We start from the raw sequence: 55552 nt of genomic DNA on the forward strand, positions 1-55552 counted from the left end.
GACTTTCCATCAGGTTGAGCTTGAACAACCCGACCCTACCGGAAAAACACTGGTGACCGCCGCTATCCTGCTACACCACGCCCCGGGACATCATCCGTTTGAATACCGGGCGACGGGCGTGACGAGCTAGCCGCGGATGGAGACGCTCCTGAGAGAACAGGGTGCGTAGCCCCGGCCAGCATCCCGACAAGGCAACGCGGCAGACGCAAACAGCTTCTGTCTCGCTTGCCCTTGCTTCGTCGGAAACGACGACCCAAGCCCCTCAGGAACAAATCCCGCGCGCGCCGGCTTTCCTCTCGGACCAGACAACGAGATGGAGAATCCCCATGATGCGCGGTGCACTGCTCTGGATCATCGGCATCCCGCTGCCGATCATCATCGTCCTGTGGCTGCTCGGCTACCTGAGCTGACGGGCCAAGGTCTCAGTCGTCGCTCTCGGGCCCCTTGCGGGCGGCATCGAGCAGGCGCCGACATTCCGCCAGTTCCGCCAGCACGGCCTGCAGGGCGCGCACCTGCGCTGCCGTCAGTCCGGAAGGCCCGGCAGGCTCCGGGGTGGCTGAGGCAGACTCTGCGTCCGGGCCGCACGAGACGGCTGCGGGCGCCTTCGCCTGTTGCAGCGCGCCTTCATCGAAGAGGAAGGGATTGTCCTCCGGCGGAGTGTGGACGTCGCGCACATTGAAATGGCGTTTCTCGTCGAAGTCGCGCGGTGCCTCTTCCTGCCTCTCGCTCCGTTCCGAGCGCGCAGGCGCCGGAGCGTTCTGGCGCCAGACGTTCTCCACGTAGCGCACCCCCTCCTCCTTCAGGATGCGCTGGACGCCCTTGATGGTATATCCCTCGCCGTAGAGGAGATGGCGGATGCCGCGCAGGAGGTCGACATCGTCCGGCCGGTAGTAGCGCCGGCCGCCGCCGCGCTTCAGCGGCTTGATCTGCGGAAAGCGCGTTTCCCAGAAACGCAGCACATGCTGTGGCAGCTCGAGGTCTTCCGCCACCTCGCTGATCGTCCGGAATGCGTCCGGCCCCTTGTCCACAACAGGCCCCTACTCACTTGCGGCACCACCTGCCCGTCTGGGCCGGCGACGCCTGCCGCACGCAAAGCCACTCGCTCCCGGCGCGGTGGCTTCGATTACTCCTCGCCCTCGCTGCGCTGGCCGTTGATGCGCGCACGCAACACGTTCGAGGGCTTGAACACCATGACCCGGCGCGGCTCGATCGGCACCTCGACACCCGTCTTCGGGTTGCGGCCGATGCGCTGCCCCTTGTCGCGCACCACGAAGGAGCCGAACGAGGACAGCTTCACGGTCTCGCCGTTCGCCAGGCAGTTACAGATTTCTGAGAGCACCATCTCGACGAGAGATGCTGATTCCGTGCGGGATAGTCCCACCTTCTGATAGACCGCCTCGCAGAGATCTGCGCGCGTTACCGTGCGACCGGCCATGACCACCTTCCCGCCCCGATTCAGAAAACAGGATTATCTATATGAATTTGCAAGGTATTGGCAGCAGGAGGCGCGGTCAATGGTGCATTCGCCCATTCGTTTGCCGAAGGACGTGCACGGAAACGCATTTCCCGATCTGCCAGTCGGCGCCCGCCGCTACCAGCGAACGAGCACGCTGCCCCAGGTGAAACCGCCGCCCATGGCCTCGAGCATGACGAGGTCGCCCTCCTTGATGCGCCCGTCCGCCTTGGCCTCGGCGAGCGCCAGCGGGATCGACGCGGCGGAGGTGTTGCCGTGCCGATCCACCGTCACAACCACCTTCTCGGGTGCGATGCCGAGCTTGTGAGCGCTGGCGTCGATGATGCGCCGGTTGGCCTGGTGGGGCACGAACCAGTCGAGATCCTCGGCGGTCGTGCCCGTCGCCGCGAAGGCGTCCGAGATCACGTCCGTGATCATGCCCACGGCATGGCGGAAGACCTCACGCCCCTCCATGCGCAGGTGGCCGACCTTGCGGTTGGTGCCGGGCCCGCCGTCCACATAGAGCTTCTCGCGGTGGCGGCCGTCGGAGCGCAGGTGCGAGGTGAGCACGCCGCGGTCGGCGATCGTCCCCGTGCCTTCCATGGCCTCGAGAACGACGGCGCCGGCGCCGTCGCCGAAGAGCACGCAGGTGGTGCGATCCTGCCAGTCGATGATGTGCGAGAAGGTCTCGGCGCCGATGACGAGAGCGCGCCGGTGCGAGCCCGATGTCAGGAACTTGTCGGCCGTGGCGAGGCCGAAGATAAAGCCCGAGCAGACCGCCTGCAGGTCGAAGGCGGCGCCATGGGTCATGCCGAGCGCCGACTGGATCTGTGTGGCCGTCGCCGGGAAGGTATAGTCCGGCGTCGATGTGGCACAGACGATTAGATCGATGTCGGCGGGCGTGAGGCCGGCATCCTCGAGCGCGGCCTTCGCTGCGGCGAGGCCGAGCGAGGATGTCGTCTCGCCCTCCGCGGCGATGCGCCGCTCGCGGATGCCCGTGCGCTGCACGATCCACTCGTCCGAGGTATCGACCATCCCGGCGAGTTCGGCATTGGTCAGAACGCGTTCGGGAAGATAGGAGCCGCAACCGCGGACGACCGACCGGATTCGGGACACTTTGTGAGAACTCCTCAAGCCTCGGCCACCGCCGAGGGATGCACCTGCGCAATCGTCTCGCGGATGGTGTCGGCGAGCGAATGGCGCGCCATGTCGTAAGCGAGTTCGACGGCACTTGCAAAGCCGAGGGCATCGGTGCCGCCATGGCTCTTGATGACGACGCCATCGAGTCCCAGGAAAACCCCGCCGTTGGAGCGGCGCGGATCCATCTTTTCCTTCAGCGCGTCGAAGGCCCCCTTGGCGAATAGATAGCCGATGCGCGCCATCAGCGTGCGGCCCATGGCGGCGCGCAGGTAGTGGGCGATCTGCTTGGCCGTGCCTTCCGCCGTCTTGAGGGCTATGTTGCCGGAGAACCCCTCCGTCACCACCACGTCGACGGTCCCCTTGCCGAGGTCGTCGCCCTCGACGAAGCCACGGTAGTCGACGAACGGGATGTCGGCCTCGCGCAGGCGCTTGCCCGCCTCCTTCACCGCCTCGTTGCCCTTGATCTCCTCGACGCCGACGTTGAGGAGGCCGACCGTCGGTCGCTCGATGTCGAACACGATGCGCGCGAGGGCCGCACCCATGACGGCGAGATCGACAAGATGCTGCGCATCGGCGCCGATGGTGGCGCCCACGTCGAGCACCACGCTCTCCCCGCGCAGCGTCGGCCACAGGGCCGCGATGGCGGGCCGGTCCACATTGGCCATGCGCTTGAGGCAGAAGGTCGCCATGGCCATCAGCGCGCCGGTGTTGCCCGCCGAAACGGCGACCTCGGCGCGCTTTTCCTTCACCGCCTCTATGGCGCGCCACATGGACGACTTGTAGCGCCCGGCCCTCAGCGCCTGGCTGGGCTTGTCGTCCATGCGCACCGCAACGTCGGTGTGGTGCAGCTCGGAAACAGCCTTGAGCGTGGGGTGGGCTTCGAGCAGCGGCTGAACCACCGTCTCGTTGCCGTAGATGACAAAGCGCAGGTCCGGCCGACGCTCGAGGGCGATGGCCGCACCCGGAATCACAACAGCGGCACCCTGGTCTCCACCCATGGCGTCGAGTGCGATGGTGACCGGTCGCGACATAGGTTCAGTCCGAACTCCCGAAATGCTCCCTTAAGTGCAAGGGACGGCGGACAATAGCGAAGCGCACGTCACCCGCAACTCGAAAATGCCCGTCGCAGCTCATTGATCCTCGCGCTTGGACAGATTCTTCAGCACCGCGAAGGGCGAGACTTTCTCCTCGTCGCTATTCTCGTAGCGGAACTGTGCACCAGGCTTACGCGGATAGGGATCGAGCCCGAGCGCGAAGAACTCGGCGGTGACGATGCCGAGGTCAATGGTGCCGCCGACGATCTCGTCGGGCTCGTCCTCGGCGGAGGGCTCGCCCTCCTCCGGCACCTCGTGGGCGGCCCGCCACTGCTCGAGCGCCGCCGGAGACATGAAGGTGACCTCCACCGCCTCGCGCAGCGTGTTGGGGAAAGGCTCGAGCGTTACGACGCAGGTCTGCGTCAGACCGGCCTCGACAGTCCCCGTCACGAGGATGCGATCGCTCGTGCCCTTCAGGCTAAACGAGCCGACGAGCCGGTCTATGGGGCCGGTGCCGAAGCGTCGGGCAATCTCGGCCCGCTCGGCCTCGGTCGCCTCGACCGTGACCTCGAGGCCGGAGGCCGGAATGTCGGCGACGGCAACGGGACGGGAGATGAGCGCATCGGGCGCGGCGGTCATTTTGATGTCCTTTCGACGAATCGTGCGGCAGGCGGGAACGGCGCCGACTGCTGCAGCAGGGAGTCGAAATTGAGGCTGTCGAGATGGTGAGCGCTCGCCCGCACGTAGGCGGCCAGGGCGGCATGGCGCTCGGCGGGCTCTCCCAGGCGCAGCGCGAGCAGGCGACGCAGCTCCGGCTCGTCGTCGGCTTCGAGGGCGGCCGCGTAGCGCCGCATGCGGTCGTTGAAGACGCCTGCGAGCGCCTTCATGCGCTTGGGCACGGCAAGGTCGCTGGTGCCCAGCTCGCGCAGCGCGCGGTCGAGCTCGCGGAACATGACGTCCACGAGATCCTGCGCGGCGTCGGACGCCGGATCCGGCAGCGCCTTGAGCCGCCGCACGATGAGGGCGACGTGCAGCGCCAGCGCCTCGAAGCGGCCCTCCGCCGTGTCGGGAAAGCCGAGCTCCAGATAAAGCGCAGGCTGCCGCGCCGCCCCGGCGACCCGCTGGTAGAGGTCCTCGATGACGTCGCTCGGACGCCGGCGACGCAGAAATGACAAGATCATGCCGACCTTCTTAACCTTCTCACCACGCCTTGCAAAAGGCCCTCGTGCGCGCTACGGCATCGGCGGGGCCCATCGCAAGTCCGGGGCGGAGCCCCGGTCCCATAACACAGGTGGACGGTATGGCATTGCGAAAGTCTCATTCTTTCCAACGCATCGCGGCGCGGTGTCTCGTCGGCGCGACCTTGGCGATGGGGCTCGCAGCCTGCAGCAGCACCACCGAGACGCTGACCAAGGGCTACGTCATCGACGAGCGCGTCGTGGCGGAGATCAAGCCAGGCATGAGCGTGGAAAAGGTGCTGGAGCGCATGGGCACGCCGTCCACCGTGTCCACCGTCGGCAACAAGACCTTCTACTACATCAGCCAGACGTTCGAGCGTCCGGTGCAGTTCATGCGCCCGCGGCTCGTCGACCAGCGCGTTCTGGCCATCTATTTCGACAAGAACTTCAAGGTCGAGCGGCTCGCCAACTACGGCCTGAAGGACGGCGTCGTCTTCGACTTCATCACCCGCACGACGCCCACGAGCGGCTCCGAGCTGTCGCTCATCGGCCAGCTCCTGCGCGCGACCGGCAGCGGCGGCGGCGGACCGTCGTTCAACCCCTTCGGCGCCTGACGGCGCACCGGGAAACGAGAACCCCGCGACCTTCCGGCCGCGGGGTTTTTCGTGCCGGGCTCCAGGCCCCGTCCTGGCGGGCCTAGCTGTGGGCGAGGATCGCCAGCAGCAACAGCGCCACGATGTTGGTGATCTTGATCATCGGGTTCACGGCGGGGCCGGCAGTGTCCTTGTAGGGATCGCCGACCGTATCGCCCGTCACGGCCGCTTTGTGCGCATCCGAGCCCTTGCCGCCGTGGTGCCCTTCCTCGATGTACTTCTTGGCGTTGTCCCAGGCGCCGCCGCCCGAGGTCATCGAGACGGCGACGAAGAGGCCGGTGAGGATGACGCCGAGCAGCATTGCGCCGACGGCTGCGAAGGCGTTGTTCTTGCCGGCAATGACGAGAACGACGAGATAGGCGACGATCGGAGACAGCACCGGCAGGAGCGAGGGCACGATCATCTCGCGGATGGCCGCCTTGGTCAGCATGTCAACGGCCCGGCCGTAGTCCGGCCTGTCCTTGCCCTCCATGATGCCCGGCTTCTCGCGGAACTGCCGCCGCACCTCCTCCACCACGGCGCCGCCGGCCCGGCCCACCGCCGTCATGCCCATGCCGCCGAAGAGGAAGGGCAGCAGGCCGCCGAAGAGCAGGCCCACGACGACATAGGGGTTGGACAGCGAGAAATCGACCGAGACGCCCGCGAAGTAGGGGAAACGGTCGGCATTGGCGATGAAGAAGTCGAGGTCCGAGGTGTAGGCCGCGAACAGCACCAGGGCGCCAAGGCCGGCAGAGCCGATGGCGTAGCCCTTGGTGACGGCCTTCGTCGTGTTGCCGACGGCATCGAGCGCGTCGGTCGACTTGCGCACCTCTGCCGGCAGGCCGGCCATCTCGGCGATGCCGCCGGCGTTGTCCGTCACCGGGCCGAAGGCATCGAGCGCGACGACAACGCCCGCGAGCGCCAGCATGGCCGTGACGGCGACAGCGATGCCGAAGAGCCCGGCGAGGGAATAGGTCGTCATGATGCCGGCGACGATGACGAGCGCCGGCAGCGCCGTTGATTCCAGCGATACAGCGAGCCCCTGGATGACATTGGTGCCGTGGCCGGTGACCGAGGCCGCGGCGATGGACTTCACGGGCCGGTAGTCGGTGCCTGTGTAGTACTCGGTTATGATGACGATGAGGGCCGTGACAACGAGGCCGACCGTCCCGCACCAGAAGAGGTCCCCGGACGTGAAGGCGGTGCCGCCCCCGGTCGTCAGCGCCGTGCCGAAACCGCCGAAGACGAGCCAGGTGACGGCGGCAAGGGCGACGAGCGACAGCACGCCCGTGGCGATGAAGCCCTTGTAGAGGGCGCCCATGATCGACTGGTTGGCGCCGAGCTTGACGAAGAAGGTGCCGATGATGGACGTGACGATGCACACGCCGCCGATGGCGAGCGGATAGATCAGCACGGAATCGAGCACCGGCTGGCCGGCGAAGAAGATCGCGCCGAGCACCATGGTGGCGACGATGGTGACGGCATAGGTCTCGAAGAGGTCCGCCGCCATGCCGGCGCAGTCGCCGACATTGTCGCCCACGTTGTCCGCGATGGTGGCCGGATTGCGCGGGTCATCCTCCGGGATACCCGCCTCCACCTTGCCGACGAGATCGCCGCCGACGTCCGCCCCCTTGGTGAAAATGCCGCCGCCGAGGCGCGCGAAGATCGAGATGAGCGAGGCGCCGAAGCCCAGGGCAACGAGGGCATCGACCACCGTGCGGTCGGCCACGGTGAGGCCCATCATCTGGGTCAGCACCGTGTAGTAGCCGGCGACGCCGAGCAGCGCCAGACCGGCGACGAGCAGGCCAGTGACAGCGCCCGCCTTGAAGGCGAGGTCGAGGCCGGCCGCGAGCGAGCGGGAGGCCGCCTGCGCGGTGCGCACGTTGGCGCGTACCGAGACGTTCATGCCAATGAAGCCGGCCGCGGCCGAAAGAACCGCACCGATCGCGAAACCGATGGCCACCGTGAGCCCGAGATACCAGGCGAGCGCCACGAAAAGCACGATGCCGACGACGCCGATCGTCGAATACTGGCGCCGCAGATACGCCTGTGCGCCCTCCCGGATGGCGCTCGCTATTTCCTGCATGCGTTGGCTGCCTGCGTCGGCCGCCATGACAGACTGAATGGTATAGACGCCGTAGACGATAGAAAGCGCGCCAGCGGCTATGATCAAAAGCAGTGCGGTCATTTTTCCGTCCCTAGTGAGCGGGAGGGATTGCACGCACAGGTTCCGGCCGTTCGGCCGGATGGCCGACGTCTCACCCCCCGAGCCTTCGTCGTTTTTTGGGGCTCATATTGAGGTGAACAAAAAAACCGGGCCAAAGCAAACGCCTTTTACGTGGCGCGGCCCGGCATTTTGCTGTCCGAGGACGTTTTCGACCGTTCGATGCTTTCAGGCGGAGGCCTGGCGATCACGCAGACGGGTCGCCATTTCCTGCGCGCCGATCATCAGGAGAACGAGCGCGACAAGCGGAAAGACGATCCAGTTCACCGTTTCCCAGCCTCCGATGTCGAGCAGCTTGCCGGATGAGAAGGACGCGATGGCGACCGTGCCGAACATCAGGAAGTCGTTCGCGGCCTGCACCTTGGCCCGCTCCTCGGGCCGGTAGCACTCGGTCACCATGGCCGTGGCGCCGATGAAGCCGAAGTTCCAGCCAACGCCGAGCAGGACGAGCGCCAGCCAGAAGTTCGCTACCGCGAGCCCGGACAGGGCGACGGCTGCGGCTGACGCGATGAGGACGAGGCCGAGCGCGGTGGTGGCGCTGCGGCCGATGCGGTTGATGAGCCGGCCCGTGAAGAAGCTCGGCCCGAACATGGCCAGCACGTGCCACTGGATGCCCAGCGTCGCCTCCCCCACCGTGTGGCCGCAGCCGACCATGGCAACGGGCGCGGCGGTCATCACGAAGCTCATCAGGGCATATGTGACGGTCCCGACGCTGACGGCCACAATGAAGCGCGGTGCCCGCACGATCTGCCACAGCGGACGGCCGCCCTCCTGGGCGGCGGTCGGCATCGGCACCGGTCGCAGCAGGGAAAGGATGGGCAGGGCAATGAGCGCGAGTGCCGCCTGGCCGAGGAAGCTGCCGACGAACGGCGCCTGCGGGAAGAGATCGCGCGTGTGGATGGCCACCTGCGGCCCGATGACCGCCGCCAGCAGGCCACCGACCATGACGAAGGAGATGGCCCGCGGGCGGAAGGCGAAGCTCGCCCCGTCCGCTGCGGCGAAGCGGTAACTCTGCACGAACGACGAGTGGTTGCCCGCGAGGAACGTGCCGAGGCAGAAGACCAGGAAGGCGCCGACATAGATGCCGGCGGCGGCGACGAGCCCGGCGAGCGCACCGAGGACTGCGCCCACGACATAGCCCGAGCGCCGGCCGAGATGGCGCATCAGCATGGCGGCAGGGATCGTCCCGGCGGCGACGCCCAGGTTGAACAGGCTCACCGGCAGGGTCGCGAGCGCCTTGTCCGGTGCCAGCCATACGCCGACGATGCCGCCGAGCGAGACGACGATAGGCGGGCTTGCGGCACCGAACGCTTGGGCACCCGCAAGAACGAGCGCATTGCGCCGGGCCAGCCTGTCATCGATCTCAACCACGTTACGCCCCCGCTACTGCCTCAGAAGTGTCCGTAAGAGCCCCGCGTGAACCGCCGCTCGCCCGCCTTGTCACGCAGGACGAGCCGGCCGCCGGGCGCCCCTACCGTGCCGATGCGGGTCACCGGCGTACCGGCGTGGCGGGCGGCCTCCGTGAAAGCGGCAACTCCGCTCTCGGGAACAGTGCAGAGGATTTCATAGTCGTCGCCCCCCGTCGCGATGGTTTCGAGGAGGGTCTCGTCTGCACCCAGCGCAGAGCGCGCCGCGGCAGAAAGGGGCAGGAGCGACAGGTCGATCTCCCCGCCGAGCCCGGCCGTGCGCAACATCTTGGCGCAATCGCCTGCAAGGCCGTCGGACACGTCCATCGCCGCGCGTGCGCTCGCCCGGAGGGCGGCGGTAAGGTTCGTCCGCGGCCGGGGGTGGAGATAGCGGTCAACGAGGTAGGCGCGCTCCTCCTGCGTCAGGGCATCGGCCCAGGCGCCCGCCTTGCCGGTGTGGAGCGCAAGGCCGAGCGCCGCATCGCCGATGGTGCCGCTGACGAGCACGGCATCCCCCTGGCGCGCCCCGGTGCGGGGCACCATGGTGCCCTGCGGCACGGTGCCGAAGGCGGTGATCGAGAGCGTCAGCGGCCCCGGCGTGCGCACGGTATCGCCGCCGAGCAGCGGGCAGGCATAGGCTGCCGCATCCTCGCCGAGGGCAGCCGCGAAATCGGCCATCCAGCCCTCCGTCCAGCCGGAAGGCAGGGCAAGGACCAGCAGGAAGCCGCGGGGCACGGCACCCTTGGCGGCGAGATCCGAGAGGTTCACCCGCAGCGCCTTGCGGGCGATCGACGCCGGCGGATCGTCGGGCAGGAAATGGACGCCGGCCACGACGGCATCAACCGTCAGGACGAGTTCCTCGCCGTCCGGCACGGCCAATAGCGCCGTGTCGTCTTTGAGGCCGAAGCCCCCCTCTCCCGCCAGCGGCGCCAGGAAGCGCGCAATCAGCTCGTCTTCGCCGAGGGAGGAGGAGCCCGTCATGGCTGCCTCAGGGGCGCGCCGTCAGCTCGTCCGCCCGCACGCTGCGCGCCAGCGTGTCGAGCACGGCGTTGACGAGGCCTGGCTCGTCCTCGTCATAGAAGGCGCGGGCGACGTCAACGTATTCCGAGATCGTGACGCGCACCGGGATGTCCTTGCGAAAGAAGAGCTCGTAGGCGCCCGCGCGCAGAACCGCACGCAACACCGCCTCGACGCGCTTCAGCGGCCATCCCTTGGCGAGCGCCTCGTTGAGGCGGCGGTCGACGAGCTTCTGCTCGCGCACCACGCCGGCGATGATGTCGCGGAACAGATCAACGTCCGGCGCGCGGAAGGTCATGCCCTCGATCTCACGGCCGATCCAGTAGTTCTCGAACTCGGCGACGGCTTCCATGACGCCGGTGCCGGCGATGTCCATCTCGTAGAGTGCCTGCACGGCGGCGAGCCGGGCGGCACTGCGCTTCTCGCTGCGGCTCATCGAAACGCCTCCGCCAGTGCCCGCTTGTGGCGCAGCACGGCGAGCGCCGCCTCGGCCGCGCCGCCGCCCTTGTTCATCTCGGAGACACGGGCACGGGCCAGCGCCTGCGCCTCGTTCTCGACCGTCAGGATGCCGTTGCCGAGCGGGATGCGACGCGCAACCGCCAGGTCCATCAGCGCCCGGGCGCTCTCGCCGGCCACGATGTCGTAATGGCCGGTTTCGCCGCGGATCACGCAGCCCAGCACGACGACCGCGTCGAAGGGCCGACCGGCAGCCTCGGCAGCATCGAGCGCGATGGCGACCATGGCCGGGGCTTCGAGCGCGCCGGGCACGGTGATGACATGGCTCTCGGCGCCCGCCGCCGCGATGGCGGCCTGCGCTCCCGCTAGCAGCTCGTCGGCGATCTCATCATAGAAGCGCGCCTCGACGACGAGGACGCGTGCACCCGGCAGGGGCGTGGCATCGAGTTGGGCTTGGCGTGGACCGGCCATGATGTTCTTTTCGTCTTGTGCAGCGGGGCGAAGCCTGCCCCGGCGATGGATATCGCGGCCGTCTGGCCGCAGGTTCTGCGAAGCAGGAATCTCGCCCGCGTCAGTAGCCCGCTGCTCGCGCCTCCGCAAGGCGGGCGGCGTAGCGCGCCATCAGATCGACCTCGAGGTTGAGCGCGTCGCCCACCTTGCGGTCACCCCAGGTGGTGACCGCGATGGTATGCGGTATGAGTAGCACGGAGAAGGTGTCGTCCGTGACGCTGTTGACGGTGAGCGACGTGCCGTCGAGTGTCACCGAGCCCTTCTCCGCGATGAAGGGGGCAAGGGCCCGCGGCGCGCGCACCGTCACCCGGGCGCTCGGCCCCCAGGGGTCGCCCTCCGCGCCACTCGCGGTGATGTCGTCCCAGCCGATGATCTCGCCGATGCCGTCGACGTGGCCCGTGACGATATGGCCGCCAAGCTCGTCGCCGATCTTCAGCGCCCGCTCGAGGTTGATGCGGGTGCCCACCTGCCAGCGCGGCACGGTGGTGCGCGCCAACGTCTCGGCGGCGCAGTCCACCTCGAACCAGCAGCCCCCCTCGCGCGGGCCCACGGCTACGACGGTGAGGCACGGTCCGCTGCAGGCGATTGAGGCGCCGAGGGCGATGCCGGCCGGATCGTAGGAGGAATGGATGCGCAGGCGCCTCAGGGTGCCCTGGAAATCCTCAACGGCGACCACCTCGCCCACATCCGTCACGATGCCGGTGAACATCAACCCACCCTTTCCCAAAAGGCCAGATGGTCCTCGCCCGCCACGGCCTCGCCGAAGCGCACGAGCGAGCCCTCGCCGGCGAGGGCGGCGGCGAGCGCAGGGCCCAGCGCGGCGATGCCGGGCTCGTGGCCGTCGTAGGCGTGGCTGGCCGTGATCAGCGTCACTTCGTCCACCAGATCGGCCTTCGCCAGCTCTTCCGCAAGGGCTGGCCCGCCTTCGCACAACAGGCGCGTGAGGCCGAGACTGCCGAAGAGCTGCAGCATGGCGGCGAGATTCACCCGCCCCTCAGATCCGGCGGCGACGCGCATGACTTCGACGCCGGCGGCGCGCAGCGCCCGCTCCGCCTCCACGGGCGCCTTCTCCGTGGCGACGATCCAGGTCGGCCTGTCGCGCGCCGTCTGCACGAGCCCCGCCGTAACCGGCGTGCGCAGGGCGCTGTCGACAACGATGCGCAGGGGCGAGCGCTCCTCCATGCCCGGCAGCCGCACCGTGAGCTGCGGATCGTCCGCGAGCACGGTGCCGACGCCGACCATGATGGCGTCGGCATGGGAGCGCATCAGGTGCACCCGGTTGTTTGCCGCGCGGCCGGTGATCATGAGGCGCGTGCCCGGCCGGGCGGCGATGCCGTCCCTCGTCTGCGCCAGCTTGACGTGAACGGCCGGCCGGCCGGCGGTGACGCGCAGGAAGTGGCCGCGATGCTGGCGGAACGCCTCCTGCGCGCCGAGCCCGACCTCGACGGCGATGCCGGCGGCGCGCAGCCTGGCGTGGCCCCGGCCGCGCACGCGCGGATCGGCATCCTCGATGGCCGAGACGACGCGGGCGATGCCCGCCTCGATGATGGCGTCGGAACAGGGCGAGGTGCGGCCGTGATGGGAGCACGGCTCCAGCGTGACATACATGGTGGCGCCACGCGCCGCCTCCCCTGCCCGGTCGAGCGCAATGCGCTCGGCATGGGGGCGCCCGCCGGGATGCGTCACCCCGCGCCCGACGACGAGCGGCCCCGCGGGCGTCTCCGCCACGATCACCGCGCCGACGGAGGGGTTGGGCGCGGCATGGCCGAGATTGCGCGCGCCGAGCGCGAGCGCCGTCGCCATGAAGCGTGCATCGAGCGTCTCTCGGGAACGCGCAGACGGCGCGGCCGAGACAGCTTCCGGCGCGGCCGCAGGTTCGGGCACGGTCAACTTTCCTCGTGCTCCCGGCGCAGGGGAACGATCTCTCCTCCGGCCAGCTCGCCGATGATCTCCTCGAAGTCCTTGGCCTCTCGGAAATTGCGATAGACCGAGGCGAAGCGGACGTAGGCCACGCTGTCGAGGTTGCGCAGCCCCTCCATGACCAGCTCGCCGATCTTCTGGCTGGGGATCTCGGTCTCGCCGGAGCTTTCAAGCTGGCGCACGATGCCGTTGATCATGCGCTCCACCCGCTCCTCGTCCACCGAGCGCTTGCGCAGCGCGATGGAGACGGACTGCATCAGCTTGTCCCGATCGAAGGGAACGCGCCGGCCCGAGCGCTTCACCACCGTGAGCTCGCGCAGCTGGACGCGCTCGAAGGTGGTGAAACGTCCGCCGCAGTCGGGACAGATGCGCCGGCGCCGGATGACCGAATGGTCGTCCGTCGGCCGCGAGTCCTTCACTTGCGTGTCGAGGTTACCGCAATAGGGGCAGCGCATGGCGCGTCTCCGGCCGTGGCGGCCTCAGGGATAGATCGGGAACCGCCGCGTCAGCTCGTGAACCTGCTCGCGCACGGCGTTCTCGACGGCCGCGTTGTTCTCCTCGCCGTTCTTGGCAAGCCCGGAGAGCACCTCGCCGATGAGCTCGCCGACGCGCTTGAACTCGGCGACGCCGAAGCCACGCGTGGTGCAGGCCGGCGTGCCGAGGCGGATGCCGGAGGTGATCGTCGGCTTCTCGGTGTCAAAGGGCACGCCGTTCTTGTTGCAGGTGATGTGGGCACGACCCAGCGCCGCCTCGGCCGCCTTGCCGGTGAGGCCCTTGGGGCGCATGTCGACGAGCATCAGGTGGTTGTCCGTGCCGCCGGAGACGACGGCAAAGCCCTGCTCGACCATCGTGTCGGCGAGGACCTTGGCGTTCTCCACCACCGCACGGGCGTAGAGCTTGAACTCGGGCCGCAGCGCCTCGCCGAAAGCCACCGCCTTGGCAGCGATGACATGCATGAGCGGGCCGCCCTGCAGACCGGGGAAGATCGCGGCGTTGATCTTCTTGGCGAGCTCCTCGTCGTTGGTGAGAATCATGCCGCCGCGCGGGCCGCGCAAGGTCTTGTGCGTGGTCGTGGTCACCACGTGGGCGTGCGGGAACGGCGAGGGATGCGCACCGCCTGCCACGAGGCCGGCGAAGTGGGCCATGTCGACCATGAAATAGGCGCCGACCGCATCGGCAATCTGGCGGAAGCGGGCGAAGTCCCAGTGGCGCGAATAGGCCGAGCCACCGGCGACGATGATCTTGGGCTTGTGCTCGTGGGCCAGGCGCTCGACCTCGTCCATGTCGACGCGATGGTCGTCCGGGCGCACGGTGTAGTGCACGGGGCGGAACCACTTGCCCGACATGTTGGGCTTGGCGCCGTGCGTCAGGTGCCCGCCCGCGGCGAGATCGAGACCCATGAAGACGTCGCCGGGCTGCGCAAGCGCCATGAACACCGCCTGGTTGGCCTGCGAGCCCGAGTTGGGCTGCACATTGGCGAAGCGGCAGTCGAACAGGCGGCAGGCGCGCTCGATGGCCAGCTCCTCGGCAATGTCGACGAACTGGCAGCCGCCGTAATAGCGGCGCTTCGGGTAGCCCTCGGCGTACTTGTTCGTCATCACCGAGCCCTGCGCCTCGAGCACCGCGCGGGAGACGATGTTCTCGGAGGCAATGAGCTCGATCTCGTTCTGCTGGCGGCCGAGCTCGAGCTCGATGGCGCGAGCGATCTCGGGATCGCTATCCGCGAGTCCGGCCGAGAAGAAGCTGTTGGACAGATGGGACGGAACGGCGTTGCTCGCGCTCATGGCTACACCTCGACTTCAGGTCACCTGGGTCCGGGTCACCGACGATCGGGGGCCGCCCGCTTCCCGAGGCTTCGGACGGTGCATCCGGCCAGGGCGCGAGCCTTTCGTGTGATGACCTACGATATGTTGGGGCGGGTCCTCTCGTCCCGCACGAGAGGTCCATAACACTTCGCCGGACGGGCGCCAACAGGCGCGGGGCGCTCAGCGGCGTCGCACCCGTCGCATGCCGCAAGACGAACGGCCCGCCGGAGGCGGGCCGCTGTGCATTGGTCGAAACGCGCGGTCAGTTGACCGGGTCGAGCCCTTCCGCCTGGGCGGCGGCCATCACGTTCTGCACGCCGAGGCCGTCGCGGTTGTAGACGTCGTCGCGGAACTGCACGATGCCGTCGGGCGAGGCCCAGGCGGTGATGTAGGTCCAGTAGACATTCACGGGCCTGGCGAGGCGGACGTCGATTCGCTCGCCGGAGGCGATCGCCTGGTCGACGGCCGCGCGGTCCCAGCCGGGTGTCTCCTTGAGCAGCCAGGTGACGTAGTCACGCACGTTCTGCACGCGTACGCAGCCCGAGGAGACGAAGCGGAAGTCGTCGCCAAAGATGCCCTTGGCGGGCGTGTCGTGCATGTAGACGCCGTGCGGATTCGGAATGTTGATGCGCACGAAGCCCATCGAGTTGATGTCCGCGCCCGGGTCCTGCCGGAACATGTAGCGCGTGGCCTCGTCAGAGTACCAGTTGATGCTCTCTGGCCGCACTTCCTGACCCTGGCTGTTGTAGACGCGAATCTTGTTGTCGGTCAGGTAGTTCGGATCTTCCCGCATCTTCGGGATGAGATCCTTGCGGATGATGGAGGCCGGCACCGTCCAGAACGGGTTGAAGTTGATCTCGGTGATCTTGGCGTTCATGATCGGCGACTGGCGGTCGATCTTGCCGACGCCGGCCGCGTGACGGCTGACGACCTGCCCGTGCTCCACCGTCTCCACGAGCGCGGCGGGAATGTTGACGATCACGTAGCGCTCGCCGAGGTCGCCGGACAGGGCGCGCAGGCGCACAAGGTTGATCTCGAGCTGGCGCAGGCGGGTCTCGACCGGCACGTTGAGCGCCGAAATGGTCGGCCCGTTGACGACGCCCGTGGCGTTGAGGCCGTGCCGCGCCTGGAAGCGCTTCACCGCTGCCTCGACATAGGTGTCGAAGACCGGCGAGCTGCCGGCGGACGGCTCAAGATCGCCGGACATGATGAGTCGCTCGCGCAGCGCCACGACGCCCGGCCCCTTCGAGCCCAGGCGAAGGCGCTGGTTTGTCGCGACCTGGCGCCAACCGCCGCGCGCCGCGATCTCGCGATAGCGCGCGATGGCCTGTTCCGTACCGATGATCGCCTCCTGCGACACGGTCGGCATGAACGAGCGCTGAACCCTGATGCGGGGCGCCGCGTCGTAGCCCTGGCTCCACTCTGCCTGCGAGGCAATCACCATCGGCTGCTGGGCACCGGCCGGCGCCGACACAGCGGCACACGCCACGGCGACGGCACCGGCGAAGGCGGAGGCATTGAGTCTGGAAACCGAAATGCGCACTGGCGGGATCCCGATATCGAATTCGCTCTGACTGCGGGCGGCGTGCGTAAAACGCCGCCAGATCGTCGCCGCCCCTGCGGGCGAACGACCCTAATTAAACCGTCTACGGTTAATCAAGGGTGAGCTGTCGTGGAGCAGTCGGGCCAATTTGTGGCAAGCACGGAAACGACTCGCTGCCGCCACGCGCAAAAACCAGGGCGCTGCAAAAATGCAACATCCGGCGACCCGGCGGCCGCCAGATGCTGGAAAGTCAAGCGTTGGGAGCGTCAGAGACGGTAGCGGATCTGGTCCGTCCAGTAACGCTCGAGCCGCACGAGGGCCTGGTTGAGGTTGCGGAAATCCTCCGCCGTCACGCCGCCGATGGTCTCGAGCGTCCGCGTGTGCTTCTCGTAGAGTGCGGACACAATGTCGTGAACCTCGCGCCCGCGTTCTGTGAGGCTGATACGCACCGAACGGCGGTCCACCCGCGAGCGGGCATGGTGCAGGTAGCCCATCTCGACGAGCTTCTTGACGTTGTAGGAGACATTGGAGCCGAGATAATAGCCGCGGGTGCGCAGCTCACTCGCCGTCAGCTCCTTGTCCCCGATGTTGTAGAGCAGAAGCGCCTGAACCGCGTTCACGTCCGTGCGCCCGCGGCGCTCGAACTCGTCCTTGATGACGTCGAGCAAGCGGCGATGCAGACGCTCCACCAGCGTCAGAGCTTCCAAGTAGAGCGGGCCGATTTCAGCGTCTATGGAATGAACCGGCGTCGGCTCAACCGTTTTCATCACAGTCCCCATCATACGCCCCACCGCCTATACGCACGCCGGTCCGCAGTCTGCCGGCAAATTATGAGGAGTACGATAGCGTGCGCTGATGAAGACAAATTTAAACAACAAGATGAATCAAATCTTTGCGAAACGCCGCGAACGAGCTCTCAACAATCGATGCGCATCTCTGCCGCTGAGCGGACATGCCAACATACCCCCTTCCCGCATTCGCTGCAGGATGCTCATATTGCAACCGACAGCGGCGTACGGTGCAAGGGAAAAGATGACCCCTTGCCGCATTTCTCTGCACTAACCCGCAGGGATCGCGCAAGGATCCCGGGGCGCTCAGTCTTCCTGGCGCGCAGCTTTCCACGAGATCGCGAGATAGAGCAGGATGAGCGCCACAAATGCGGCGAGCGTTATAATATTGCTCGTGACGATGCGCGGGAAGAACAGGGCGAGGATGACGTGGCTGGTCACAGCCAGGAGCCACATGACGCCGCCCCACGTGCTCGTCAGCCACAGGCCGACGGCCGCAACAAGGTCGATGACGGCGAAATAGATGACGGTGGCCTGGAAGGACAGCGAGCGCGCCTCGAAGGCGATGCCTTCCCCAGGGCCGAATCCAAGCAGCACGGCCCAGGCGCCGAGGCCCTTCACCAGCCAGGCACAGGCCATGACGCGCATGAACCAGATGAGCATCTGATCCCAGCGCAGCGCGGCTGCCCGCTCGTGCAGGGCAATGGCATCAAGCAGCCCGCGTGTGGTGCCTGGCGTCCGGTCCGGCTGTCCGCCTTCGGCCTCGTCATCTCCGCTGCGCTGGAACATGCCGTCACCCCTTTCAGCCCGGAGCGGCCGGACCATCAGTCGATGGTGAGGTCGCCTTCGGGCAACGGAGCGAAATAAGCCGCGATCGCCTCGCTTGTCACCTCCTCGACCTGCGCGGGACGCCATTTGGGCGCCTGGTCCTTGTCGACGATGACGGCGCGCACACCCTCGTAGAAGTCGTACCCCTCCGCGATGCGTGACACGATGCGGTATTCGAGCTGCATCGCCTCGGGGAAGGAAAGGCTCGGGCCGCGGCGCATCTGCTCGCGGGCGATCGCCATGCTGGTCGGCGACTTGGTGCGCATGAGCGCGGCGAGCCTGCCTGCGTTTTCAGAGCCTTGGCCGGCCTCCTTCAGCAATCGATTCAGAATGTCGGGAATGTCCTCGCCGGCGAAGCAGCGGTCGATCATATCCCGCTCGGCGGCAAGCGGCGGCGCTCCGGGGGCGACGGCACGGGCGGTGAGCACCTGCTCGATGTCCTCGCCCGCGCACAGCTCCTCCAGCACCTCGTCCATCGCCGCGGAAGCGACGGGGTGAGTGACGATGCCGAGGGCGCAGGCGTCGGCGAGGCCGATGCGCTCTCCCGTTACGGCCAGATAGGTGCCAGTGGCGCCCGGCAGCCGCGGCAGGGCATACGTCGCCCCGACATCGGGAAAGAAACCGATACCGACCTCCGGCATGGCAAACACCAGCTTCTCGCTCGCCACGCGGTGGCTGCCGTGCAGCGACAGGCCGACGCCCCCGCCCATGACGATGCCGTCGATGAGCGCGACATAGGGCTTGGTGTAGCTCTTGATGCGGGCGTTGAGCCTGTACTCCTCAGCCCAGAAGGTGCGCGCCTCCTCGATGCGGCCCGCCCGGCCGAGGTCGTGCAGCCGGCGGATGTCACCGCCGGCGCAGAACGCCTTGCCGCCCGCCCCGGTCACGACGACGCGCGTCACGGCCGGGTCCTTCTCCCACGCATCAAGCGCGGCGCGCATCGCGCGCACCATGCCGAGGGTCAGCGCGTTGAGCGCCCTGGGACGGTTGAGCGTGACGACACCGGCGGCGCCGCGCCGCTCGCACAGGATTTCCGCTTCCGCCGCCTGATCGGACTGCACGTCATTTCCTCCCACAAGCGTCTTGTCGCGGGCCGCCGTCCCGGGCAGCCTTCACCTGTGGCAAGGTGCCGGTGCCGGCGCCGAGCGTCAACGCGCAGGGCTGCCGGGCGCGCCCGGGAAAAATGCACGGCGGGCGCTGCCGGGGGCCCATGCGGCATCGGCACGTCTTTCGGCCCGGCGCGCGATCATGTAGGGCAAGGCGCGCCAGGCGACGGCATTCCCTCGCCGGCCCGTGCGAGGCGCCCGCTCCGCGGCGCAAGATTTCGAGAGCGATACGATGACATCCAATACCGCCAGCCCCCGCGACGAGCGCAAGTGTGCGGACAGTGGGGCGTCTGCACCGCCGGCCCAGCCGGTGCCGGTGAGGCGCCTGCGCCGCAATCGCAAGGCGGCGTGGACACGGCGGCTGGTGCAGGAGAACGTGTTGACGACGAACGACCTCATCTGGCCGCTCTTCGTCATAGCGGGGGAAGGGCAGCGCGTACCGGTCGCCTCCATGCCGGGCGTCGAGCGACTGTCGGTTGACATGGCCGTGCGCGAGGCAGAGCGGGCCGCCACGCTCGGCATCCCGGCCATCGCCCTCTTCCCCTATACCGACCCGGCCCTGCGCGACGAGCGGGGCACCGAGGCCTACAACCCCGACAACCTCGTGTGCCGCGCCATCCGCGCCATCAAGCAGGCCGTGCCGGAGGTCGGCATCATCGCCGACGTCGCGCTCGACCCCTACACCAGCCACGGGCACGACGGCGTGCTTGCCGGCGAGACCATCCTCAACGACGAATCGGTCGCGCTGCTGGTGCGGCAGGCGCTGGTGCAGGCCGAGGCCGGCTGCGACATCATCGCGCCGAGCGACATGATGGACGGCCGCGTCGCCGCGATCCGCACGGCGCTGGACGGGGCCGGATTCCAGGACGTGCAGATCATGGCCTATGCGGCCAAGTACGCCTCGGCATTCTACGGGCCGTTCCGCGACGCCATCGGCACCAACGCCACGCTCGTCGGCGACAAGCGCACCTACCAGATGGACCCGGCCAATTCCGACGAGGCCATGCGCGAGATCGCCATGGATATCGAGGAAGGTGCCGACATGATCATGGTCAAGCCTGGCCTGCCCTATCTGGACATCGTGCGCCGGGCCAAGGACACCTTCGGCATGCCGACCTTCGCCTATCAGGTCTCGGGCGAGTACGCGATGATCGAGGCGGCGGCCGCCAACGGCTGGCTCGACGGCGAGCGTGCCATGGTCGAGAGCCTCATCGCCTTCAAGCGCGCCGGCGCCGACGGCATCCTGACCTATTACGCGCCCCGCATCGCGGAGAAGCTCGCCCGCGCGCTCTGAGCCCCCTTTTCCGGCACGTGGCACCCGTTACAGTGCGCCGATGCTGTGCCGTGCCCTCCTGCTTCTAGCCGCCTGTGTCGCCCTCGTGAGCTGCGGGCGGGGTGTCGATGCGGAGCAGGCGCGCATCTGCCGGCAGGCAATTCCGGCGCTCAATCCCGATGGCGCCAGCTTTCGCGTTGCGGAGCCACGCCCCGGCCCCGGGCGCAACGAGGTGCTCATCTATTACGAGGCCACCACAGAGCGCGGCACGCGCAGGCGGGCCATCGCCTGCCGTTTCGCCGGCACCGGCTTTGCCGCCGGCAAGGCGCGGCTCGTCGGCGTCGTGACCGAGCGCGGCCCGCTCAGCGACGCTTCGGTATACTTCCTGCAGCGATTCTATCTCGAGACTCCTGAGGCGGCCGCCGCCGACCCGGGCCTCAAGGCCGCATCGGCCCGCGCCTTGCAGCTGTCTCCGACGCTCGCCTACGCCCTGCAGCAGGCGCTGGCGGCCCTGCCGATGGCCGCAATCTACAGCCTTCTCGCCGCCTCCTATGCGCTCATCTTCGGCCTCGTGGGGCGCATCATGCTCGGCTTTGGCGAGTTCGCCATTCTCGGGGGCATGGCCGCGACGCTGACCATCGCGCTTTCCGTCGCCGGCGGCGCCGAGACGCCGCTGCCTGGCCTCCTGTCCGGCCTCGTCGTGGCGGTCACGGCCGGCGCGCTGCACGGCCTCGCGGCGGGCCGCCTCGCCGTCGTGCCGCTGCTGTGCCTCAGGGGACAGCAGATCGTCATCGTGACGGTGGGGCTCGCCATCGCCCTTGCCGAATACCTGCGCCTTGCCCAGGGCGAGACGGGGCGCTGGGTGCCGCCGGTGTGGAACACGACGCTCGCTGTCGCCGGCAGCGGCGACTTCCTCGTCACCGTCACGCCCATGTCGCTCCTCGTCGCGGCAACCGGCGCGACGGCAGCGGGGCTCCTCGTCCTCCTCCTCGCGCGCACCCGCTTCGGCCGCGCGTGGCGGGCCTATGCCGACGATCCCGTGGCCGCCGCGCTCTTCGGCATCGACGGGCGTGCGCTGTTTGCCATCACTTTCGCCCTGGCGACGGGCCTTGCCGCCCTCGCCGGCTTCCTCATGGTCGCGCAATATGGCGGCGTCGGCTTTTCCGGCGGGCTGGCGCTCGGCCTCAAGGCCCTTGTCGCGGCGGTCGTCGGCGGCATCGGCTCGGTGGCCGGAGCCTTGGCCGGCGGGCTCATCATTGCAAGCGTGGAGGCTGCCTGGTCGGCTGCGCTGCCGATCGAGCTGCGCGACATCGCGGTCTACAGCCTGCTCGTGCTATTCCTCGTGCTGCGGCCGGGCGGGCTGTTCGGCGAACGCCACCTCGTGCCGCGCGAGATATGAGCGACCGTACAGCGCCTGCCATGGGCCGCGTGGCGGGCGTCATCTGAAAGGAGCGGCTGTCGAGCAATGCGGAAGGATGTATCGGACATGACGGGCGAGCAGCTCGCCATCACTCTCGCGGATGTGGAAGCGGCGGCTGCCGTCGTCGCCGGCAAGGTGCTGCGCACGCCCATGATCCCCGCGCCACGCCTTTCCGCGCTCACCGGCGCCGAGGTCTTCGTCAAGCACGAGAACATGCAGGCCACCGGCTCCTTCAAGGAGCGGGGCGCGCTGGTGAAGCTGACGCGCCTCACCGAGGACGAGCGCCGCCGCGGCGTCATCGCCATGTCGGCCGGCAATCATGCCCAGGCCGTGGCCTATCACGCGCGCCGGCTCGGCATCCCCGCCACCATCGTGATGCCTGAGGCGACGCCGCTCGTGAAGGTGGAGAACACGCGCGCGCATGGGGCCCGCGTCGTGCTCTTCGGCGAGACGCTGTACGAATCGGCCGAGCGTGCCCGCGCCCTCGCCAGCGAGGAAGGGCTCGTCTTCGTGCATCCCTACGACGACCCGGCCGTGATGGCGGGCCAGGGCACCATCGCCCTCGAGATGCTGGCCGACGTGCCCGACCTCGACACGCTGGTGGTGCCCATCGGCGGCGGCGGCCTGTTCTCCGGCATGGCCGTGGCGGCCAAGGCCCTGAAGCCCTGCCTTGACGTCGTCGGTGTGGAGGCGATGCTCTATCCCTCCTTCCATAATGCCATCGCCGGCAGTGACCTGCCGATCGGCGGCCCGACCCTGGCCGAGGGCATCGCGGTCAAGACGGTGGGCACCATGACGCTGCCCATCGTGCGGGCACTCGCGAGCGAGATCATCCTCGTGGAAGAGGCGGCCATCGAGCGGGCGGTCAACGCCTATGCCACCCAGCAGCGTACAATGGCCGAGGGCGCGGGCGCGGCCGGCCTCGCGGCCATGTTCGCCAGGCCCGAACGCTTCCGCGGCCGGAAGGTGGGCCTCGTGCTTTGCGGCGGCAACATCGACGCGCGGCTGCTCGCCTCGGTGATGGTTCGCGAGCTGGAGCGGGCGGAACGGATCGTCTCCTTCCGCATCACGACGAGTGACAGGCCGGGGCTGCTCGGCCGCGTCGCCAGCCGGCTCGGAGAGCTCGGCGCCAATATTCTGGAGGTGTCGCACGGGCGGCTCTATCTCGATGTCCCGGCCAAGGGGGTCAGCATCGACCTCACGGTCGAGACGCGTGATGCCGAGCACACTCGCGCCATCCTCGCCACGCTGGAGGCGGAGGGCCTCGCCCCGCGCCGCGTCGATGCCCGGGGGCTGATCGAGACGCCGTAATGTTTCGCGCCCTCTTTTTGAAACAGGACAGGATGCCATGAGCCAGACCATGCCGACGCTGCCGCCCGAGGCCACCGCAGGCGTCCTCACCCCGCGTCTCTTCGCCTATCTCATCGACATCTGCGTCATCGCCGTGCTCATGGTGATGCTGTTCGTCATCGTGACAGTGCTCGGTGCCCTCACGTTCGGCCTCGCCTGGTTCCTGTTTCCCGTCGTGGGGGCCGGCACGGGCGTGCTCTACAGCATGGTGACGGTCGGCGGCAGCCGGCAGTCGACCATCGGCATGCGAATGCTGGGACTCAGGGCTGTCGGCCCCGGCGGCACGCCGGTGGACTACGTCACGGCCGCGGTCCACGCCCTCCTCTTCTACGTCGCCGCCAGCACCGGCCTGGTGCTGATGGTCGACATCCTCGTTGGGCTCCTGCGTGACGACCGGCGGCTGCTGCATGACGTGCTGACGGGCGTCACCATCGTCAACGCGCGCTAACGGCGCTTGAGCGCCGCGGGGGCAGTGGTATCGTTTACAGATGCCCTTGCGGGCGGCGAACGGTCGAACGGAGGAACGAGGTGACGACGCAGCCGCGCGACGCGCCGCAGTTCTACCTGACGGCACCTTCCCCCTGCCCCTATCTGCCGGGGCAGGAAGAGCGAAAGGTCTTCACCCATCTCATTGGCCGGCGGGCTGCCGAGATCAATGACATTCTGACCCAGGGGGGCTTCCGCCGCTCGCAGACCATCGCCTACCGCCCGGCCTGCGAACGGTGCAAGGCCTGCGTGTCGGTGCGCATCGTCGTCGACGGTTTCCGGCCGCGGCGCAGCATGCGGCGCGTGATCCGCGCCAATGCCGATCTCGTCGGCAGTATGGGCGAACCAATCCCCACCTCTGAGCAGTACTCGCTCTTCCGCCGCTATCTCGAGGCGCGTCATTCTGACGGCGGCATGGTGGATATGACGATGCTGGACTACGCCATGATGGTGGAGGACAGCCACGTGCCGACGCGCCTCATCGAATACCGCCGGCGTGGCCCCGACACGGGCATCCACGGCCGCGGCACGGGCGAACTGATGGGCGTGGCGCTCACCGACGTGCTCGGGGACGGCCTGTCCATGGTCTATTCCTTCTACGACCCGGACGATGGCGAGCGCAGCCTCGGCAGCTTCATGATCCTCGACCACATCGCCAAGGCCAAGCGCCTCGGGCTGCCCTACGTCTATCTGGGCTACTGGGTCGAGGGCTCGCGCAAGATGGCCTACAAGGCGCGCTTCCTGCCGCAGGAGCGGCTCTATCCGCAGGGCTGGGTGCGCTTCGACTGAGGTTGCACCACTGGCACGGGGCCGCGCGCCGAGGCGCAGGCCGGTTGTGGGCCGTTGCGCCCGCTTTTTGGCCTTCGACGGGCTTGACGGCGGCGCACGGCCAAGGAAGTGTCGCGGCATCGATTGGGAGTGCCCTGATGTCGTACACCACCTCCACCTCTCATGCCGCGCCTCTGGCGCGCCTTGTCGGTTCCTCCGCCCTGCGACGGGCCGGCGTCGTGCTCATCGGCAGCTGGCTGGTTGCTGCCTCGGCCTGGATCGAGGTGCCGATGTATCCGGTGCCCATGACGATGCAGACCTATGCGGTGCTGCTGGTCGGCGCGCTGTGTGGCGCGCGCCTGGCGAGCGAGACGCTGGTGGCCTATCTCGCGCAGGGCATCGCCGGCCTGCCTCTTTTCGCCGGCGGCAATGCCGGGCTCCTCTATTTCATGGGCCCGACGGGCGGCTACCTCGTGGGCTTCCTGCTCGCTGCGGCCTTCGTCGGCTGGCTCGCCGACCGGGGCTGGAACCGCCATTACGGCAAGCTGGCCGTCTCGCTCACCGTCGGCCATCTCATCGTCTTTGTTCCGGGCGTGGCCTGGCTCGCCCAGCTCGTCGGCTTCGAGAAGGCAATCGTCGCCGGCCTCGTGCCCTTCATTTTCGGCACGGTGCTGAAGTCGGCCCTTGCCTATGCAAGCGTCGTGGCGCTCGACCGGCACCGCTGATCGCGACACGAATCATCGGACAGGGCGGGCCTCGGCCCGCCCTTTTCATTTCCCGTTCTGCGGCGCGACCTCGACGGTGAGGCGCATCTCCGGGTGGATGCCGCAGGTGACGAGAAACAGCCCCGGCTCGTCGAAGGACAGGATCACCCGGTCGCCCGGCTCCTGCGCACCGGAGCTGAAGGTGAGGCGCGGGTCGTCGACGCGCACGTTGTGGGTGCGCGTGTCATCGTTGATGACGGTGAGCCCTTCGCCCGCGCGGATGCGCACGTGGTCGGGCGCGAAGCGCTTGCCCGCCTGGCGGACGGTGGACACCGACACGGCCCCCGCGCCGCCCGGCCCCTGCTCGACATGCGGCGGCAGCGAAGCCGGCCGCGGAGGATCCTCGCTCGACAGCGTGCCGAGGAAGGCGACGAGCTGGCGCCGCTCCTCCTCGGTGAGGGTGAGCGGCCGCGGCAGGTCCGCCGACAGCGTCGGCCGCTCGACGATGCCCTGCTCGTAATGGGCGACGACCTCCTCCAGCGTGGCCAACGAGCCGTCGTGCATGTAGGGCGCTGTCCAGGCCAGTTCGCGCAGGCTCGGCGTCTTGAAGGCATGGTCGGCCGCCGGCAGGCCGAGCGTAGCCCCCCGGCCGCGATCGTCGCCGGGCAGGCCGATGTCGTGGAAGGCCTCGTCGGTGAAGCGCCAGCCGCTGTGGCAGTTGACGCAGCCGGCCTTGCCGATGAAGAGGCGGAAGCCGGCGAGCTCGTCCGTCGTCAGGGCGTCGCGCTCGCCGGCCACGAACCGGTCGAAGCGGGTCTCGGGCGAGACGAGCGTACGCTCGAAGGCGGCGAGCGCACGGGTCAGGTTGACCGCATCGACCACCGGCCGCTCGGGAAAGGCTGCGGCGAAGGCGGCGCGCATCTCGGCGTCAGCCTCAAGGCGGGCCACGACATCCTCGATCTTCGCCCCCATCTCCGCAGGATTTTCGATGGGGCCGGTCGACTGGCTCTCCAGGCTCGTCGCGCGACCGTCCCAGAAGAAGGTACGCCCCCAGGCGAGATTCCACAGGGCCGGCGTGTGGCGAGGCAGGCGGGTGCCTGCGATGCCGCTGCCGAGCGGCACGCCGTCAGCGAAGCCGAGCTGCGGATCGTGGCAGGAGGCGCAGGAGAGGCTGCCGTCGCCCGAGAGCCTGGTGTCGAAGAAGAGCGCGCGGCCGAGCGCTACCTGCCGCGCGTCATCCTTGGTCGCCGAAGGACGCTGCGCAGGACGGGCGAAGGCGGCAAGGATATCTGCCGGGACGGACGACGGCGCCTCCGCCGACGACAGGCCGGCGCCGAGCACGATGGCGGCGGCGCAGGCCGCCGCGAGCCACGGCGGCCGCGCCGTCCGGCCCGAGACCGCTCGCAACCGGCTACGCCTGCGAACCATCGCTCACATCAGCTTGCCGATCTCGATCTCGGCCCTGGCGATATGCCCGAGCACCTGCGAGACGTCGAGCACCGGCTTCTTCGGCGCGGTGACGCTCGGCCAGGCCTTCTTCAGTTCCGCGATCTCATGCTGCAGGGCGGCATACGCCTCGGCATTCTTTTTCTCGAGATCGGGCGCGACCGCCGCCAGCATCTTCTCGGCCTGGAGCACGAAGCCGCGCGAATCCTGGTACTCGACGACGAGCTTGAACTTGCCGTTCTCGATGGCCGCCTCGTATTCCTCGCCGGCGGTGTTGAGCACCTCGAGCACCGCCTCGAGCGTCAGGCCCGGCCAGTCGGCCGTCTTCGCCTTCACCGCCGCATCGGCTGCTGCGAGCCGCTCGCGCACCGTCTTCAGCGCGCCCTCGTAGGCGTCCTTCTTCTTCGCCTTCACCGTCTGCGCCAGCGCCTTGAGCGCAGCCGAGAACGGCGGGATGCCGAAGCTCTTGAGGTCGCCTGCGATGTCGCCGTAGAGCTCCTCGGCCGGGTGCAGGAAGTGAACCGTCGCCTCGCTCCAGCGTCCGGCCTCGACCAGCTCGTTGCCGACGGCGAGATGGCCACTGATGAGGGCGAGATCGCGCGTCAGGCGCAGGTCCGGCGCAAGCTCCGCGCCGCCGCCCTCGCCTTCGCCCTCCCCGGCCGCTGCGTGCCCGGCATGGCTCCCCGCCACGCGCAGGACGAGATCCTGCCGAGCCGAGGCGTCCCCCGGCGCCGCCTGCTCGATGCCGCGCGTCAGCGGCTGGGCCGTCGCCTCCGTGCCGATGCCCGTGCCGACAAGCACGGCCGCACCCAGGCCGACCCAGACTTTCCTGGACTTGATCATGGCGGTTCTCCAGGTCAGAGATTGGAACTGTTTCAATTAAAATTTCTATTCATTTTCATGTATTTAGCTATTTGCTATGGAGGCTCCGGTCAACGGAGAGAAAAACAATGCTCGTCCTCATCGCTGATATACTGACGGCGGAAGAGCTTGCGGACATTCGTGAAACGCTGGCCAGCCTGCGTTTCGGGGACGGGCGTGCGACGGCAGGCCGCAGCGCCCGGCTTGTCAAGGACAACCAGCAGGCCCGCGAGGGCGCTGCCGTGCGGCGCCTGCGCGAAAACGTCTCGGCGCGCATCCTCGCCAATCCCGTCTTCGCGGCGGCGGTCCGGCCCAAGGCGCTGACGCCGATCCTCTTCAGCCGCTACAGCGTCGGCCAGACCTACGGCACACATGTCGACAACCCGATCATGCACGGGCTGCGCACGGACGTGTCGTTCACGCTCTTCCTCGCCGATCCGCAGAGCTACGAGGGTGGTGAACTGGTGATCGAGAGCCCGGCAGGCGAGGAAGCGATCAAGCTGCCCGCGGGCCATCTCGTCGCCTATCCCTCGACGACGCTGCATCGGGTCGAGCCTGTACGGAGCGGCGAGCGCCTGGCCGCCGTCGGCTGGGCGCGCAGCTACGTACGGGATGCGGCGCGTCGCGAGCTGCTCTTCGACCTCGACACCGCGCGCACGCGGCTCTTCGAGCAGCACGGCAAGACGCCCGAATACGATCTGCTCGCGAAATGCGCCGCGAACCTGACACGCATGTGGGCGGAGGATTGAGAGGCGGCCGGCTTCGCCGTTCATCAATCGTCGAGCATCGAGTCGACGAACAGCTCGGGGTCGAGAAAGAACTCGCGCAGCACCCGGAAATGGTCCGTATCCTCGACGCGCACGGGAAAGAAGCCTGCCCGGTTGAGCATCCGCAGGTCCGCGCCGGGACAGGCCATGAGGAGTGGCGAATGGGTGGTGATGACCACCTGGCAGCGGCCGGAGCGCTCCATGGCGCGCAGGATCTTCATGAACTCGATCTGCCGCGAGGGCGAGAGAGCCGATTCCGGCTCGTCGAAGAAATAGACGCCCTGGTTCACGCAGCGCTCCCGGAAGAAGGCGAGAAAGCCCTCCCCGTGCGACATCTCGAGCCAGTCCGGCGGCGGTCCGCTGAACCATTCCTTTGCTGCCTCAACGAGATAGCGCGTGAGACAGAAGAAGGTCTCGGCACGGAAGAAATAGCCGCGCGTAATCCGCGGCAGCCAGCAGAGCTTCAGCGCGTCGGCCAGCGTCGCCTCGTCGTCGTGGCTGCCGAGCTTGTGGTCCGTCGCCCCGCCAAAATGGCCGAAGCCGGCCCTGATGGCGATACCCTCCAGCAGGGGTCGACTTGCCCACGCCGTTCTCACCCACGATGACGATGACCGGGGTGCGTGAAGGCGATTTCGAAGGCCCGTTCGCGGAAAATCGGCAGACAGAACGGATAGGCCGCCCAGTCCGCCACCTTCTCCGGCCGCAGCTCGACGTGCCTCAGATAGGGAGCCGGCAGGTTGATGGGACGGGCCCTGCGCATCTGCGCCTCGGATCATCCGTCGCCGGCCCGATCCCCCTCAGCCGCCGAACGTGTTGTTGCGCGGAAAGCCCTTCGGCGGCAGACGGCCGGCATCGCCACGGTTGCCGAGCCAGACCTTCAGGTCGTCGCCCGCCACCGTCCACGTGCGGCCGGATGTGTCCTTCCAGGTCAGGCCCTCGGCGAAGGTGAAGACCTTCACGTCCGACATGCCGCCGTCCTTGTACTTCTGCAGGCGCACGCCACGTCCGCGCGCCATCTCGGCCACCTGCGCCAGCGGGAAGATGAGGAGCTTGCGGTTCTCGCCGATGATGGCGACATGGTCACCCTCCGCCGGCACGCAGGCTGCCGCCCTGTAGGGCGCCGAGACGTTGAGCACCTGCTTGCCCTTGCGGGTGTTGGCAACGACGGCATCGGCCGAAGCGACGAAACCGCGCCCCTCCGTGGAGGCCAGCAGAAGTTTCGTCCCCGGCCGGTAGGGGAAGGCGGTGACGATGTCCGCGCCCTCCTCGAGATCGGCCATCAGGCGCACCGGATCGCCGAAACCGCGCCCGCCGGGCAGCTTGGATGCATCGAGTGTGAACACCTTGCCGTCGGTGGCGAGCACGAGAATCTTGGCCGTCGTCTCGGTGTGGAAGGCCACCTTGAGGGCGTCGTCGCCCTTGAACTGGAGGGTCGAGAAATCGGCCACGTGGCCCTTGAGCGCACGGATCCAGCCCTTCTCCGACAGCACGACGGTAATGGGCTCGCGCTCGACCATGGCCTCCGTCAGGTCGATGGAAGCCGCCTCGGGCGCCTCTGCGAAGGTGGTGCGGCGGCGGCCCAGCGGCGTCTCCGGCCCGAAGGTCTTCTTGACCTCGCGGATCTCCCAGGCAACCGTCTTCCACTGCTTGTCTTCGGAGGCCAGAAGGTCCTCGATGCTGCCCTTTTCGGCGGTCAGCTCGTCGAACTCCTTGCGCAGCTCCATCTCCTCCAGCTTGCGCAGGGAGCGCAGCCGCGTGTTGAGGATGGCGTCGGCCTGCACCTCCGTGAGCGAGAAGACCTTCATCAGCTCGGGCTTGGGCTCGTCTTCCTCGCGGATGATGCGGATCACCCTGTCAAGATCGAGATAGACGATCAGCAGGCCACCCAGGACCTCGAGGCGGCGCTCGATCTCTCCAAGGCGGTGACGGGAGCGGCGCAGCAGCACCTCCCGGCGATGGTCGAGCCACTCGCGCAGTGCCTCCGCCAGGCTGAGCACCCGCGGCACCTGCCCAGCCGTCAGCACGTTCATGTTGAGCGGCAGTCGGCTCTCGAGGTCCGTGAGCCGGAAGAGCGATTCCATCAGCAGGACGGGATCGACCGTGCGCGAGCGCGGCTCCAGCACGATGCGGATGTCCTCGGCCGATTCGTCGCGCACATCGGCCAGCAGCGGCAGCTTCCGCTCCTGCAGCAGCTCCGCGATCTTCTCGATGAGGCGCGCCTTGGCGACGCCGTAGGGGATCTCCGTGACGACGGCAACCCAGCCGCCGCGGCCCGTGTCCTCCTTCTCCCAGCGTGCCCGCACGCGGAAGGAGCCGCGGCCGGTGCTGTAGGCCTCCAGGATCGATTCCCGACTGTCGACGATGATGCCGCCGGTCGGCAGGTCCGGCCCCTGAACGAAAGTGAGCAGCTGCTCGGAGGATGCGCGCGGATGGCCGATGAGGTAGAGCGCAGCGTCGCACAGCTCGGCGACGTTGTGCGGCGGAATCGACGTCGCCATGCCCACGGCGATGCCCTGGCTGCCGTTGGCGAGCAGGTTCGGGAAGGCCGCCGGCAGCACGACGGGCTCCCGGTTGGCCTCGTCGTAGGTTTCGCGGAAATCGACGGCATCCTCGTCGATACCCTGCAGCAGCAGGCGCGCCACCTCCGTCATGCGCGCCTCGGTGTAGCGCATGGCGGCGGCGTTATCGCCGTCGATGTTGCCGAAGTTGCCCTGCCCCTCGATGAGCGGGTAGCGCTGGGCGAAGTCCTGCGCGAGCCGCACCAGCGCGTCGTAGATGGCCTGGTCGCCGTGCGGGTGGAACTGACCCATCACGTCGCCGACGACGCGGGCGGACTTCTTGAAAGCGGCGCCCGGATCGAGCCGCAGGAGGCGCATGCCGTACAGGATGCGCCGGTGGACCGGCTTCAGGCCATCGCGCGCATCGGGCAATGCCCGGTGCATGATGGTGGACAGCGCATAGGCGAGGTAGCGCTCCTCGAGCGCGTCCTTGAGATTGATGGTCTCGATGCTGCCACCGGACGGCGGATCGACAGGCTTGCCCATTACCAATTCCTCTCTCGGGGAACGGGTAGCGAACATGGCCGCGCATCGCAAGTGCGATGCAGGCGCGTCGCGGCTTCAGGCCTCGCGCCGTGCGCCGCTCCTCACGCTGCCGCCCTGCCCCGGCGCCCCGCCGCGCGCGACAAGCTCGACGAGGCGCCGGCGGGCGTCCGGCTCGGCAAGGCCGCGCGGCTCGTAGACGTGGCGGGAGAGGAAGAGCCCGGTGAGCCGAAACCCGGCGAGCACGTCGTCCGCGCCGATCGTGTCGACAAGCCCGCCCTGGCGCAGGAAGGAGGGCAGCGGCAGCAGCCGGTCGCGGTAGGGCTCGCCGGCGGCGCGCGAGACGGCGCGGCCTGACTTCGGCGAGACGTAGACGAGCTCCTGCGTGCCGCCGGTGGCCGCGCAGCAGGAGAGATCGAGACCGAAGCCCAGCTCCGCCAGCACGGCAAGCTCGAAGCGCACGATGAGTGCCGGGGCGACGGCCGGGTCATCGAGATGCTCCATGAGGACGCTCAGCGCCTCGTATAGGCCGGGGTGCGGATCGCGCTCCGGCATCAGCCTCAGCAAGGCCGTCAGCGTGCCGAGGCCGTGCAGGGCGAGCGGGGAATCGATGAAGCGGGCGGCGCGCATGGCGGTCGCCTCCACCGCATAGTGGCCGAGATGCTCCTCGATTCGGGCGCGCCAGACGACGCAGACCCCGTTGCCTGGCTGCAGGACGGGCTGCAGGCGGGGCGACCGGCCGCCACGCACGAGGCCCAGGTGGCGGCCGTGCGCCGCCGTCATCAGCTCGAGGATGACATTGGCCTCGCCGTGGCGCCTTGCGCCGAGCACGATGCCTTCGTCCTGCCATTCCATGGCGCACCCCGAGGCGGGCTCAGCCCTTGGGAAATTCCAGCCCCATCTCGCGGTAGCGGGCGGGATCGTCGCCCCAATTCTCGCGCACCTTCACGAAGAGAAACAGGTGCACCTTCGTCTCGACGATCTCGGCGATCTCGGCCCGGGCCAGCGAGCCGATGGTCTTGATGGTCTGGCCGCCCTTGCCGAGCACGATCTTGCGCTGGCTCTCGCGCTCCACGTAGATCGTCTGCTCGATGCGCACGGAGCCGTCCTTCATCTGCTGCCACTGGTCGGTCTCGACCGTGGAGGAGTAGGGCAGCTCGTCGTGCAGGCGCTCGAAGAGCTTCTCGCGCGTGATCTCGGCCGCGAGCATGCGCAGCGGCGCGTCCGACACCTGGTCCTCCGGATAGAGCCAAGGCCCCTCCGGCATCATCGCGGCAAGCCGGGCGCGCATGTCGTCGACGCCGTCGCCGGTGAGCGCCGAGATCATGAAGGTCTCGACGAAGGGCTGGCGGGCGTTGAGGTCAGCGGCGAGCTGAAGCAGCTTCTCCTTCCGCACCACGTCCACCTTGTTGAGGATGAGCACCTTCGGCTGACGGATGTCGGCGAGCTTCTCGAGGATGGCGGCGCTCTCCTCGTCGAGCCCCTTGCGCGCATCGATGAGGAGGCACACGACGTCCGCATCCCCCGCCCCGCCCCAGGCGGACGTCACCATGGCGCGGTCGAGCCGGCGCCTCGGCCGGAAGATGCCAGGCGTATCGACGAAGATGACCTGGCTCCCGCCCTCGAGCGCGATGCCGCGCACCAGGGTGCGTGTCGTCTGCACCTTGCGCGAGACGATCGACACCTTGGTGCCGACAAGCGCGTTGACGAGGGTCGACTTGCCGGCGTTGGGCGCACCGATGAGCGCCACGAAGCCGCAGCGCGTCCCCGCGCCCGCCGCGGAACCCGTTTCAGCGGCGTTTTCGTCACTCATCCCGGTTCACCGTCCAGATCTTTTCGCGCAGCAGGAAGGCCTCGGCAGCGGCTTGCTCGGCATTGCGCTTGGCCGTGCCGCGGCCCAGCGCCTGCTCCATGCCCTCGACGTTGACGCCGATGACGAACTCGGGCGCGTGGTCCGGCCCCGAGCGCTCGACAAGCTCATAGGTGGGCGCCGGCAGGCCGCGCCCCTGCGCCCACTCCTGCAGCGCCGTCTTGGCGTCGCGCAGGGGCCGGCGCGGAGCGTGCAGACGGGCAGAGAACGCCCGCTCGACCAGCCCGCGCGCAGCCTCGTAGCCTCCGTCGAGGAAGACCGCGCCGACGATGGCCTCGCACACGTCGGCGAGGATAGCACGGTTGCGCCGCGCGCCGGAGGAAACCTCGCCGTCGCCAAGGTGAAGGAAGGGCCCGACGTCCCACGCCTGCGCCACCTCGGCACAGCTCTCCTTGCGCACGAGCTCCGCAAGGCGGCGGGACAGTTCTCCCTCCTCCGCCGCAGGAAAGGCCTTGAGCAACATGTCGGCCACGCACAGGCCGAGCACCCTGTCACCCAGGAACTCGAGGCGCTGGTAGGAGCGCGTCTTGTCGGTGGGCGAGGCGCTGACGTGGGTCAGCGCGCGCTTCAGCAGGTCCTTGTCGGTGAAGGAATAGGAAAGCTGCGCTTCAAGCGCGGCAGTATCGGCGGATTTGCGGCCCAAGGTCAGTGCACCGTCTTTACTTGACCGGGGTGAAGATGCGGTCCCAGCGAACCGTCCACGGCCATTCCCACACCTTCCAGCCGGCGCTGCCCTCCTCGATGGAGAAGAAGATGATCTCCGCCCGGCCGACGATGTTCTCGAAGGGCACCTGGCCGACGGCATTCTCGTCCCGGCTGTCGGTGGAGTTGTCGCGGTTGTCGCCCATCATGAAATAGTGGCCGGGCTGCACCTTGTAGACATAGGTGTTGTCCCAGTAGCCACGGTCCCCATCGCGCTCGATGATGATGTGGCTCGTGCCGCCGGGCAGCGTCTCGCGGTACATGGGCACCTCGATGTCGCGGCCCCAGGAATCCTGCGTCACGTAGTTGCCGATGCGCTCGCGCTTCACCGGCTCGCCGTTGATGTGCAGCACGCCGTCGATCATCTGGATCGTGTCGCCCGGCAGGCCGACGACACGCTTGATGTAGTCCGTCGAGTTGTCCTTCGGCAGCTTGAACACGACGATGTCGCCGCGCTTGGGCTCGGAGCCCCAGATGCGGCCGGAGAACAGCGGCGGACCGAAGGGGAAGGAATAGCGCGAATAGCCGTAGGCGTATTTCGAGACAAAGAGATAGTCGCCGATCAGCAGCGTCGGAATCAGCGAGCCCGAGGGGATGTTGAAGGGCTGGAACAGGAAGGTGCGCACCACGAGGGCGATGAGCAGCGCCTGGACGATGACCTTGACCGTCTCGAGAATGCCGCCCTGGTCAGCTTTCTTCTTCGTTTCGTCCACGCGCGCCTCGTCCATCGATCGTGCCTTCCCGGGAACCTCGCGCCACCCGCACCCCGGCGGAGCAGCCCATCCCTGCCCTCGCGGCCGGCGGTCCACCCGCCCCTGCCGCCCGGCTCAGGGAAACCGTTGCGGTCTAGCCGATACGCCCCCGCGCCGCAACGCGAACCCGCGCGGCCCATAGCAGATGTGAATGCGGCGCGAGCGTGACACGATCACTGCGGCCGCGCTAGCGCCTCGATGACGACGAAGGCCTGCGCCAGCGGCGGATCGTCCGTCAGCGAGACGTGCACCACCGCCTCGTGGCCGGGCGGCGTGATCTCCTTCAGCCGCGCGAGGGCGCCGCCCGTCAGCCGCATGGTGGGGCGTCCGCCGGGCAGGTTGACCACCTCCATGTCGCGCCAGAAGACGCCGAGCCGGATGCCCGTGCCGAGCGCCTTGGCGCAGGCCTCCTTGGCCGCGAAGCGCCGCGCATAGGAGGCGGCCCGGGCGGCGCGCCGCTCGCACTTCGTCCGCTCGCCCTCCGTGTAGATGCGGTGGGTGAAGCGCTCACCGAAGCGCTCCAGCGAGCGCTCGATGCGGCGGATGTCGCAAAGGTCGGAGCCGATCCCGATGATCATAACGCCCCTTATGCGCCGGCGCGGCCGGCCTCGATGGCGGCGCGCATGGCCCGCACGGCCCCTTCAAGCCCGAGGAACACGGCCTCGCCGATGATGTAGTGGCCGATGTTGAGCTCCACCACCTGCGGAATCGCCGCCACCGGACCAACGTTGGCCGTGGTGAGGCCGTGGCCGGCGTGGACCTCGATGTTGTAGTGGGCAGCGCGCGCGGCAGCCTTGCGCAGGCGCTCCAGCTCGTGGGCGATGCGCGCCCCGTCCCCGGCGGCCACCGCCTCGGCATAGGCGCCGGTGTGCAGCTCGACCACCGGGGCGAGCAGCGCCGCCGCCGTCTCCATGATCGCCTCGTCAGGCTCGATGAAGAGCGAGACGCGGATGCCCGCGCGGCTGAGTTCGGCGACGATGGGCCGCAGGTGGGCGAAGCCGGCCACGATGTCGAGACCGCCCTCCGTCGTGCGCTCCTCGCGCTTTTCCGGCACGAGGCAGGCGGCATGCGGCAGGGTGGCGAGGGCAATGGCCACCATATCCTCCTCCGCCGCCATCTCGAGGTTGAGCGGCACGGGCAGCTCGGCCTTGAGGCGCGCGATGTCCTCGTCACGGATGTGGCGACGGTCCTCGCGCAGGTGCGCGGTGATGCCGTCCGCCCCGGCCGCGACGGCGGCATGGGCCGCGCGCACCGGGTCGGGATGGTCCCCGCCGCGCGCGTTGCGGATGGTGGCGACGTGATCGATGTTGACGCCCAGTCTCACAGTGGATGCCATGTGACGCACTTCTCCAGGCGGGCGAGGCCCCGGCCGGGCACGCGGCCGACTCCCCTGCCCGTGCCCCGGATTTAGCCGAAGTCGCGCCATCCAGCCATGGCGTTGTGCGGGAGGGGAAAGTGAGCGACGGAAGTGACAACGGCTTGTCCATGTCGGCAGCGCCGCAACTACCTTGCCATCGGAGACGTCTCCGGATTCTTCCTTCATCGCCTCTCCTTAAGCCCCCCTTGCCTTCCCCCCGAAAATCCCTTAAAGGCCCGGCTTCACGTTCGCTCCGGCCGGGGGCTGAACGGACGGCGGCGTCTTGCCTGCGGGAGGGGATCCCGCGGTGAGGCCTGCAGGGGCTTCTGCCCCGGCGTCCCGTGTCTCCGCCTTCGAACAGCGCGCTCGGGCCTTGGCGACAGGGCTCGAAGGGCTCAGCGCCGGGGCGACGTCGGTTGAAAGGAAAGGCCACCCAATGGCTCTCTACGAGCACGTCTTCCTGGCACGCCAGGATATTTCTGCACAGCAGGTCGAGGCCCTGATCGAGCAGCTCAAGGGCATCGTCGAGGCGAACGGCGGCTCCGTCGGCAAGACCGAGTACTGGGGCATCAAGTCGCTCGCCTACCGCATCAAGAAGAACCGCAAGGCGCACTTCGCGCTGCTCAACATCGACGCCCCCCACGCGGCCGTGGCGGAGATGGAGCGCCAGATGCGCATCAACGAGGACATCCTGCGCTTCCTCACCCTGCGGGTCGAGGCGCACGAGGAGGGCCCCTCCGCGATGATGCAGAAGCGCGACCGTGACGAGCGCCGCGACCGCGACGGCTTCGACCGCGGCCCGCGCGCTGACCGCCCGCGCCGTGACCGCCGCGAAGACGAGGCGGCGACCGAGGAGGAGATCTGAGCCATGTCGAGCGCACCCCGCCGCCCCTTCTTCCGCCGCCGCAAGACCTGCCCGTTCTCGGGCCCGAACGCGCCGGTCATCGACTACAAGGACACGCGCCTGCTCTCGCGCTACATCTCCGAGCGCGGCAAGATCGTGCCCTCGCGCATCACGGCCGTCTCGGCCAAGAAGCAGCGCGAGCTCGCCCAGGCCATCAAGCGCGCGCGCTTCCTGGGCCTGCTGCCCTACGTCATCAAGTAAGGTGACGGCCGACGCGGCATCCGGTCCGCCGGGTGCCGCGCGCCAGCGCCGGGCGGACGCCGCGCCCGCCCGGACATGATCGAACGAACACGACCCCGTCGCTCTCCCGTCTCGCAGCGTGGAGAGTTTTGTTGGGACGGACAAGGGATCCGCCCCTAACCCTGCGAAAGGCAGCGGGACAGCAGGACGATGATGAGCACCCTCGTCACAGGCGCAGGCGCCGGTCTGGTATCGGCCCTCCTCTTCACCGTGGTGATCACCGGATCGCCGCTGGCGGTGATGCTGTCCTATGTCGCGCCGCTTCCCGTCATCATTGCTGCCCTCGGCTGGAACCACCGGGCCGGCCTCGTGGCCACCGCCGCAGGCGCGCTCGCCGTGGGCGTCGCGCTGCGCTGGGCTGCGGCGCCCGCCTTCGCGCTCGGCGTCGCCCTGCCCGCCTGGTGGCTCGCCTACCTCGCCCTGCTCGGCCGCCCGACGGACGATGGGCGTATCGAGTGGTATCCCGTCGGCCGCCTCCTCCTGTGGGTGGCAGCGGTGGCCGGGCTCGTCACTTTCGCCGGCGCAGTCTCTCTCGGCTGGTCCTACGACAGCTACGAAGAGACCATGCGCCGGGCCATCAATTCCGTGCTGAAGGCCGAGCTTGGCGCCGCGGCCGACGGCGAGCTGCCGGCCGGCCTCTCCTCCGCCGCGCTGGTGGACACCATCGTCGCCGTGATGCCGCTTGCCGCCGCGGCCTCCTTCGTGCCGATGCTCGTCATCAACCTGTGGGGCGCGGCCAGGGCCGTGAGCCTCTCGGGCCGCCTGCCGCGGCCGTGGCCTGCACTGCCGCAGATGATGCTGCCGCGCCCGGCCCCCTTCCTGCTGCTTGTCGCGCTCGCCGGCTCTTTCGTGCTCACCGGCTTTGCCGGCGTGCTCGCCCAGGCGCTCACCGGTGCGCTTGCGGCTGCCTTCGCGCTGCAGGGCCTCGCTGCCATCCACCGCTGGACGGCGGGCAAGGCCGGGCGGCCGCTGATCCTCGGCCTCGTCTATCTCGTCGTCGTCATCTTTCTCATCTGGGCGCTGCCGGTGCTCGCCGTCGTCGGCGTCGCGGCTGCCTTCTTCGGCCCGCCCGAACAACAGATCACGCCGGGCGTCCCGCCCGTCGCGTCCTCCGACAACCGCACCTGAAGCTGAAACCGAAGGAGAACCACCATGGAAGTCATCCTGCTCGAGCGCGTGCCGAAGCTGGGCCAGATGGGCGACGTCGTGCGCGTGCGCGACGGCTATGCCCGCAATTTCCTCCTGCCGCGCGGCAAGGCGCTGCGCGCTACTGCCGCCAACAAGGCGCACTTCGAGCAGCAGCGCGCCCAGCTCGAGGCCCGCAACCTCGAGCTGCGCAGCGAGGCCGAGAAGGTGGCCGAGAAGCTCAACGGCGAGACCTTCGTCATCCTGCGCCAGGCCGGCGAGACGGGCGTGCTCTATGGCTCGGTCGCCACGCGCGACATCGCCGAGGCGCTGACCGAGGGCGGCTTCACCGTCACCCGCCAGCAGATCGTGCTCAACACGCCGATCAAGACGCTCGGCCTGCACACCGTGCCGGTGACGCTGCACCCCGAGGTTGAAGTGACGATCACCATCAACGTCGCCCGCAGCGCCGAGGAGGCCGAGCGCCAGCAGCGCGGCGAGGCCGTGTTCACGCGCGAGGAGACGAACCTCGACGACCTCGGCCTCGAGGTGGGCGCGGCCCTGGCCGACGCCGCCGGCGACGAGGAAGCCTGATCGTCCGCAAGGCGGAAACGGGCCGGCGGCAGGCCGCCGGCTTTCCACCTTCAGTCATGTTTGCTGTTCATGGGCGCCGCCGCCGGCGCCCATTGCTTTTCTGGGCAACCGTTCCTAACCTTTTTTCCCGTCGTTCCAGCACAGTTTGCAACGGCCGCAAGGCCGGGGGAGGTGCAGGTATGGACAGGTTGCTGCGACCGATGCTTCGCCGCCTCATCCGGCAGGGCTCGCTCGAGGTCCAGGTGGCGGACGAGCCGCCTTTCGTCGTCGGGGACGGCAGCGGTCCTCCCCTCTCTGTCCGCATCGCCGACAGGCGCGCCGTCCTCGCCCTGCTCCTCAACCCCGACCTTGCCCTCGGCGAGCTCTACATGGACGGCCGCCTTTCGATGCAGAAGGGTGACATCGCCGACCTCATCGCCCTCGGCATGATCAACCTGCGGCTCTCCACCCCGCCCCTGCCGGTGCGCCTCGTCCGCCGCTGGCGCAAGTGGCTGCGCGCCGTGATGCAGTGGAACCGCATGCCGCAGGCGCGGCGCAACGTGGCGCACCACTACGATCTCGACGGGCGGCTCTACAGCCTCTTTCTCGACGCCGACAGACAATATTCCTGTGCCTATTTCGAGACGCCGGACCAGTGCCTCGACGATGCACAGCTTGCCAAGAAGCGGCACATCACGGCCAAGCTCCTTGTCGAGCCGGGGCACAAGGTGCTCGACATCGGTTGCGGCTGGGGCGGCCTCGGCCTCTATCTCGGCGCCTATGCGGAAGCGGAGGTGCTCGGCATCACCCTGTCGCAGGAGCAGCTCGGCGTGGCCAACGCCCGCGCCAAGGAGCGCAACCTCGCCGACAAGGTGCAGTTCCGCCTGCAGGACTACCGCGCCGTCGAGGGACGGTTCGACCGCATCGTCTCGGTGGGCATGTTCGAGCACGTGGGCGTGCCCTATTACCAGACCTTCTTCGACACCGTGGCGCGCCTGCTCGACGACGACGGTGTGATGCTGCTGCACTCCATCGGCCGCATGGAGGAGCCGGGGGCGACCAACTCCTGGATCGCCAAATACATCTTCCCCGGCGGCTACATCCCGGCCCTGTCGGAGGTGCTGCCGGCCATCGAGCGCGCCGGCCTCATCGTGACGGACATCGAGATCCTGCGCCTGCACTATGCCGAGACGCTGAAGGCCTGGCGCCAGCGTTTCCACGCCCGCCGCGAGGAGGCTGTTGCTCTCTACGACGAGCGTTTCGCCCGCATGTGGGATTTCTATCTCGCCGGCTCGGAAATGTCCTTCCGCCACGACGGCATGATGGTGTTCCAGATCCAGCTCGCCAAGAAGGTCGACACGGTGCCGCTGACGCGCAACTACATCGCCGAGCGCGAGGCAGCGCTGCGGCGGCGCGAGGGCCAGCGCAGCCCCCTGCGGCTCGCGGGCGAATAGGCCGGCGCGGGGCGCCGTGGCGCCTCCGCGCCCTGCCGGAGAGTCACCTCGGCGACACGGTCAACAGAAGGTTAACGCTTCGTTAACGCCATCCCCGCTTTTCTGGCCTGTGCACGGCGTTTTTCCTGCCGGGCCCGGGCGCAGCTTCGGCGGGCGCGCGGACGTGTTAGTCTGCTCGTCCAGCGACTCGACGACCGAAGACCGATGGCACCGAATTCACTCGCAGCGCGGCTCGACGGCCCGGAAGAGCCACGCTACCGCCATGCCCCGCACAACATCGACGCCGAGCAGGCGCTGCTCGGTGCGATTCTCGTGAACAACGAGGCGTACTTCCGCGTCTCCGACTTCCTCGAGCCGCAACACTTCTACGAGGAGATCCACCGCCGCATCTACGAGGTGGCGTCGAGCCTCATCAAGGCGGGCAAGATCGCAACGCCGATCACGCTCAAGACCTTTCTTGGCGACCACGACCTGGGCGGCCTCACAGTCTCGCAGTATCTCGCGCGGCTCGCCGCGGAAGCGACGACCATCATCAACGCCGAGGACTACGGGCGCACCATCCACGACCTCGCCATCCGCCGCGAGCTCATCGCCATTGGCGAGGAGATGGTGAACGCTGCCTATGACGCGCCGGTCGACGTCTCGCCCCGCGACCAGATCGAGGACGCGGAGCGCAAGCTCTACAGCCTGGCCGAGACGGGCCGCTATGACGGCGGGTTCCAGCGTTTCGCCGACGCGCTCACCGCGGCCATCGACGTTGCCGCCGCGGCCTACAAGCGCGAGGGCAAGCTCTCCGGCCTCGCCACGGGCCTGCACGACCTCGACCGCATGATGGGCGGCCTGCAGCCGTCGGACCTCGTCATCCTCGCCGGCCGCCCGGCTATGGGCAAGACGTCGCTCGCCACCAACATCGCCTTCAACATCGCCAAGGCCTATCGCGGGGAGAAGCAGCCGGACGGCTCGATGAAGACCGTCGATGGCGGCATCGTCGGCTTCTTCTCGCTCGAAATGTCGGCCGAGCAGCTCGCCAACCGCATCATTGCCGAGCAGTCGGGCATCCCCTCCTACAAGATCCGCCGCGGCGACATCCGGGAAGAGGAATTCTACCGCATCAGCGACGTCGCCCGGGAGATGCAGACCATCCCCTTCTACATCGACCAGACGGGCGGTCTCTCCATTGCCCAGCTTGCGGCGCGGGCGCGGCGCCTCAAGCGCCAGCGCGGGCTCGACCTGCTTGTGGTCGACTACCTGCAGCTGCTCTCGGGCTCGTCCAAGCGGGGCGACAACCGCGTGCAGGAGCTGACCGAGATCACAACGGGTCTGAAGGCGCTGGCCAAGGAGCTGCACGTGCCGATTATCGCGCTCTCGCAGCTCTCGCGTCAGGTCGAGGCCCGGGACGACAAGCGGCCGCAGTTGTCGGACCTGCGCGAATCGGGCTCGATCGAGCAGGATGCTGACGTCGTCCTGTTCGTCTATCGCGAGGAGTACTACCTCAAGAACAAGGAGCCGAAGCCCGGTACCGAGGAACATTTCAAATGGCAGGCCGAGATGGACAAGGCCCACGGCAAGGCCGAGGTCATCATCGGCAAGCAGCGCCACGGCCCGACCGGCACCGTGCAGCTGTCCTTCCAGGCGGATGTCACGCGCTTCGACAATCTCGCGCAGGAAGATCACCTGCCAGAGCAGTATTAGGCGCCCGCGAGGCGGAATATCCATGACATGAGGCTCCGGACATTGTGACCAGCGCAGCGCACGGGCCCTGCCCCGCCGTCGGCGAGGATGAGGCGGGCGGGCTTCTCACCATCGACCTGGCCGCCCTGGTCGCCAACTGGCGCGCCCTGGCCGCAAGGGTCGGCTCCGCCGAGACGGCGGCGGTCGTCAAGGCCGACGCCTATGGCATTGGCATCGAGCAGGCTGTGTCTGCGCTCTATGGCGCCGGCTGCCGCACCTTCTTCGTCGCCCACCCCGTCGAGGGACGGCGCGTGCGCGCGGCCGCGCCCGATGCCGTGATCTACGTGCTGAACGGCCTTCTGCCCGGCACCGCTGCCGCCTACCGGGCGCACGACCTGCGGCCGGTGCTCGGCTCGCTGGAAGAGATCGAGGAGTGGGCGGCCTTCTGCCGCGCCGGCGCAGGCCGCCTGCCGGCGGCCCTCCATGTCGACACCGGCATGAACCGCCTCGGCCTGCGGGTGGAAGCGGCGGTCCAGCTCGCCGAAAACACTGAGCTGCTCGGTGCCTTCACGCCAAGCCTCGTGATGAGCCATCTCGTCTCCGCCGAGGAGCCGGACGACCCCATCAATGCCCGGCAGATCGCTGCCTTCTCGCATGTGCGCGAGCGCTTTGCCGGCGTGCCGGCCTCGCTCGCCAATTCCTCCGGCATTTTCCTGCCCCAGGCGCCGCATTTCGATCTCGTGCGGCCAGGCTACGCGCTCTATGGCGGCAACCCGACACCCGAGCGGGCCAACCCCATGCGTCCCGTCGTCCAGCTCGAGGCGCGCGTCATCCAGCTGCGCTGGACGCCGGACGGCGAGACCGTGGGCTACAACGGCCACTGGACAGCACAGGGGCGGCGGCGCATCGCGACGCTCTCGGTGGGCTATGCCGACGGCTACCTGCGCACGGCAAGCGGCACCAACCTCAAGGCCGGCGGCGAGGCTGTCGTGGCCGGCGTGCGCTGCCCCTTCGCCGGCCGCATCTCGATGGACCTCATCACCCTCGATGTCAGCGCCGTGCCGGAAGGGGCCATCCAGCGTGGTGACAAGGTCACCCTCATCGGCAATGGCCTGACCATTGACGAGGTCGGCAAGCGCGCCGGCACCATAGGCTACGAGATCCTGACGAGCCTCGGCAGGCGCTATCATCGCCGCTACCTGCCGGCAACGGTCTAGCCCATGGCACGGCGTGCGCCCGCCTTCATCTGCCAGAGCTGCGGCGCGTCCTACACGCGCTGGCAGGGCAAGTGCGACGCCTGCGGCGCCTGGAACAGCCTGGCCGAGGAGACGACGAGCGCCCCGCCCATGCCTGTGCCGGGCGCGCGGCCGGGCGGCCGGCTGAAGGGGCGCATCTTCCCGCTCGAGGGCCTCACGGGCAGCGAGGCGCAGGCGCCGCGCGCGGTGAGCGGCATCGGCGAACTCGACCGCGTGACCGGCGGCGGCTTCGTCGAGGGTTCGGTCATCCTCATCGGCGGCGATCCGGGCATCGGCAAGTCGACCCTGCTCATCCAGGCCTGCGCCGCCCTGGCCCGGGCCGGCCACCGCATCGCCTACATCTCCGGCGAGGAGGCCATCGGTCAGGTGCGCCTCAGGGCGGAGCGGCTCGGCCTCACCGACGCGCCGGTGGAGCTCGCCTCGCAGACCAATGTTGAGGACATCGTCGCCACCCTGTCCCAGGGGCCGGCGCCGCGCCTCGTGGTCATCGATTCGATCCAGACCATGTGGAGCGGCCTCGTCGATGCCGCGCCCGGGACAGTGACGCAGGTGCGCGGCAGCGCGCAGACGCTCATCCGCTTCGCCAAGACGACGGGCACGTGCGTCATCCTCGTCGGCCACGTCACCAAGGACGGGCAGATCGCCGGCCCGCGCGTCGTCGAGCACATGGTGGATGCGGTCGTCTCCTTCGAGGGCGACAGCGGCCACCATTTCCGCATCCTGCGCGCGGTCAAGAACCGCTTCGGCCCCACGGATGAGATCGGCGTCTTCGAAATGACGGGCAACGGCCTCGCCGAGGTGCCGAACCCCTCCGCCCTCTTCCTTGCCGGACGTGACCACGAGGCGCCCGGAGCTGCCGTCTTTGCCGGCATGGAGGGCACGCGCCCTCTCCTCGTCGAGTTCCAGGCGCTCGTCGCCCCCACCGCCCTCGGCACGCCACGGCGCGCCGTGGTGGGCTGGGAGCAGAACCGGCTCGCGATGGTGCTGGCAGTGCTCGAGGCGCACGGCGGCCTCAAGCTCGGCATGCACGACGTCTACCTCAACGTCGCCGGCGGACTGAAAATCACCGAGCCGGCGGCAGACCTTGCCGCGGCGGCCGCGCTCGTCTCCTCCCTCGCCGGTCGGCCGCTGCCGCCCGAGGTGGTGTTCTTCGGGGAGATTGGTCTTTCCGGCGCGATCAGGCCGGTTGCCCAGAGCGCCCAGCGCCTCAAGGAGGCGGCCAAGCTCGGCTTTCGCCGCGCCGTGACGCCTGCCGCCCTGCGCGAGACGGGCGATGCGACGCTTGCGCTCACGGGCATGGCCCATATTGCCGATCTCGTCGCCATGGTGGCGGCCGGGCCCCGGCAAGGCGCATCCCGGATTGCTTATGACAGGTGACGAAAACGCAACGGCGGGCTATACAGCGCGTTGAGGCAGCAACGTGGCCGGCGGCATCCGAGGCCGAAGGCATAACGAAGACAGGGCTCAACGGCACGCGCTCATGCCAGTTCCGCTTCTTGATCTCATCGTCCTCGGCATCGTCGTTATTTCGGCGCTGCTTGCGACCGTCCGCGGCTTCACACGCGAGATCCTCGCCATCGCATCGTGGTGCGCCGCCGCCGTTGCCGCGCTGATGCTGCACCCGGCGCTGCTGCCCTATGTGAAGGAGCACATCTCCAACCCGACCATCGCTCTCGTCGTGGCCATCGCGGCGATCTTCCTGGTCACGCTGATCATCGTGTCCTTCATTACGGTGCAGCTGTCAGATCTCGTGCTCGATTCGCGCATCGGCGCGCTCGACCGTTCGCTGGGCTTCCTCTTTGGTGCCGCCCGCGGCTTCCTGATCTGCGCCGTTGCCTTCCTTTTCTTCAACTGGCTGGTTACGCCCGACATGCAGCCGGAATGGGCGCGTGAGGCCAAGACGCGCGGCATCCTGCAATCCACGGGCGACAGCCTGATGGCCCTTCTGCCGGACGACCCGGAAACCGCCATCCTGCAGCGCCTCAAGCGGGTGAAGCCGGAGGGCGAGACCGGGGAGCCGCCGGCCGAGGCCGTGCCGGAGCAGCGCACCCAGCAGACACCGGGCAGCTACGAGCAGAGCGACAAGCAGGGCATCCGAGCCCTGGCGGGGGGAAACAACTGAGGCGACCCGCGCTTTTCGCGCATGCGGCATGAACGCGCGTGCGAATTGCAACGATGGTGGTTAGACACGACATGAGGCTTTGACCGCCCGTCCCCATGACCTCATGGCCGACGGGCTGCCGTGCGTGCGGTGGACGAGATGATGGACAGCGACTTCGACGGGGATACCCTGCACGAGGAGTGCGGGGTGTTTGGCATTTTTGGGCATCCTGACGCCGCGGCCGTAACCGCGCTTGGTCTGCACGCGCTGCAGCACCGCGGGCAGGAGGCGGTCGGCATCGTCTCCTATGACGGGGCGAAGTTCCATGCCGAGAAGTATCTCGGCCTCGTCGGCGACAACTTTTCCGACGCCTCGGTGATCGCCCGCCTGCCGGGTGCCTCTGCCATCGGCCACGTGCGCTACGCCACGACGGGCGAGACGGCGCTGCGTAACGTGCAGCCGCTCTTCGCCGAGCTGCACGGCGGCGGTTTCGCCGTGGCGCACAACGGCAACCTCACCAACGCGCTCACCCTGCGCCGCCAGCTGGTGCAGGAGGGCTCCATCTGCCAGTCCACCAGCGATACCGAGGTCATCCTGCACCTCGTGGCACGCAGCCGTCGCACCCGGTTCATCGACCGCTTCATCGACGCGCTCAGGCGGCTCGAAGGGGCCTATTCCTTCGTCGGCCTCACCAACAAGAAGCTCATCGGCGCGCGCGACCCGCTCGGCATCCGCCCGCTGGTGCTGGGCCAGCTCGACAGCTGCTACATTCTCGCCTCGGAGACCTGCGCGCTCGACATCATCGGCGCCAAGTTCGTGCGCGACGTGGAGAACGGCGAGATCGTCGTCATCTCCGAGGAGGGGCTCGAGTCGATCAAGCCCTTCCCTCCGCAGCCGATGCGCCCCTGCATCTTCGAGTACATCTATTTCGCCCGCCCCGATTCCATCGTGCACGGGCGCAACGTCTACGAGGTCCGCAAGCGCATGGGCGAGCAGCTGGCGCGCGAGGCGCCGGCCGATGCCGACGTCGTGGTGCCGGTGCCGGATTCCGGCGTGCCGGCCGCCATCGGCTACGCCCAGGCCTGCAACCTGCCCTACGAGCTCGGCATCATCCGCAACCACTATGTCGGGCGCACCTTCATCCAGCCGACCCAGTCCGTGCGCGAGATCGGCGTGCGCATGAAGCACTCGGCCAACCGCGGCGTGGTCGCGGGCCGGCGCATCGTGCTTGTCGACGATTCCATCGTGCGCGGCACGACGTCTGTGAAGATCGTACAGATGATGCGCGATGCCGGCGCGACGGAGGTGCATTTCCGCATCGCCAGCCCGCCGATCACCCATCCCGACTACTACGGCATCGACACGCCCGAGCGCGACAAGCTGCTGGCCGCCACCCACACGCTCGAGGAGATGCGGGCCTACATCGGCGCCGACTCCCTCGCCTTCCTGTCGGTGGACGGCATCTACAGGGCGGTCGGCTACGAGGGCCGTGACCCGGTGCGCCCCCAGTTCACCGACCACTGCTTCACCGGCGACTACCCGACGCCGCTCACCGATGTGACGGGCGAGGCGCCGCGCCAGCTCTCCATGCTGGCCGAGGCGGGCTGACAAGGCCCTCTCCCAAAGAGAAACCCGCCTTCGCGAGAAGGCGGGTTTTTCCTTTGGCCGGAGGCAGCGCGGGGTCAGATCACGATGACCCGCGTTCCCGTCGGTACGCGCTGGTAGAGGTCGATGATGTCGTCGTTCATCAGCCGCACGCAGCCGGAGGAAACCGCCTGGCCGATGGTCCAGGCCTCGGACGTGCCGTGGATGCGATAGAGCGTGTCGACACCGTTCTTGTAGAGATAGAGGGCGCGGGCGCCGAGCGGATTCTTGAGGCCGCCCGCCATCATCGCCGGCAGCTCCGGCTGGCGCTTGCGCATCTCCGGCGGCGGATACCACGCCGGCCACACCGCCTTGCGCGCCACCGTCGCCTCGCCAGACCAGGCGAAGCCGTCGCGGCCGATGCCGCATCCGTAGCGCAGCGCCTGGCCGTCCGGCAGCACGAGGTAGACGAAGCGCGTCTTGGTGCGCACGACGATGGTGCCGGGACGCCCGGGCCCCTCGTAGGGCACGATCTGGCGCATGTAGATGGGGTCGATGACGAAGTCGTCCCGCGTGCCGGCGAGCGCGTCCGCCGTCTGCTGCGCGGAGGCGCCGACGCCGGTCATCGCCGCGGCAGGCATGCCGGCGAGTGAGCAGGCGGCGGCGCCGAGGCCGAGGGAGAGAAAACTGCGACGATCCATGGACATGTGTTGAACCTCGGGCGGGGATGGACGCCGCCGGCAGCGGGCCCGGGCGGGCTTCGGCGCCCGCCTCGGCCGCCGGGCCGGCTCGCACCGGCAGGTCGCTCCTGCCCGTGCGCGCCTCCGGGGCGTCGTGAATGAAGGGAAAAGTCAGGTCACGGGTTGGCGAGGCGGACCGAGCGGCGGCGGCACCTCGCGTGTCGGCGGCATGCGGCCCTGCTCGCATGCGGCAATGCCGGAGAAGGTGCGGACCGGCGCTGCGGCCATACCGCCTGGCAGGATGCCCGGCTGGCAGGGCGACTTGGTCTCCGAGGCGGGTACTGCCCGATCTTCGTCGGCCGACGGTGCGTCGAGCGGCAGGAGAGCAAGCTCGTTCGCGCCCGACGCCGCGAGGGCGCTGGCAATGCGCTCGGCCGTGCTCTGCGCATGGGCCGTCCGCCCGACAACCAGGGCTGTCACGAGGGCGATGACGAGCACGAGACAGGCCCCGCGCACACAGCGCCGCCAGCCTTCTTCGATGCCCGCCGTCATCGGCATGGTCGCCCCCGCAAATTCATCTATTCCGCCGCGCCATCTACACCGGCCAGATGCTTTTGCATTGCGGCAAAACTGGGCAAATCACAGCCGGGCGAATCAATATGGCAACAGTGTTGCAAAAATTCCACACAGGGCACCCTGGCCTCGCCCGCCGGCGCAAATGGTGCTAGGGACGGGCAACCAGACTCGCGCTCAACTGCAGGATCTTCCATGTCCCGCCCCCTTGCTGACCGCATCGCCCTCGTCACCGGCGCATCGCGCGGTATTGGCCGTGCCGTCGCGCTCGAACTCGCCAAAGCCGGCGCCCACGTGATCGCCCTCGCCCGCACCACGGGCGCGCTGGAGGAGCTCGACGACGAGATCCGGGCTCTCGGCAGCTCGGCAACGCTCGTGCCGGTCGATCTCAAGGACTACGACGCGCTCGACCGGCTGGGCGCCGCGATCTACGAGCGCTGGGGCAAGCTCGACATCCTCGTCGCCAATGCCGGGCAGCTTGGCGCGCTCTCGCCGCTCGGCCACATCGAGCCGAAGGTGTGGGACGACGTCATGGCCGTGAACGTGACGGCCAACTGGCGCCTCATCCGCTCGCTCGATCCGCTGCTGCGCGCCTCCGATGCAGGCCGGGCTGTCTTCATCTCGTCCGGCGCGGCCCACAAGGGAACGGCCTACTGGGGCGTCTATGCCGTCTCGAAGGCGGCGCTCGAGATGCTGGCGCGGACCTACGCGGCCGAGACCGCCAGCACGCCGGTAAAGGTGATGCTTGCCAACCCGGGGCCGCTGCGCACGGCCATGCGCCGCGCGGCCATGCCGGGCGAAGACCCGCAGACCCTGCGTACGCCGGAAGACTTCGCGCCGCATCTCGTCAAGCTCGTCATGCCCGAGTGGCGGGAGAGCGGGCTCATCTACGATTTCCGCGAGGACAGGCTGCTGCGGCCGCAAATGCCAGCGTAAGGCACGCCGGCTTCAGGCCGCGGCCGATGCCTAGGACCGGCCACCCTTGTCGAACGGGTTCTTGCCCGTGCGCAGGGAGAGACGGATCGGCACGCCCGGCAGGTCGAAAGTCTCCCGCAGGCCGTTGACCAGGTAGCGGGTGTAGGACCGCGGCAGCTCCTGCAGCTGGTTGCCGAAGATGGCGAAGTGCGGCGGCCTCGCCTTCACCTGCGTCATGTAGCGGATCTTGATGCGACGGCCCGCGACTGCCGGCGGCGGATGGATCTCCAGCATGTCCCCGAGCCAGCGGTTGAGCTGGGCGGTCGGCACGCGGCGGTTCCATACCTCATAAGCCTCGAAGACGGCCTTCATCAGATCGTCGATGCCCTGGCCGGCGAGGCCGGACAGCGGAACGACCGGCACGCCCTTGACCTGGGCGAGCAGGCGCGAGGCCTCCTCCTTCAGCTCCTTGAGCAGGCCGGGCCTGTCGGCCACGAGATCCCACTTGTTGAGCCCGATGACGAGCGCCCTGCCCTCGCGCTCAACCAGGTCGACGATGGTGAGGTCCTGTTTCTCGAAGGGGATGGTGGCATCGAGCAGGACGACGACCACGTCGGCAAAGCGCACGGCGCGCAGGCCGTCGGCCACGGAAAGCTTCTCAAGCTTGTCCTCGACCCGCGCGCGCTTGCGCATGCCGGCCGTGTCGAACAGCTTCACGCGGCGGCCGCGCCAGTCCCAGTCGAGTGAGATGGTGTCGCGCGTGATGCCGGCCTCCGGGCCGGTCAGCAGCCGCTCCTCGCCCAGCATGCGGTTGACGAGCGTGGACTTGCCGGCATTGGGGCGGCCGACGATGGCGACACGGACGGGCCGGTCGGCATCCTCCTGCTCCTTCCCCTCCTCGTCGTCCGGCTCTGACGGCAGCAGGGCCGCGAGCGCGTCGTGCAACTCGCCCAGACCTTCGCCGTGTTCGGCCGAGATCGGCACGGGGTCGCCGAGGCCGAGGCCGAAGGCCTCGTAGGTGCCTTCCATGCCCTTGCCGCCTTCGGCCTTGTTGGCGAGCAGGATGACCGGCTTGCCGGAGCGGCGCACGAGATCGGCAAAGGCGTGATCGCTCGGCGTCAGCCCCACCCGCGCGTCGATGACGAACAGGATGACGTCCGCTTCGGCGATTGCCACCTCTGTCTGCGCGCGCATGCGCCCGGCGAGGGAGGCCTCGTCCGCCTCTTCCAGGCCCGCCGTGTCGACAACGTTGAAGGTGAGCTCACCCAGCCGCGCCTCGCCCTCGCGCCGGTCTCGGGTCACGCCCGGCCGGTCGTCGACCAGAGCGAGCTTCTTGCCGACGAGGCGATTGAACAACGTCGACTTGCCGACGTTGGGCCGGCCGATGATGGCGACAGTGCCAGCCATGGCTTCCTACTTCGCAGGGTCAGCCGGCCTTGCCGACGGGGCCGCTGCGCACGAGCTCGAGATAGATGTTCACGCGCTGGCGCAGGGCCGGCGGCGCCTCGCGGTCGGCAGCGATCTGGTCGAACCAGCGGCCGGCAGCTTCGTAGTCACCCGCCTTGAGGGCGGCGAGGCCAAGGAGCTCGCGCGCGGTGTTGCGCCACGTGGAGGTGGGGCTGGCGAGCGGCTCAAGCTTCGCCGTCACGGCGGCGGCGTCCAGCTGGTCGAAACCGGCGATGACGGCACGCAGGCGCGCGAGATCGCGCAGGCCCGCGGGCACACTCGTGTCGGCCGCGATCGCTTCGTAGGCCTCGACGCCGCGCGCGGGATCGGCCTTGGCCGTTTCCGCCGCAAGGCGCAGACGCGACACGAGACGGTAGCCCCCCGAACCGTCGCGCTCCAGCTCCCGCAGCAGGGCGGTGCCCTCATCGGCCCGGTCGGAGCCGAGAAGCTCGAGCGCCTGCTCGTAGCGGGCGCCACTCGCCTCCGCCCGGCTGAGCTGCTGGTGCTGATAGAACCGCCAGCCGCCGACGGCCGCAACGAACGCGACCGCAAGAACGGCAACCTTGGTGCCGTGCTTCTTCCAGAAGGCGAGCGCCTTGTCGCGCCGCAGCTCCTCTTCGATCTCGTGAAAGATATCAGCCATCGAGCCCGTTGACCGCTGGCCCGCGCAGCGCGCGGGCAAATTTCATCCAGCCGGTCGCGTAGCACAGTCACCGCGTAAAGGCGAGCGCCCATGCAAGGACGCCGTCACACCGGCAGACCGGGTGCACCGGCGGGAGACAGATGATCTGCCGACGGCGGAACTACTCTGCCGCGGCGCTGCGCTCGCGGCCGGGTGCGCTGGCCTCGGGCTCCTCGAAGCCCGGGTCGGCGTAGGTATTCTCGACGCCGGGGAAGGTCCGGTTGCGCACGTCGTGCGCGTAGCGGGCGATAGCGTCCGCGGCGACGGAGCCGATCTCCGCATAACGCCGGACGAACTTGGGCACGCGCGGCATGAGGCCCAGCATGTCCTCCATGACGAGGATCTGCCCGTCGCAGACGACGGAGGCGCCGATGCCGATGGTCGGCACGGGCATGGCGCGCGTCAGGGCAGCGGCGACGCGCACCGGCACTGCTTCCACCACGACCGCGAAGGCACCGGCGGACACGACGGCCTCGGCATCGGCCGCGATCGCCTCGCTCTCGATGTCGTCCCGCCCGCGCGGACGGAAGGAGCCGAAGGTGTTGATCGACTGCGGCGTGAGGCCGACGTGCCCCATGACGGGGATGCCGCGCTCCACGAGATAGCCGACGGTGGCCGCCATGTGGCATCCGCCCTCGAGCTTCACCGCGCCGCAGCCGGTCTCCTTCATGATGCGCGAGGCGGCGCGGAAGGCGGCCTGCGGTCCCTCCTCGTAGGAGCCGAAGGGCAGATCGACGACGACGAGGGCATGGCGCGAGGCGCGCACCACGGCAGCGCCGTGCGCGATCATCATGTCGAGCGTCACGGGCACAGTCGTGTCATAGCCGTAGAGGACCATGCCGAGGGAATCGCCCACCAGGAGAAAGTCACAATGCTCGTCGGCAAGGCGCGCCGCAGGGGCGTGATAGGCGGTGAGCCCAACGATGGGAGCCCCACCCTTGCGCGCGCGAATGTCCGGCGCCGTCAGCCGGCGTACGCCACCAACAACCGACATACTCTATTTCCTTTCCCCCGTTCAGGCCGGCAGAACCGGTATCCCGATCAATAACGGATGCAGCCAGAACAAAAAAGCAACATAGATGATCGTACCGGCAAGGAGCGCCACCACATCATTGCGAAGGGAACCGGCCGGGACGGTTTCATCTGCGCCGGGACGACGTCTGGCGGCGATGCGCCCCACGACCGCCCAGGTGAGAAACGAGCCGAAGAGAAGCAGCGAGCCGAGATCGCCGTTGGCCAGAAGGTGGGCGAAGGCCCAGATCTTGACCGCCGCGAACATCGGGTGCCGGATCTTGCGCTTGATCGCACCGGGCAGATAGGCCGCAACGAGCAGCACGAAGACGGGCCACATCAGCGCCAGCGCCAGGTGCCGCCCCCATAGCGGCGGATCCCACAGCGGGACGTAGCCTTCAGCGCGGTAGCGGCCGAAGCCCCAGACGATCAGCACGAGACCGACGAGAGAAACAACCGAATAGAGCGCCTTGTAGCCGGCCTCTCCCAGCCGCGCGACGGCCGCGGCACGCGGTCCGCGAAACATCGTGAAGACATGCGCGGCAAAGAACACCGCGAGGCCGATGATCAGAAGCGCCATGCAAAGCGTCTCGACAGCAACGAGGGCTGAACAGTGCTTCATGCCGCGCAGCGATGCAAGAGCGCTCACCCCGGCCGCGGCCCTCGCGGGCGGCCGGCACCAGCCTCGTGCAAGCCGCGGGCGGCCGCTGCTCGGCATCGGCACAATGCCCTCTTGCAAGCCGGGACCGTTTCTGGTTCTAATCACCTATGGTTGTATATTGATTTTATAGCAAACTGATAATTGCATATCGCGATCGTTTTTTCAGACCTGCCTGCGTCCACGACAAACGGGTCGAGCGTGTGTGAAACGCGTCGGCACGCCGCGCAGATTGCCTGCGGGCGCTATGGAGGAGGTCGTCATGAAAACTGCGGGATGGCGAACGGCGGCCGCCAAACTGCCCTGCCGCGGGCGCGCCCGCGGCAGGGGGATAGCCAACGGCTGTTGCGGACTATTCCGCCGCCGTCGCAAGCGAGGCGACGTCGATGCCCATGCGCCGCGCCACGCCCGCGCCATAGGCCGGATCGGCCCGGTGGAAGTGCACGATCTGGCGCCGCACGATTTCCTCCGGCACGCCTTCCATCGCAGCGGCGATGTTGTCCATCAGCCGCTCCCGCGCGTCCGGTGTCATCAGGCGGAAGAGGTTGCCCGGCTGCGTGTAGTCGTCATTGCCTTCGCGGTGGTCGTAGCGCGCCGCGTCGCCCGAGATCTTCAGCGGCGGCTCGGCATATTGCGGGTTCTGGGCCGGGCCGCCGAAGCTGTTCGGCTCGTAGTAGGCGTCGGGATTGGCCGGGCCCGCCAGGCGCATCGCGCCGTCCGCGTGGTAGGTGTGGACCGGGCAGCGCGGCTGGTTCACCGGGATCTGGTGGTAGTTGATGCCGAGCCGGTAGCGGTGTGCATCGGCGTAGGAGAAGAGGCGCGCCTGCAGCATCTTGTCGGGCGAGAAGCCGACGCCGGGCACGATGTTGGCCGGCGTCAGGCCCGCCTGCTCAACCTCCGCGAAGTAGTTCTGCGGGTTGCGGTTGAGCTCCAGGATGCCAACCTCGATGAGCGGATAGTCCTTGTGCGGCCAAACCTTCGTGAGGTCGAAGGGGTTGTAGGGCGTCTTCTCGGCGTCGAGCTCCGGCATGATCTGCACGCAGAAGCGCCAGCGCGGGTAGTTGCCCTGCTCAATCGCCTCGTAGAGGTCGCGCTGGTGCGATTCCCGGTCCTTGCCGATCACCTGCTCGGCCTCGGCATTGGTCCAGTTCGCGATGCCCTGCATCGACTTGAAGTGGAACTTGACCCAGAAACGCTCGCCCTCGGCGTTGATGAACGAGTACGTGTGCGAGCCAAAGCCGTGCATCTGCCGGTAGTTCCGCGGCAGGCCGCGGTCAGACATCAGGATCGTCACCTGGTGCAGGCTCTCCGGCGACAGGGACCAGAAGTCCCACATGGCCGTGTTCGAGCGCAGGTTGGTGACCGGGTGCCGCTTCTGCGTATGGATGAAGTCTGGGAACTTCAGCGGATCGCGCACGAAGAAGACCGGCGTGTTGTTGCCGACGATGTCCCAGTTGCCCTCCTCGGTGTAGAGGCGCAGGGCAAAGCCGCGCACGTCACGCTCGGCGTCGGCGGCGCCACGCTCGCCGGCAACCGTCGAGAAGCGGATGAAGGCCTCGGTCTTCTTGCCGACTTCGGAGAAGAGCTTCGCGCGCGAATAGCGGGTGATGTCGTTGGTGATGGTCAGCGTGCCATAGGCGCCCGAGCCCTTGGCGTGCACCGTGCGCTCGGGAATGCGCTCGCGGTTCTGGTGGGCCAGCTTCTCGAGCAGGAGGAAGTCCTGCAGCAGCAGCGGGCCGCGCGGGCCGGCACTCAGGCTGTTCTGGTTGTCTGCCACCGGCGCGCCGTTGGCCGTCGTCATGGTCGGTCGCGACATCGCACCTCTCCTAGTCATTGTTCCAGGCGCGACATTGCGACCAGTTCCCCATCAGGTCCAATTGTTTTACCTTACCGATTTAATAAGAAAGACTGATTTCCATGATCACTCTGCGCCATCTCCGATATTTCGAGGCTTTGTCTCGTCATCGTCACTTCCGCCGGGCGGCGGAGGAGTGCTCCGTCACCCAGCCTGCCCTCTCCATGCAGATGCAGGAGTTCGAGGCCCTGCTCGGCACGGTGCTCATCGAACGTCGCAGGGGCGATGTGCAGCTGACGGAAATGGGCCAGGAAATCGCGCGTCGCGCGCGGGAGATCCTCGTGGCCGCCCGCGATCTCGTGGAATATGCCCGCAGCCGGCAGGAGATCCTGTCCGGGCCGCTGCAGCTCGGCATCATCCCCTCTGTCGCGCCCTATATCCTGCCGCGCATCCTGCCGGAGATTACCGAGGCTTATCCCGCCCTGTCGCTCAACGTGCGCGAGACGCTGTCGGCCTCTCTCCTTGACGAGCTCGTGTCGGGCCGGGTGGACGCCGTTCTGATGTCGCTGCCCATTGACCACCCGGACGTCGAGTCCGTGCCACTGTTCGACGACGCTTTCCTGCTTGCGATGCCGGCGTCGGAGGATGTGCCGGCGCATCAGCGCCTGCAGCCGGAAGCGCTGGACCCGAAACGTCTCCTGCTTCTTGAGGAAGGCCACTGCCTGCGCGAGCAGGCGCTGGCCTTCTGCGGCATGTCGGGCGCTCCCCAGCGACAACAGTTCGGCGCCTCCAGCCTGGCGACAATCGTCCAGCTCGTCGCCAACGGCTTCGGCCTGACGCTGGTGCCGGAGATCGCCGTGCCCGTCGAAGTCGGGCAGGATTCGCGCATCCGGCTGGTGCGCTTTGCCGATCCGCAGCCCTATCGCACGATCGGCCTCGGCTGGCGGCGCAGCTCCTCCCGCCGCCGCGACTTCGAGGCGCTCGCAGCCGTCATCCGGCAGGTAGCGGGCCAGATCCTGAGCGACGTCAAGCAGCGCGAGCGCGAGG

At 68.3% G+C, this 55552-nt stretch carries 56 protein-coding genes and 1 pseudogene (1 of these 57 cut by a window edge); 21 read left to right on the top strand and 36 right to left on the bottom strand.

Annotated features, from left to right (window positions below; genetic code table 11):
- The first annotated feature begins 161 nt into the window (after positions 1-161).
- Positions 162-410 (top strand): hypothetical protein, encoded by a 249-nt coding sequence (locus HNQ73_RS16145; RefSeq protein ID WP_183336290.1) that lies wholly within the window; start codon positions 162-164, stop codon positions 408-410.
- Positions 411-422: 12 nt separating this feature from the next.
- Here HNQ73_RS16145 and HNQ73_RS16150 read toward each other — a convergent pair whose 3' ends face one another.
- The 6 genes from HNQ73_RS16150 to HNQ73_RS16175 form a co-directional block, all read right to left on the bottom strand.
- Positions 423-1028, bottom strand: a complete 606-nt coding sequence (locus HNQ73_RS16150; RefSeq protein WP_183336155.1) for a MerR family transcriptional regulator — start codon at positions 1026-1028, stop codon at positions 423-425.
- A 95-nt stretch (positions 1029-1123) separates the two neighbouring features.
- Positions 1124-1435, bottom strand: a complete 312-nt coding sequence (locus HNQ73_RS16155) for an integration host factor subunit alpha (protein ID WP_183336157.1) — start codon at positions 1433-1435, stop codon at positions 1124-1126.
- A 156-nt stretch (positions 1436-1591) separates the two neighbouring features.
- Positions 1592-2569, bottom strand: a complete 978-nt coding sequence (locus tag HNQ73_RS16160) for a beta-ketoacyl-ACP synthase III (RefSeq protein ID WP_276513687.1) — start codon at positions 2567-2569, stop codon at positions 1592-1594.
- Between the two features lie 14 nt (positions 2570-2583).
- Positions 2584-3624, bottom strand: coding sequence for a phosphate acyltransferase PlsX (plsX, locus tag HNQ73_RS16165; RefSeq protein ID WP_183336159.1), 1041 nt, complete (start codon positions 3622-3624; stop codon positions 2584-2586).
- 99 nt (positions 3625-3723) lie between these two features.
- A complete protein-coding gene (locus tag HNQ73_RS16170; protein WP_183336161.1) occupies positions 3724-4266 on the bottom strand; it encodes a YceD family protein in 543 nt (180 codons plus the stop codon).
- Positions 4263-4808, bottom strand: a complete 546-nt coding sequence (locus HNQ73_RS16175) for a ubiquinol-cytochrome C chaperone family protein (RefSeq protein ID WP_183336163.1) — start codon at positions 4806-4808, stop codon at positions 4263-4265. Before HNQ73_RS16175 ends, HNQ73_RS16170 begins: the two co-directional genes overlap by 4 nt.
- Positions 4809-4996: 188 nt before the next feature.
- Here HNQ73_RS16175 and HNQ73_RS16180 point away from each other — a divergent pair, with 188 nt between their 5' ends.
- On the top strand, positions 4997-5419 hold the full coding sequence (locus tag HNQ73_RS16180; protein ID WP_183336165.1) for an outer membrane protein assembly factor BamE: 423 nt from the start codon (positions 4997-4999) through the stop codon (positions 5417-5419).
- An 82-nt stretch (positions 5420-5501) separates the two neighbouring features.
- On the opposite strand, the gene HNQ73_RS16185 is transcribed toward HNQ73_RS16180, so the two are convergent.
- The 13 genes from HNQ73_RS16185 to HNQ73_RS16245 all read right to left on the bottom strand — a co-directional run bounded on the left by HNQ73_RS16185 (position 5502) and on the right by HNQ73_RS16245 (position 18995).
- Positions 5502-7625 (bottom strand): sodium-translocating pyrophosphatase, encoded by a 2124-nt coding sequence (locus HNQ73_RS16185; protein ID WP_183336167.1) that lies wholly within the window; start codon positions 7623-7625, stop codon positions 5502-5504.
- A 204-nt stretch (positions 7626-7829) separates the two neighbouring features.
- A complete protein-coding gene (locus HNQ73_RS16190; protein ID WP_183336169.1) occupies positions 7830-9032 on the bottom strand; it encodes an MFS transporter in 1203 nt (400 codons plus the stop codon).
- A 20-nt stretch (positions 9033-9052) separates the two neighbouring features.
- Positions 9053-10048 (bottom strand): thiamine-phosphate kinase, encoded by a 996-nt coding sequence (gene thiL, locus HNQ73_RS16195; protein WP_183336171.1) that lies wholly within the window; start codon positions 10046-10048, stop codon positions 9053-9055.
- Positions 10049-10055: 7 nt separating this feature from the next.
- Positions 10056-10520: a transcription antitermination factor NusB gene (gene nusB / locus HNQ73_RS16200; protein ID WP_183336173.1), complete on the bottom strand. Its 465-nt coding sequence runs from the start codon at positions 10518-10520 to the stop codon at positions 10056-10058.
- Positions 10517-11011 carry a 6,7-dimethyl-8-ribityllumazine synthase gene (gene ribH, locus HNQ73_RS16205; RefSeq protein WP_183336175.1) on the bottom strand — a complete coding sequence of 165 codons (495 nt, stop codon included), beginning with the start codon at positions 11009-11011 and terminating at the stop codon, positions 10517-10519. Before ribH ends, nusB begins: the two co-directional genes overlap by 4 nt.
- Before the next feature lie 100 nt (positions 11012-11111).
- A complete protein-coding gene (locus tag HNQ73_RS16210; RefSeq protein WP_183336177.1) occupies positions 11112-11759 on the bottom strand; it encodes a riboflavin synthase in 648 nt (215 codons plus the stop codon).
- On the bottom strand, positions 11759-12853 hold the full coding sequence (gene ribD / locus HNQ73_RS16215) for a bifunctional diaminohydroxyphosphoribosylaminopyrimidine deaminase/5-amino-6-(5-phosphoribosylamino)uracil reductase RibD (RefSeq protein WP_183336286.1): 1095 nt from the start codon (positions 12851-12853) through the stop codon (positions 11759-11761). The genes HNQ73_RS16210 and ribD overlap by 1 nt, the downstream gene beginning before the upstream one ends.
- 83 nt (positions 12854-12936) lie before the next feature.
- Positions 12937-13425, bottom strand: a complete 489-nt coding sequence (nrdR, locus tag HNQ73_RS16220) for a transcriptional regulator NrdR (protein ID WP_183336179.1) — start codon at positions 13423-13425, stop codon at positions 12937-12939.
- Between the two features lie 24 nt (positions 13426-13449).
- Complete coding sequence (gene glyA, locus HNQ73_RS16225; protein WP_183336181.1) at positions 13450-14754, bottom strand: serine hydroxymethyltransferase; 1305 nt, start codon at positions 14752-14754, stop codon at positions 13450-13452.
- 283 nt (positions 14755-15037) lie between these two features.
- Positions 15038-16318 (bottom strand): L,D-transpeptidase family protein, encoded by a 1281-nt coding sequence (locus HNQ73_RS16230; protein WP_183336182.1) that lies wholly within the window; start codon positions 16316-16318, stop codon positions 15038-15040.
- A gap of 266 nt (positions 16319-16584) precedes the next feature.
- On the bottom strand, positions 16585-17085 hold the full coding sequence (gene ldtR, locus HNQ73_RS16235) for a transcriptional regulator LdtR (protein ID WP_183336184.1): 501 nt from the start codon (positions 17083-17085) through the stop codon (positions 16585-16587).
- A 327-nt stretch (positions 17086-17412) separates the two neighbouring features.
- Positions 17413-17895, bottom strand: a complete 483-nt coding sequence (locus HNQ73_RS16240) for a DUF6163 family protein (protein ID WP_183336186.1) — start codon at positions 17893-17895, stop codon at positions 17413-17415.
- Between the two features lie 35 nt (positions 17896-17930).
- On the bottom strand, positions 17931-18995 hold the full coding sequence (locus tag HNQ73_RS16245; RefSeq protein WP_244650263.1) for an enoyl-CoA hydratase/isomerase family protein: 1065 nt from the start codon (positions 18993-18995) through the stop codon (positions 17931-17933).
- A 277-nt stretch (positions 18996-19272) separates the two neighbouring features.
- On the opposite strand from HNQ73_RS16245, the gene hemB reads away from it, so the two are divergent.
- The 6 genes from hemB (at position 19273) to HNQ73_RS16275 (ending at position 25062) form a co-directional block, all read left to right on the top strand.
- Entirely contained in the window at positions 19273-20334 is a 1062-nt protein-coding gene (gene hemB, locus HNQ73_RS16250; protein WP_183336190.1) for a porphobilinogen synthase, read from the top strand.
- 40 nt (positions 20335-20374) lie between these two features.
- Positions 20375-21712 carry a branched-chain amino acid ABC transporter permease gene (locus HNQ73_RS16255; RefSeq protein ID WP_183336192.1) on the top strand — a complete coding sequence of 446 codons (1338 nt, stop codon included), beginning with the start codon at positions 20375-20377 and terminating at the stop codon, positions 21710-21712.
- 87 nt (positions 21713-21799) lie between these two features.
- Positions 21800-23044, top strand: a complete 1245-nt coding sequence (locus HNQ73_RS16260; RefSeq protein ID WP_183336194.1) for a threonine ammonia-lyase — start codon at positions 21800-21802, stop codon at positions 23042-23044.
- A 37-nt stretch (positions 23045-23081) separates the two neighbouring features.
- Positions 23082-23531 carry an RDD family protein gene (locus tag HNQ73_RS16265; protein ID WP_183336196.1) on the top strand — a complete coding sequence of 150 codons (450 nt, stop codon included), beginning with the start codon at positions 23082-23084 and terminating at the stop codon, positions 23529-23531.
- Positions 23532-23611: 80 nt separating this feature from the next.
- Positions 23612-24358 (top strand): arginyltransferase, encoded by a 747-nt coding sequence (locus HNQ73_RS16270; protein WP_183336198.1) that lies wholly within the window; start codon positions 23612-23614, stop codon positions 24356-24358.
- Between the two features lie 137 nt (positions 24359-24495).
- A complete protein-coding gene (locus HNQ73_RS16275) occupies positions 24496-25062 on the top strand; it encodes a biotin transporter BioY (protein WP_183336200.1) in 567 nt (188 codons plus the stop codon).
- A gap of 45 nt (positions 25063-25107) precedes the next feature.
- Here HNQ73_RS16275 and HNQ73_RS16280 read toward each other — a convergent pair whose 3' ends face one another.
- Together HNQ73_RS16280 and HNQ73_RS16285 are read right to left on the bottom strand one after the other, a co-directional pair.
- Entirely contained in the window at positions 25108-26469 is a 1362-nt protein-coding gene (locus HNQ73_RS16280; RefSeq protein WP_183336202.1) for a cytochrome c peroxidase, read from the bottom strand.
- A gap of 3 nt (positions 26470-26472) precedes the next feature.
- The gene (locus HNQ73_RS16285; protein ID WP_183336204.1) at positions 26473-27330 is read right to left on the bottom strand and encodes a hypothetical protein; all 858 of its coding nucleotides are present in this window, start codon (positions 27328-27330) and stop codon (positions 26473-26475) included.
- Positions 27331-27437: 107 nt separating this feature from the next.
- Between HNQ73_RS16285 and HNQ73_RS16290 the strand changes: the two genes are divergently transcribed.
- A complete protein-coding gene (locus tag HNQ73_RS16290; protein ID WP_183336206.1) occupies positions 27438-28097 on the top strand; it encodes a Fe2+-dependent dioxygenase in 660 nt (219 codons plus the stop codon).
- Between the two features lie 23 nt (positions 28098-28120).
- Here HNQ73_RS16290 and HNQ73_RS16295 read toward each other — a convergent pair.
- The 8 genes and pseudogenes from HNQ73_RS16295 to HNQ73_RS16330 form a co-directional block, all read right to left on the bottom strand.
- A pseudogene (locus tag HNQ73_RS16295) lies at positions 28121-28875 on the bottom strand (AAA family ATPase).
- Between the two features lie 37 nt (positions 28876-28912).
- Positions 28913-31159, bottom strand: coding sequence for a DNA topoisomerase IV subunit A (parC, locus tag HNQ73_RS16300; RefSeq protein ID WP_183336208.1), 2247 nt, complete (start codon positions 31157-31159; stop codon positions 28913-28915).
- Positions 31160-31234: 75 nt separating this feature from the next.
- Positions 31235-32011, bottom strand: coding sequence for a DNA repair protein RecO (recO, locus tag HNQ73_RS16305; protein ID WP_183336210.1), 777 nt, complete (start codon positions 32009-32011; stop codon positions 31235-31237).
- 19 nt (positions 32012-32030) lie between these two features.
- A complete protein-coding gene (gene era, locus HNQ73_RS16310) occupies positions 32031-32969 on the bottom strand; it encodes a GTPase Era (RefSeq protein WP_183336212.1) in 939 nt (312 codons plus the stop codon).
- Positions 32962-33669: a ribonuclease III gene (gene rnc, locus HNQ73_RS16315; RefSeq protein ID WP_183336214.1), complete on the bottom strand. Its 708-nt coding sequence runs from the start codon at positions 33667-33669 to the stop codon at positions 32962-32964. The genes era and rnc overlap by 8 nt, the downstream gene beginning before the upstream one ends.
- 16 nt (positions 33670-33685) lie before the next feature.
- Positions 33686-34456 carry a signal peptidase I gene (lepB, locus tag HNQ73_RS16320; RefSeq protein WP_183336216.1) on the bottom strand — a complete coding sequence of 257 codons (771 nt, stop codon included), beginning with the start codon at positions 34454-34456 and terminating at the stop codon, positions 33686-33688.
- Positions 34457-34653: 197 nt separating this feature from the next.
- Entirely contained in the window at positions 34654-35058 is a 405-nt protein-coding gene (acpS, locus tag HNQ73_RS16325) for a holo-ACP synthase (protein ID WP_183336218.1), read from the bottom strand.
- 8 nt (positions 35059-35066) lie between these two features.
- On the bottom strand, positions 35067-35816 hold the full coding sequence (locus HNQ73_RS16330) for a pyridoxine 5'-phosphate synthase (RefSeq protein WP_183336220.1): 750 nt from the start codon (positions 35814-35816) through the stop codon (positions 35067-35069).
- A gap of 457 nt (positions 35817-36273) precedes the next feature.
- Between HNQ73_RS16330 and rpsF the strand changes: the two genes are divergently transcribed.
- From rpsF to purF, 10 genes are all read left to right on the top strand, one after another.
- On the top strand, positions 36274-36702 hold the full coding sequence (gene rpsF / locus HNQ73_RS16335; RefSeq protein WP_183336222.1) for a 30S ribosomal protein S6: 429 nt from the start codon (positions 36274-36276) through the stop codon (positions 36700-36702).
- Between the two features lie 3 nt (positions 36703-36705).
- A complete protein-coding gene (gene rpsR / locus HNQ73_RS16340; protein WP_019404164.1) occupies positions 36706-36942 on the top strand; it encodes a 30S ribosomal protein S18 in 237 nt (78 codons plus the stop codon).
- 189 nt (positions 36943-37131) lie between these two features.
- Positions 37132-38109, top strand: a complete 978-nt coding sequence (locus HNQ73_RS16345; protein WP_183336224.1) for a DUF2232 domain-containing protein — start codon at positions 37132-37134, stop codon at positions 38107-38109.
- Between the two features lie 24 nt (positions 38110-38133).
- On the top strand, positions 38134-38700 hold the full coding sequence (gene rplI / locus HNQ73_RS16350; protein WP_183336225.1) for a 50S ribosomal protein L9: 567 nt from the start codon (positions 38134-38136) through the stop codon (positions 38698-38700).
- A 179-nt stretch (positions 38701-38879) separates the two neighbouring features.
- Positions 38880-40133: an SAM-dependent methyltransferase gene (locus HNQ73_RS16355; protein ID WP_183336227.1), complete on the top strand. Its 1254-nt coding sequence runs from the start codon at positions 38880-38882 to the stop codon at positions 40131-40133.
- A gap of 204 nt (positions 40134-40337) precedes the next feature.
- On the top strand, positions 40338-41825 hold the full coding sequence (locus tag HNQ73_RS16360; RefSeq protein ID WP_183336229.1) for a replicative DNA helicase: 1488 nt from the start codon (positions 40338-40340) through the stop codon (positions 41823-41825).
- A gap of 44 nt (positions 41826-41869) precedes the next feature.
- Positions 41870-43021: an alanine racemase gene (alr, locus tag HNQ73_RS16365; RefSeq protein WP_183336231.1), complete on the top strand. Its 1152-nt coding sequence runs from the start codon at positions 41870-41872 to the stop codon at positions 43019-43021.
- Between the two features lie 3 nt (positions 43022-43024).
- Positions 43025-44437 (top strand): DNA repair protein RadA, encoded by a 1413-nt coding sequence (gene radA, locus HNQ73_RS16370; protein WP_183336233.1) that lies wholly within the window; start codon positions 43025-43027, stop codon positions 44435-44437.
- A gap of 103 nt (positions 44438-44540) precedes the next feature.
- Entirely contained in the window at positions 44541-45182 is a 642-nt protein-coding gene (locus tag HNQ73_RS16375) for a CvpA family protein (protein ID WP_183336235.1), read from the top strand.
- Positions 45183-45320: 138 nt separating this feature from the next.
- Positions 45321-46769 (top strand): amidophosphoribosyltransferase, encoded by a 1449-nt coding sequence (gene purF / locus HNQ73_RS16380; protein ID WP_183336238.1) that lies wholly within the window; start codon positions 45321-45323, stop codon positions 46767-46769.
- Positions 46770-46843: 74 nt separating this feature from the next.
- Here the strand turns inward: purF and HNQ73_RS16385 are convergent, their stop codons facing one another.
- Both HNQ73_RS16385 and HNQ73_RS16390 read right to left on the bottom strand, forming a co-directional pair.
- Complete coding sequence (locus HNQ73_RS16385) at positions 46844-47452, bottom strand: L,D-transpeptidase (RefSeq protein WP_183336240.1); 609 nt, start codon at positions 47450-47452, stop codon at positions 46844-46846.
- 144 nt (positions 47453-47596) lie between these two features.
- Positions 47597-47983, bottom strand: coding sequence for a hypothetical protein (locus tag HNQ73_RS16390; protein WP_183336241.1), 387 nt, complete (start codon positions 47981-47983; stop codon positions 47597-47599).
- 210 nt (positions 47984-48193) lie between these two features.
- Between HNQ73_RS16390 and HNQ73_RS16395 the strand changes: the two genes are divergently transcribed.
- On the top strand, positions 48194-48934 hold the full coding sequence (locus tag HNQ73_RS16395) for an SDR family NAD(P)-dependent oxidoreductase (protein ID WP_183336243.1): 741 nt from the start codon (positions 48194-48196) through the stop codon (positions 48932-48934).
- Positions 48935-48964: 30 nt separating this feature from the next.
- Here HNQ73_RS16395 and der read toward each other — a convergent pair whose 3' ends face one another.
- The 5 genes from der to HNQ73_RS16420 all read right to left on the bottom strand — a co-directional run bounded on the left by der (position 48965) and on the right by HNQ73_RS16420 (position 54526).
- Positions 48965-50320, bottom strand: coding sequence for a ribosome biogenesis GTPase Der (gene der, locus HNQ73_RS16400; protein ID WP_183336245.1), 1356 nt, complete (start codon positions 50318-50320; stop codon positions 48965-48967).
- Positions 50321-50339: 19 nt separating this feature from the next.
- Positions 50340-51002 (bottom strand): tetratricopeptide repeat protein, encoded by a 663-nt coding sequence (locus HNQ73_RS16405; RefSeq protein ID WP_183336247.1) that lies wholly within the window; start codon positions 51000-51002, stop codon positions 50340-50342.
- A 160-nt stretch (positions 51003-51162) separates the two neighbouring features.
- Positions 51163-52035, bottom strand: coding sequence for a 3-methyl-2-oxobutanoate hydroxymethyltransferase (gene panB, locus HNQ73_RS16410; RefSeq protein WP_183336249.1), 873 nt, complete (start codon positions 52033-52035; stop codon positions 51163-51165).
- Between the two features lie 21 nt (positions 52036-52056).
- The gene (locus HNQ73_RS16415) at positions 52057-52632 is read right to left on the bottom strand and encodes an NnrU family protein (protein ID WP_183336251.1); all 576 of its coding nucleotides are present in this window, start codon (positions 52630-52632) and stop codon (positions 52057-52059) included.
- A 430-nt stretch (positions 52633-53062) separates the two neighbouring features.
- On the bottom strand, positions 53063-54526 hold the full coding sequence (locus tag HNQ73_RS16420) for a catalase (protein ID WP_183336253.1): 1464 nt from the start codon (positions 54524-54526) through the stop codon (positions 53063-53065).
- Positions 54527-54663: 137 nt separating this feature from the next.
- On the opposite strand from HNQ73_RS16420, the gene HNQ73_RS16425 reads away from it, so the two are divergent.
- On the top strand, positions 54664-55552 hold the 5' portion of the coding sequence (locus HNQ73_RS16425) for a hydrogen peroxide-inducible genes activator (RefSeq protein ID WP_373284927.1). Its footprint extends 8 nt past the window's final position; the window shows 889 of its 897 coding nt (coding positions 1-889); its start codon is at positions 54664-54666; the stop codon falls past the right edge of the window.

Origin of the sequence: Chelatococcus composti (assembly GCF_014201415.1) — a bacterium.
In the GTDB taxonomy this organism is placed as follows: Bacteria; Pseudomonadota; Alphaproteobacteria; order Rhizobiales; family Beijerinckiaceae; genus Chelatococcus_A; species Chelatococcus_A composti.

What these genes read in the sequence shown, in the direction of transcription:
- HNQ73_RS16155 (WP_183336157.1), bottom strand. Translation starts at nt 1,435, where the DNA reads ATGGCCGGTCGCACGGTAACGCGCGCAGATCTCTGCGAGGCGGTCTAT.
- plsX (WP_183336159.1), bottom strand. Translation starts at nt 3,624, where the DNA reads ATGTCGCGACCGGTCACCATCGCACTCGACGCCATGGGTGGAGACCAG.
- HNQ73_RS16170 (WP_183336161.1), bottom strand. Translation starts at nt 4,266, where the DNA reads ATGACCGCCGCGCCCGATGCGCTCATCTCCCGTCCCGTTGCCGTCGCC.
- HNQ73_RS16175 (WP_183336163.1), bottom strand. Translation starts at nt 4,808, where the DNA reads ATGATCTTGTCATTTCTGCGTCGCCGGCGTCCGAGCGACGTCATCGAG.
- HNQ73_RS16180 (WP_183336165.1), top strand. Translation starts at nt 4,997, where the DNA reads ATGGGGCTCGCAGCCTGCAGCAGCACCACCGAGACGCTGACCAAGGGC.
- HNQ73_RS16185 (WP_183336167.1), bottom strand. Translation starts at nt 7,625, where the DNA reads ATGACCGCACTGCTTTTGATCATAGCCGCTGGCGCGCTTTCTATCGTC.
- thiL (WP_183336171.1), bottom strand. Translation starts at nt 10,048, where the DNA reads ATGACGGGCTCCTCCTCCCTCGGCGAAGACGAGCTGATTGCGCGCTTC.
- nusB (WP_183336173.1), bottom strand. Translation starts at nt 10,520, where the DNA reads ATGAGCCGCAGCGAGAAGCGCAGTGCCGCCCGGCTCGCCGCCGTGCAG.
- ribH (WP_183336175.1), bottom strand. Translation starts at nt 11,011, where the DNA reads ATGGCCGGTCCACGCCAAGCCCAACTCGATGCCACGCCCCTGCCGGGT.
- HNQ73_RS16210 (WP_183336177.1), bottom strand. Translation starts at nt 11,759, where the DNA reads ATGTTCACCGGCATCGTGACGGATGTGGGCGAGGTGGTCGCCGTTGAG.
- ribD (WP_183336286.1), bottom strand. Translation starts at nt 12,853, where the DNA reads ATGGCGACGGCGCTCGCGCTCGGCGCGCGCAATCTCGGCCATGCCGCG.
- nrdR (WP_183336179.1), bottom strand. Translation starts at nt 13,425, where the DNA reads ATGCGCTGCCCCTATTGCGGTAACCTCGACACGCAAGTGAAGGACTCG.
- glyA (WP_183336181.1), bottom strand. Translation starts at nt 14,754, where the DNA reads ATGAGCGCGAGCAACGCCGTTCCGTCCCATCTGTCCAACAGCTTCTTC.
- ldtR (WP_183336184.1), bottom strand. Translation starts at nt 17,085, where the DNA reads ATGAAAACGGTTGAGCCGACGCCGGTTCATTCCATAGACGCTGAAATC.
- HNQ73_RS16240 (WP_183336186.1), bottom strand. Translation starts at nt 17,895, where the DNA reads ATGTTCCAGCGCAGCGGAGATGACGAGGCCGAAGGCGGACAGCCGGAC.
- hemB (WP_183336190.1), top strand. Translation starts at nt 19,273, where the DNA reads ATGACATCCAATACCGCCAGCCCCCGCGACGAGCGCAAGTGTGCGGAC.
- HNQ73_RS16255 (WP_183336192.1), top strand. Translation starts at nt 20,375, where the DNA reads ATGCTGTGCCGTGCCCTCCTGCTTCTAGCCGCCTGTGTCGCCCTCGTG.
- HNQ73_RS16260 (WP_183336194.1), top strand. Translation starts at nt 21,800, where the DNA reads ATGACGGGCGAGCAGCTCGCCATCACTCTCGCGGATGTGGAAGCGGCG.
- HNQ73_RS16265 (WP_183336196.1), top strand. Translation starts at nt 23,082, where the DNA reads ATGAGCCAGACCATGCCGACGCTGCCGCCCGAGGCCACCGCAGGCGTC.
- HNQ73_RS16275 (WP_183336200.1), top strand. Translation starts at nt 24,496, where the DNA reads ATGTCGTACACCACCTCCACCTCTCATGCCGCGCCTCTGGCGCGCCTT.
- HNQ73_RS16280 (WP_183336202.1), bottom strand. Translation starts at nt 26,469, where the DNA reads ATGGTTCGCAGGCGTAGCCGGTTGCGAGCGGTCTCGGGCCGGACGGCG.
- HNQ73_RS16285 (WP_183336204.1), bottom strand. Translation starts at nt 27,330, where the DNA reads ATGATCAAGTCCAGGAAAGTCTGGGTCGGCCTGGGTGCGGCCGTGCTT.
- HNQ73_RS16290 (WP_183336206.1), top strand. Translation starts at nt 27,438, where the DNA reads ATGCTCGTCCTCATCGCTGATATACTGACGGCGGAAGAGCTTGCGGAC.
- parC (WP_183336208.1), bottom strand. Translation starts at nt 31,159, where the DNA reads ATGGGCAAGCCTGTCGATCCGCCGTCCGGTGGCAGCATCGAGACCATC.
- recO (WP_183336210.1), bottom strand. Translation starts at nt 32,011, where the DNA reads ATGGAATGGCAGGACGAAGGCATCGTGCTCGGCGCAAGGCGCCACGGC.
- era (WP_183336212.1), bottom strand. Translation starts at nt 32,969, where the DNA reads ATGAGTGACGAAAACGCCGCTGAAACGGGTTCCGCGGCGGGCGCGGGG.
- lepB (WP_183336216.1), bottom strand. Translation starts at nt 34,456, where the DNA reads ATGGACGAGGCGCGCGTGGACGAAACGAAGAAGAAAGCTGACCAGGGC.
- acpS (WP_183336218.1), bottom strand. Translation starts at nt 35,058, where the DNA reads ATGATCATCGGGATCGGCTCCGACCTTTGCGACATCCGCCGCATCGAG.
- HNQ73_RS16330 (WP_183336220.1), bottom strand. Translation starts at nt 35,816, where the DNA reads ATGGCATCCACTGTGAGACTGGGCGTCAACATCGATCACGTCGCCACC.
- rpsF (WP_183336222.1), top strand. Translation starts at nt 36,274, where the DNA reads ATGGCTCTCTACGAGCACGTCTTCCTGGCACGCCAGGATATTTCTGCA.
- rpsR (WP_019404164.1), top strand. Translation starts at nt 36,706, where the DNA reads ATGTCGAGCGCACCCCGCCGCCCCTTCTTCCGCCGCCGCAAGACCTGC.
- HNQ73_RS16345 (WP_183336224.1), top strand. Translation starts at nt 37,132, where the DNA reads ATGATGAGCACCCTCGTCACAGGCGCAGGCGCCGGTCTGGTATCGGCC.
- rplI (WP_183336225.1), top strand. Translation starts at nt 38,134, where the DNA reads ATGGAAGTCATCCTGCTCGAGCGCGTGCCGAAGCTGGGCCAGATGGGC.
- HNQ73_RS16355 (WP_183336227.1), top strand. Translation starts at nt 38,880, where the DNA reads ATGGACAGGTTGCTGCGACCGATGCTTCGCCGCCTCATCCGGCAGGGC.
- HNQ73_RS16360 (WP_183336229.1), top strand. Translation starts at nt 40,338, where the DNA reads ATGGCACCGAATTCACTCGCAGCGCGGCTCGACGGCCCGGAAGAGCCA.
- radA (WP_183336233.1), top strand. Translation starts at nt 43,025, where the DNA reads ATGGCACGGCGTGCGCCCGCCTTCATCTGCCAGAGCTGCGGCGCGTCC.
- HNQ73_RS16375 (WP_183336235.1), top strand. Translation starts at nt 44,541, where the DNA reads ATGCCAGTTCCGCTTCTTGATCTCATCGTCCTCGGCATCGTCGTTATT.
- purF (WP_183336238.1), top strand. Translation starts at nt 45,321, where the DNA reads ATGATGGACAGCGACTTCGACGGGGATACCCTGCACGAGGAGTGCGGG.
- HNQ73_RS16385 (WP_183336240.1), bottom strand. Translation starts at nt 47,452, where the DNA reads ATGTCCATGGATCGTCGCAGTTTTCTCTCCCTCGGCCTCGGCGCCGCC.
- HNQ73_RS16390 (WP_183336241.1), bottom strand. Translation starts at nt 47,983, where the DNA reads ATGCCGATGACGGCGGGCATCGAAGAAGGCTGGCGGCGCTGTGTGCGC.
- HNQ73_RS16395 (WP_183336243.1), top strand. Translation starts at nt 48,194, where the DNA reads ATGTCCCGCCCCCTTGCTGACCGCATCGCCCTCGTCACCGGCGCATCG.
- der (WP_183336245.1), bottom strand. Translation starts at nt 50,320, where the DNA reads ATGGCTGGCACTGTCGCCATCATCGGCCGGCCCAACGTCGGCAAGTCG.
- HNQ73_RS16405 (WP_183336247.1), bottom strand. Translation starts at nt 51,002, where the DNA reads ATGGCTGATATCTTTCACGAGATCGAAGAGGAGCTGCGGCGCGACAAG.
- panB (WP_183336249.1), bottom strand. Translation starts at nt 52,035, where the DNA reads ATGTCGGTTGTTGGTGGCGTACGCCGGCTGACGGCGCCGGACATTCGC.
- HNQ73_RS16415 (WP_183336251.1), bottom strand. Translation starts at nt 52,632, where the DNA reads ATGGCGCTTCTGATCATCGGCCTCGCGGTGTTCTTTGCCGCGCATGTC.
- HNQ73_RS16420 (WP_183336253.1), bottom strand. Translation starts at nt 54,526, where the DNA reads ATGTCGCGACCGACCATGACGACGGCCAACGGCGCGCCGGTGGCAGAC.